The sequence below is a fragment of the Bradyrhizobium erythrophlei genome (genome assembly GCF_042430365.1).
Taxonomy (GTDB): domain Bacteria; phylum Pseudomonadota; class Alphaproteobacteria; order Rhizobiales; family Xanthobacteraceae; genus Bradyrhizobium; species Bradyrhizobium erythrophlei.
Window position 1 is genome coordinate 185,174 of sequence record NZ_JBHMET010000229.1, and the last position, 56,201, is coordinate 241,374.

The following is a 56,201-nucleotide window of genomic DNA, read 5'->3' on the forward strand; positions in this document are numbered from 1 at the left end:
TACTTCAAGGAGGGCGGAACGAGATGCAAGACTCGGGCGCAGCGCGCCGCGAGATCGCGGCCCCGTATCACCGTGGCTGTTTGACATCATGAATCTGAATATCGCAGCACGCGGCTCGCCATCCGCGGCGGGCCGCAGCGCGTCTGCGCCCGCTTCCGGCAGCGCCCCCGCAGAAGACATAGCTGCGCCCTCGGGCGGGCAATCACCGGACTGTCCGGAAAAACGCGCGAATCTCCTCCGCCAGTGCTTCGGGCTGCTCCAGCGCCGGGAAGTGCCCGCCGCGCTCCATCGTCGTCCAGCGCGTGATGTTGCCGTACATGCGTTCCGCCAACGAACGCGGCGGACGCAGGAACTCCTTCGGAAAGTCGGCGTAGCCGCACGGCACCTGGACGCGCTCTCCGGCCGGCACCATCCAGGGACCATGCAGCCTTGCGTAATACGGCCAAAAGCTCGATCCGATCGCCCCCGTCGCCCAGTAGAGCATGATGTTGGTAGCCAGCACGTCGCGGCCGAGCCAGGCGTCGAGATCGCCGTTGCAATCCGTCCAGGACCGCAGCTTCTCCAAAATCCACGCTGCGAGACCGACCGGGGAATCTGAAAGTGCATAAGCCAGGGTCTGCGGCTTGGTGCCCATGATCTGGATATAGCCGGTCTCTTCCTTGAGCCAGTCGGCAAGCTGCGCGAAGAACGCGTCTTCCTCCGCCGTCGGATGGTCGACCGCGGGGCGTTCGCGCGGGATCGTCAGCAACGAAATCTGGATGCCGGCGACGTTCTCGGGATAGGCGTAGCCAAGCCGCGAGCTCACGAAGGCGCCCCAGTCGCCGCCCTGCGAGCCGAACCGCTTATAGCCGAGAACGTCGATCATCAGCTTCGCCAGGGTATCGCTGATCTCGAGAATGCTGAAGCGCCGCTGGTTCGGCCGGAACGAAAAGCCGTGCCCGGGCATCGACGGCGCGACGACCGTAAAGGCATCCCTCACATCGCCACCGAAGCGGGCAGGATCCGTCAGCATCGGGATGATCCGGCGGAAATCCGCAAACGAGCTTGGCCAGCCATGCGTCATCAACAAGGGCATCGGGTTCGGCCCCTTGCCCTCGACATGGATGTAATGGAGGTCGATCGAGTCGAGCGCGACGGTATACTGGCTGAGCTCGTTGAGCTCGGCCTCATGCTTGCGCCAATCATACTGGTCGCGCCAGTAGTCGACGAACGAGCGAAGATAGCGAAGGTCGGTGCCGTAATCCCATCCGGCACTGATCTGGTCCGGCCAACGAACTTGCTGCAGCCGACGTTTCAGGTCGGAGAGCGTCTCATCCGTGATCGCGATCCTGAATGGCTTCGGCCTGTGGCGATGCGTGTCCAACAGCATCTTCGTTTATGTTCCCTGGATCGTGGGCCGCTTGTCCTTGAGCATCGAGATCGTCGATATGATCAGCAAGCACCGTCGGCAATGGCATTGTTGTTAAAGGTCATTCCGACTTCTGATGAGGCATGCCGGGCGCTCCGACGTGCATCGCGCCTGCGGCTGCTCGAAGCGGCCGCAGCAGTATTGGCGGCAAGCATGAGAACGCGGCCTAGCTTGCGACGTTCAGGACCGGCTGCTCCATGCCAAGCACGATATGATCTGCAAGCAGTGAGGCCGGCCTTGAGATGTTCGGCGCGCGATGGAGGCAGATGTCCGCAGCCGGCAGTCGCGGCATGCCGTCGCGCTCGGTCAGCGCGCGCAACTTCTTCGGAAACGTGCTTGCCTTGAAGACGGTCACAGCCAATCCTTGCGCCGCAATGGACTCGACCGCGGCCATGCTGTGGCTGACGAACGCCAGGCGCCAGCGGCGGTGGTTTCTGTCCAGCGCCTCCGTTGCCCACTTCCGGAACAGACAGCCGTGCGGATAGAGTGCGACCGGCAAGGGATCGAGCTGCTCGACGGGCTCGGCCGCGCTGCTGGCCCAGACCGCCTGCTCACGACGCAGGACTTCGCCGCCGCCTTCGCCGACCGGATGCATCGCAATGACCAGATCGAAGGCTTCACCCAGTCGCTGAGGCATGTGCGCGGTCAGTCCGGTTTCCATTTCGACATGGATTCCGGGATAGTTGCTCGCAAAGTTCGACAGCATCGGCGGCAGCACCAGGCTTCCATAATCGTCCATCACGCCAAGCCGCACCAAGCCTTCGACCTTCTGTTCGCGCAGGCGATCAACCGCTTCCTGGTTCAGCAAAAGGATCCGTCGAGCGTAGCCGAGCAAGGCTTCGCCAGATGCGCTGAGATCCACATGCGATTTGGTGCGAACGAACAACGCGACACCCAGCCGCTCCTCGAGCCGCTTGATCTGCATGCTCACCGCCGACTGGGTGCGATGAAGCACCGTCGCTGCGCGGGTGAAAGATCGGTAGTCGGCAACCGCGACGAAAGCTTTCAGCAGATCGGGATCAAGATCGGGAGCGGCCATAACGAAGTTTGATTGAACGATGGTCAGGAATTCCAACCATTGATGCATAAGGGCAGAAACCGCGCAATCGCCGTTTTCGGAATGGCATACGTGATGAATCCGCGACCGAATTCGGTGTTAAATTACCTCAATCTGAAGCCGACCGCGGCGCTGGGCGCTCCTTCGAACAGCTTCACTGGAGCGGAGCGTCACTTGCACGATCTATGATCTTGAGTGAGGCCCGATCAAAATCGAGAATAATTGTGGCAGCTGTCTTGCGCACCGGACGCGGCTGCCCCGCCGTTGGAATCGCGCACACGGCAAATTCACCGCCCACGCGATCGGTCATGGCCGCAAGGATGTCCTCGACCGTCGGTCGCTCCAGCCGCGCAAAGCTTCGCATCAAGATGTCGCGACGCAGCAGCGTATCCGGAAACGTCGTCGGGACCAGATCACCCTTCGCGCCCTCCGTCGAAAGAAAGTGATTGGTGCGAACCAGGAGACCTTTGCCATCCGGAAACACGAATCCAGGCCCACCCGGAAAAAGTTCGACGCTCACGGCGGTTCGTTTTCCCGCTTCGACGCTGACCAGATTAATTGAACTCGACGCGGATACCTTCGCGGCCACCAACAGCCGCATCGCCCGCGCGATATTCGTCGCCTCGTCGAGCACGTGACGCGCCGCGACGTGGACCGGGAAGCCGACGCCCTTGCCGTCATGCGCGTGCCGCAGGATAGTGAAAAGAACACCGATCCCATGATTGTTGATTCCGATCTTGCCCACCATGCCGAATTCGGTGAACGTGGTCGTCAACGACCCGTCCTGGTGGGGGATCTCCCACACCAACCAGTTGTCAGCGGCCGGCTCAAACCAGTCCCAGTTCTGCAACGCGATCGGCGTATCGCCTGACGGCTCAACGTGAACGACGGCCGAGCACTCTCCGGGGTAAGCGGCGCGAAGCTTCGCGAGGATTTCAGTTCTGGCGTTGAGCGCGCCAACAACCGTGGAATCCAGCCCCGCGCCAGCGGCCATGCCTTCTATTTCGTCGCAAAGGCTCGGGGAAACATCCCGGATCGCCTTGAGCGCTTCGAGACCGAACGCCGAGAAATCCCGCTTGAAATCCAGCTTCCGGCCGACCAGCTCGGAGTAGATGTAGGAATAGGCGCGGATGCTCTCGTTGATGCGATCAGCATGCACGGCGCCGAACTCCTCGCCGCGCTTGTGCGGAACAAGCTCCGTCGATCGGAAAACATGAACCATGGTGTCTCCTGTCCCTTTTGCCCTGCGCGACATGTCGCGTTCGATTGGCAGTGTGCCGACCCGGAGCATGCTCCGGACGGCGTGAACCCTCGAGCCCTGATGAATGCTTACCGCCTGCCCGCCTGGAGCCATGCGTAGGTTTCGTCCAGCGCGAGCTTCGCGCGCGCGAACATGTCGGCTATCTCCGCCTTGTTGATGATCAGCGGCGGGCAGAAGTTGACGGTATCGCCGAGTGCGCGGGTGATCAGGCCGTGCTTCAACGCTCGCTTGCCGACCTCCAGCGCGACACCCCAGGCCGGATCGAAAAGCTCCTTCGTTGTCTTGTCCTTCACCAGCTCGAGAGCTCCGATCAGGCCCATGCCGCGGGCGTCGCCCACCAGGGGATGATCGGCGAACGCGCGCAAGCCCGCCTGAAAATCGGCCGTCAAAGACCTGACGTGGCCGAGAATGTCGCGCTCCCGGTAGATGTTCAGCGTCTCAAGTGCGACGGCCGTGGCGACCGGATGCGCACCATAGGTGAACCCATGGCCGAACGTGCCGATCTTCTCGCTCTCGCTGCGAATGGCGCCATAGATCCTCTCATTGATCATCAACGCCGAAATCGGCTGATAGGACGCGGAAAGCTGCTTGGCCATGGAGATCATGTCGGGCTTCATGCCGAAGCTCTCGCAGCCGAACATATTTCCGGTTCGGCCAAAACCGCAGATCACCTCGTCGGCGATCAACAGGATGCCATATCGCCTGAGAACCGCCTGGATCTTCTCGTAATAGGTTGGTGGCGGAACAATGCAGCCCCCCGACGCCATCAACGGCTCGGCAAAGAAAGCGCCAATGGTCTCCGGCCCCTCCTTCTGAATCAACTGCTCCAGCGCCTCCACGCAGCGCGCGACAAACGCGTCCTCGCTTTCGCCTGTCTGGGCATAGCGGTAATACAGCGGGCAGTCGGTGTGCAGGATCCGGCCAATTGGAAGGTCGAAATCCCGATGGTTGACGGGCAGACCGGTCAGGCTCGCCGCCGCCACCGTCACGCCGTGATAAGCCCGCAACCGCGAGATGATCTTCTTCTTCTCAGGCTTGCCGATCGCATTGTGGTAGTACCAGACCAGCTTGACCGCCGTGTCGTTCGCCTCCGAACCGGAATTCGCAAAGAACACCTTGCTCATCGGAACCGGTGCCAGCTCGATGAGCCGCTCGGCGAGTTCAACGGCAGCCTCATGCGATTTGCCGCTGAAACTGTGATAGAATGGCAGCCTGCTCATTTGACGCGTTGCGGCGTCGACCAGACGACGCTCGCTGAAACCGAGCGAGGCGGAGAACAGCCCGGCCAATCCCTCAAGATATCTGTTGCCGTCGCTGTCGACGACGTAGATGCCGTCTCCGCCCTCGATCAAGAGCGGCCCTTCCTTCTCATGAACGACCGCATTCGTGTAAGGGTGCAGCACGTGTGCGACGTCACGGGCCTCAATGGAATTTGGCCGAATGCTCATCGTTTCTTCTCCGGTTGTCTCGTGCGGATGCAGGCGGCATCGCCTGCAACATGCGGTCTGGATTGCTGGGCGGGTGCGTCGGGCTGGTGACGGAAGCGAGAGGAAGCGCTTGCGCCTAGCCGTTGAGGCGGCGCGGGAACGATCGTCACGCCGTAACTCCTTTGGATCTTGCTGTCGCCTGCACGTCGTCAAGCAAGCCCGGAACTGATGCCAGCAATGTTCGCGTGTAGGAATGCTTGGGATCGCGCAGCAGGTCCTGCGCCGCGGCCTCCTCGACGATCGCGCCGTGCTTCATCACCGCGATCCGATCGCATATCTGCGCAGCGACGCGCATGTCGTGGGTGATGAACAGCATGGTCAGGCCGAGTTGATCGCGAAGGCGCTCGAGAAGCGTCAATATCTGGGCCTGAACGGAAACGTCGAGCGCCGAAACCGGCTCATCCGCAATCAGCAGCTCGGCATTCATGGCGAGCGCACGGGCTATGCCAATTCGCTGGCGCTGGCCGCCGCTGAACTCATGCGGCCACCTGTCAATCGCCGACGGTTCCAGGCTGACCAGCTTCAGCTTCTCGCGTGCAATCGCTGTCGCTTCAGCCCGGCTCGCGCCGTGGGCCCTCGGGCCGTCCGAAATGATATCGCCGACGCGCCGGCGTGGATCGAGAGACGCATAGGGATCCTGGAACAGGAACTGGATTCGCCTACGCAGCCGCTTCCAATCGCCTCTCGAGAGATTCCGCAGGCTTTCGCCTTCGAACTTGACGTCGCCTGCACCGGGCGCCACCAGATTGACGATGGACCGCGCAAGGGTGGATTTCCCAGATCCGCTCTCTCCGACCAGCCCCATGGTCTCTCCGCGTCGGACGACGAGATTGACGTCATTGAGGGCCGCGACTTCCACCCGGTCGCGCCAGAACGTCTTCCGCAGACCGGTGATCTCCAGGACGGTACCGGAGGGACGTGGCTGCGCCTTTCCGGCGCGCGGTTTCGGGACCGCCGCCAGCAGCTTCCTTGTATAGTCGTGCGACGGGCGGTTCAGAACGTCTCGGGCATTGCCCTGTTCGACAACCCGCCCGTCTTGCATGACGACCACGCGATCGGCGATTTCGCCGACGACGCCGAAGTCGTGCGTGATGAACAATACGCCGGTGTTCCTGCGACGCTGAATGTCCTGGATGAGTTTTAGGACCTGAGCCTGCGTCGTGACGTCGAGCGCAGTGGTCGGCTCGTCGGCGATCAACAGGGCCGGCTCAAGGGCGACAGCCATCGCGATGACCACGCGTTGTCGCTGCCCGCCCGACAGCATATGCGGATAAACGCGCGCCAGTGAGGCCGGGTCCGGCAGATTCACCGAACCCAACAACTCCTCGATGCGGTCCCGCGTCGCCGCCTGCCCGTGGACCGCGAAAACCTCCGCGATCTGGTCGCCGATCCGCATCAGGGGATTGAGGGCGGCCATCGGCTCCTGGAACACCATACCCGCGCGCGCACCGCGCACCTTGCGCATCGCGTCCCGCGAGAGGTCACGCAGGTTCGTCCCGTTCAAATGAATTTCGCCGCCGAGCACAGTTAGCGCCGTCGGCAATAATCCCATGATCGAATTCGCGATCATTGACTTGCCGGAGCCACTTTCGCCGACGACGCAGACGATTTCGCCGGCGCCGACGCTCAGGGAAACGTCAGACACCGCGAATGGTCGATCGGCCCGAGGCGGGAGCCCGATCGTCAGGTCCTTGATTTGAAGCAGCGGGGCGGTCACGGCCGATCACTCCCCGCCAGGCGCGGATTGAGCACGACCTGCAAACCTTCTCCGATCAGGTTCAAGGCGAGCACCGTGATGAATATTGCAAGTCCCGGCAGCACACTTATCCACCAACCGATACGGATCACACTACGACCGGCCCCGACCATGAACCCCCACGACATCCAGTTGGCATCGCCAAGGCCGAGGAAGGAAAGCGCCGACTCGGCAAGAATCGCGTTTGCCACCATCAGGCTCGCCAGCACGATCACCGGCGGCAGGGCATTCGGCAGCAGGGTCTGGAACATGATCCGGAGGTGAGACACCCCCAACACGTCCGCTGCCTGAACGAACTCGCGCTGCCGCAGCGTCATGAACTCCGCCCTTACGACGCGCGCAATCGGCGGCCACGATACCAATGCGATCGCGACGATGATCGAGATGATGCTCGGACTGAAGATCGCCACCAGGAGAATCGCGAAGAGGAACGTCGGAATGGTCTGAAAGAACTCGGTGAACCTCATGACCGCATCGTCCACGTGTCCGCCGACATAGCCGGCGGTCCCGCCGAAGCCGATTCCGATCCCGAGCGCCACCACGGTCGATACGGCGCCGATCAACAGCGATACGACCGCACCGTGAGCAATCGCAGCCGCGATGTCGCGCCCCAACGCGTCGGTCCCGAGAGGGAATTCAACACTGCCTGGCGGAATGAACGGGGCGCCGCGCATGTCCCACGGCGAGAACGGAAACACGAAAGGGGCGACCATCGCGACCAGCATCACGGCGGCGAGAATGGCTAGCCCGGCGGCCAGACGTGGGTAACGAACAGGGAAACGCATCATCACAAGGCCTGCACGCGCGGATCGACCGCAAGATAGAGAAGATCGGTGAGGAGATTGACCACGAGGACCAGAACCGAAGTGCAGAGGAAGATGCCGAGCAAAAGCTCGTAATCTCGCGACAGCAGGGCGTCGAAGGCCAGGCTTCCGATGCCCGGCCAGGCGAAGACGGTTTCCACCAGCACGGATCCGCCGACGAGATGTCCGACTTGAATTCCGGCAATGGTGATCACCGGCAGCAGCGCATTGCGGAGGACATGAACCCAGGTCACACGCGCATCGCTGGCACCCTTGGCGAGCGCGGTTCGAACGAACGGCTGTGTCGCGACCTCCATCATCGAGGACCGCGTCAGGCGAACGTAGACAGCCGAATAGTACAAGGCGAGCGTAACCACCGGCAGAATGGCATGTCTGATCACGTCGATCGCGAGATCGATGCCTTGCAGCCGGACACCCACCGTCATCAAGCCGAACGTCGGGAGCCATTCGAGCCACATCCCGAACACGATCACGAGGAGAATAGCGACCCAGAACAGAGGCGTTGCGTAGAACACCAGCGAGACCGCAGCGATCAGGCTGTCGACAATGCCGCCCGGACGCCGCGATGCGCAAACGCCGAGGGCTATTCCACCGAGCAGCGCGAACGTGAATGCCGATCCGGTCAGAAGCAGGGTCGCGGGCAGGCGCTCCAGGATCAACGCCAGCACCGGGCGCTGCAGGCGGTGGGAAATGCCCAGATCCAGCGTCAGGACATGCTTGAGGTAGATCCACAACTGCACCGGCAACGGCTTGTCGAGCCCGAACTGGGACCGAAGTTGCTCCATGAACTGCTCGTCGGCCTGTCCGGATTGCCCGGCCAGCGCGCTTGCCGGATCACCGGGGGCTGCATGGATGAGCAGGAAGTTGACCACGACGATCGCAAGGACCATCGCCGCTATCTTGGCGACCCGGCGAGCCAGCACGGGGGCCAGCGAAAGCGTGCCTCTGGGGTTCATGTGAAGAAGACGTCGTCGAAATTGTCCGAGATCCCCATTCCGCTGGCGATCGGATTGCTTAGTTTGCTCGAGTAGTAGGTCGGAAACGACATCTGGGTGAGGAACAGATAGGGCATGTCCTCGATCACGATGCGCTGCAGCTCGGACAGCAGCTTCTGCCGTTCAGCAAGATCGGTCAGCGTGCGGGTCGTCGCCAGGATCTGATCAACCCGGTCGTTGCGATAGCCACCGACATTGTTGAATGGAACGCGCTTGATATTCGCCGACGAAAGATACTGTTCGAGACCGATATTGGCGTCGCCAGCCTGGTAGATGTAGGAGACGCTGGTCTCGAACTCCCAATTTCCCATGCGCGCCGAATGCGTGCCACCATCGACCGAGTCGACAACGACATTGATTCCGACCTTCTGCATGGCCGCGCGGAAATACTCGGACAACCTGGTCCACACCTCCCCATAGGGGAGCGACAGATGCCGGATCGTGAAACGCAGCCCGCGCGAGTCTGCCTTGTAGCCGGCCTCGTCGAGCAGCTTGTTGGCTGCAGCGATGTCGAAGGGTAGCATTTTCACGTCAGGATCATAGTTCCGTGTCGTTGCACAGAACGGACCGGTGGCCGGCTTGCCGATGCCGAACCAGAGCTTCTGAACCACGAAATCGCGATCGATCGCCATGCTCATCGCGCGCCGCACGCGGACATCATCGAGCGGCTTCACCCGCTTGTTCATCTCGATCCAGGACATGGGTCCGTAATATTCCCATCCCTTGGTCGTGACGTTCAGCCCGGGTTGCTGGCGGAAGCGGGGAAGATCGAACGGCTCGATGTCGCTGCCGCCGGCGAGCAGTACCTGTCCGGATTGCAGCGCCAGCGCCCGGCTTTGGCTATCGGGAACGATCCGATAAATGATCTCGTCGAGGTACGGCTGTCCCGGCTTCCAGTATTCATCGTGTCGCGTCAGGCGGATGAAGGAGCCCCGGCTCCACTCCGCGAACTTGAACGGACCCGTGCCGATCGGCTTTGCGTTGTTGGGATTGTTGCGGTAGTCGGCGACGTCGTTGAGGTGCTTCGGGACGATCGGCAATGCGGTGCCGCCGATTCCCATCATGAAGGCCGCGAGCGGCTCCTTGAGCGTGAAGACGGCGGTATGCTCGTCAAGGGTCTCCACCTTCTCGATCGGTTCGAAGACGACCCGCGAGCGCAACGAAAGCGCCCTCATGAACTTCATCGCCGAGAATGCGACGTCCTCCGACGTCATGGGTGTGCCGTCGTGGAATTTCACACCCTTTTGGAGATTGAACTTGTAGACCCGCTTGTCGTCGGAGATCTCCCAGCTCCTCGCAAGGACCGGCTTGAAGTCGAGCGTGTCCGTGTAGGTGAACAACGACTGGAACATCTTGCTCGCCACGACGAGCGTCGGACCGGTCGCGTTGACGCCGATCATCAGGATGACCGGCTCCGGCGTAAGCAGACTTGTCAGCGTGCCGCCGCGCTTGGGCACGATGCTCTGCGCGCGCGCCTCATCGAGTGTCATCAACGCCGGCGCGACCGCCAGCGCAGCTCCCGCCTTCAGGAGGCTGCGACGCGTCGTCCCGCCGACCAGGTGCTTATTGAACTCCATGTCGTCCTCCAGTTTGCTCGCAAGACTTGCCGCGCACCGCACGCCTATGATGTCTGCCGCCCCTCGACCGACGCCGTCCCGGTGGCTATTCATCCGCGATTGCGTCGAGCTGTTGCGCCTGGCCCAGCAGCATGTGAGCGAGAACATTGGCGCCGGCTGTTGCGTGCTCGGGCTCACACCATTCGAGCTCACTGTGCGAAATGCCGCCGCAACATGGAATGAACACGAGCGCCGTCGGACACACCCGATGCATGTTCAGCGCGTCATGCGCGGTCCATGTCGGAAGTCGCATCGACGAGTAACCCAGACGGCCGGCGGCCCGCTCGGTCATTTCGACCAATTCCGGCGCAAACTCGAACCTGTGCCGCTGTGGTGACCGCGAAAACGAGACGCCCAATTTGCACTCCTGCGCAATTGACGCAGAGAGCTGCTCGATCGCATTGAGGATCCGGTCACGCCCGGCAGCATCCGCGTGGACCACCAGAAACCCGACCTGCGCCTTGTGCGGGATGTTGACGCGGTTGTTCGGCCAGACGTCGATCACCGTCGCGCTGACCATGCCATCCGGCTCTTGAGCCATGCCAAGCTCTTCGATCGCGGCTATCACCCGTGCGGCCCCCACCAGGGCGTTCCGGCGTTGCGACATCGCGGTCGTCTGCAAGTGGCCGTTCTCGCCGATGAACTCAATCATGCCTCCTCCCTGATTGGAGGTGTGCGTCACGGCTCCGATCTGGACGCCGGCCGCCTCGAGCACCGGCCCCTGCTCGATGTGCAGTTCGACATAGCTATGCACGGGTCTCCGGCCGACCTCGATTCTCCCCGCATAGCCGATCCGAACCAGCTCATCGCCCATCGGCGTTCCGGATCGATCACGCGTATTGAGCAAGACATCGAGCGTGGTCTGCCCCGCGAACAGATTCGACCCCATCACGCCCGGCGGAAAGCGCGCGCCTTCCTCATTCGTCCAGTTCACGACCTCGATTGCGCGCTTGGTCTGGACACCCGCTCTGTTCAAGGTCCGAACGACTTCAAGCGCGGCGAGAACGCCCAGGACACCGTCGAACTTGCCGCCGGGCGCCTGCGTGTCCAGATGACTGCCGGTCATGACCGGCGGCAGACTGTCGTCGGCTCCGCGGCGGCGAGCGAAGATGTTGCCGATCCTGTCGACGGTGACCGTCAGGCCGGCCTCCTTGGCCCAATGAACGAACAGGTTTCGCGCGTCCCGATCGGCGTCTGACAGTGCCGTACGATAGGAGCCGCCGCGGGAGGTCGCCCCGATCGCTCCCATCGTCATCAGATCAGACCAGAGCCGCTCCCCATCGACTCTCAGCATTTGGCCGACTCCCAGTTGCGCCCGCGCAATGTCGACAGACCGTGCCGTCGCGACCGCGCGTGCGTCCAAGGCGATTGTTCTCGGCAACGATAGTCACAATCCAGAAATTGGTCAATCGACCAAAACAGGTCAATCGACCAAATTTTAAGCCGCGATTTGACAAAGGAACCGCCAGCGGCAAAACAATGCCCCGCATGAACAAGCCGACGACGAAAAGTGACCTTACCCGAGCCCAGATCATCGAGGGCGCCCTGCGGGCCCTGTCTAAGACTGGCGTCATTGGAACAACGACGCGGAAGATCGCCGCCGAGGCCGGGGTTCGGCTCGCAACGCTGCACTATCACTTCGACAGCAAGAGCGCCCTGCTGGTCGCCGTCCTGGAAAAGCTGATCGAGCAGATTGCCGAGAGAATGCACCAGGATCGCGTGGCTGAAGACGCCGACATGGATCAGTGCATCGAACAGTTGCTACGGGGATCCTGGCGCGCCATCGCCCAAACGAAGGCGATTCAGATCGTTCATTATGAGCTGACGCTCTACGCTCTGCGTGAGGGCATTCAGTGGCTGGCCGAACGTCAATATGAAGCTTACCTTCGCCTGTATCGCGATCGCCTGGCGGTCGCCAATCGCGGGTCAAACCAGCTTTCGGCGGCAGCCTGCACCGCGCTCGCGCGCTTCATTCTAGCCGGCATAGACGGCCTCATCCTGCAGGAATTGGCCAAGCCAAGCGCAGAACGCTCCAGGCGCGGCATCGACGCCCTGGTCACGGCGGCGCAAGCCTATGCCCGGCAGCTGGCACAATAGAGGGGACGCCAGCCGCATCGTTCCCGTCCGCTGCGAGCGAGCGAGCGTCGCAGAGGACCGATCTCCGATCCAAGCGGAAGCGATCAAACTCTAGCGCGCCGGCAGCACCCGGCGGATCGCGAAGCTCGAGTGTATCCGCGCGACACCTGGGAGGCGCGACAGAACCTCCTTGTGAAGGGTCTCGTAGGCGCTCGCATTCTCAGCCTCGAGATGGATCAGATAGTCGGCGTCGCCCGTCATCAGGTAACACTCTCGGATCTCGGGATGCTTGCGAACGGCCGCTTCGAAGCGGTGCAGAAACTGTTCGGTCTGCCTCTCCAACGTGATCTGAACGATAATGATGATGCCCGCCCCGGTATCAGGCCCTTCGACAATCGCGGTATAGCCGCGGATCGTGCCCTGCTGCTCCAGGAGCTGCACACGCCGCAGGCACGCCGACGGCGACAGGCCGACTTTGGCTGCAAGCTGAACGTTGCTGATCCGCCCATCCGCTCTCAGGTGTCGTAGAATCTGTCGGTCGATGGAATCCAGCGGATGCATTTTATTGCTCTGTATCGAATGTTATTGCGTCAAGGCCCTATACTAGACACGAAATTTCACTCGAACAATCAACATTCGAACAATACTTCGGTAGCGTCTGGCCGATCCGTTTTTCAGTGCGCACCATGCCCCCTTCTCTCCTCCCTCACGATGTTTCCGCTGGAGCGGTGCTGACCGTCGACCTGGCGGCGCTCCGGTCGAACTATCGGTTGATCCGCGATCGCGTCGGGCCAGCCGATGTAGCCGCGGTCGTCAAGGCCAATGCGTACGGGCTGGGCGCGGTCCATGTTGCGACCGCGTTGCTGAAGGAAGGCTGCCGCGACTTCTTTGTTGCGCACCTGTCCGAAGCTCGCGAACTGCGCAGCCATCTGCCGCCGGCAGCGGCGCTATACGTTCTCAACGGGTTACAGCCGGAAGCCGAGGCCGAAGCCGTTGCGCTGGGCGTAAGGCCGGTCCTCAACTCGCTGGCGCAGCTCGACGCATGGGCGTCCGCCGGAGCCCGGCTCGGGCGCCGCCTTCCGGCAGCGCTCCAGGTGGACACCGGCATGTCGCGGCTCGGACTTTCGGCTGGTGACATTGAAGAACTGCTGCAACGGCAATCAACCCTGGATCAAATCGAACTCGTCCTGTTGATGAGCCACCTGGCCTGCGCCGATGAACCCGATCATCCGGCAAACGCGGATCAGCTCACCACCTTCGACAAGTTCGCCGCGCTGTTTCCGGCAACCCGCCTCTGCTTCGCCAACTCCGGCGGCGCGTTCCTCGGCCACCCGTTCCATGGCGACCTGGTCCGCCCCGGTATCGCGCTTTACGGCGTGAACCCGGTGTCGGGCTCGACACGGCCATTGCGCCCCGTGGTTCGCCTGGATGCACGAGTCATTCAGGTCCGCGAGATCGCCGAGGGCGCCGGTGTCGGTTATGGGCTGACCTTCAGGGCCAGCGCGCGGACGCGCCTTGCGACCATCGGCATCGGTTACGCAGATGGCTGGCCACGCTGCCTCAGCGGGCGCGGCGCCGCCTACGCGCGCGGCATCCGCCTTCCCATCGTTGGACGAATCTCGATGGACAGCACGGTCGTCGACATCAGCGCGCTTCCCCAGGACACGTTGTGCCCGGGCGACCTGATCGAAATGATCGGGCCCACGCAGAGCCTGGGCGACGTCGCGCGCGATGCGGGCACAATCGCCTACGAAATCCTCACATCGATCGGGCAGCGCTACGAGCGCGTCTATCTCGATGACGAGGCCGAACAACCGAGTTGCCTCACGAGGATTGCATGAAGGTCGCTGTACTGGGCGGTGGCGTGATCGGCGTCACCACGGCTTACTATCTGGCGCAAGCTGGCCACAACGTAACGCTCCTGGAGCGGCAGCACGGCGCCGCCCTTGAAACGAGCTTCGCCAATGCGGGGCAGGTGTCACCAGGATACGCCTCGCCGTGGGCGGCTCCGGGAATTCCCGTGAAGGCGATGAAGTGGCTGTTCATGGAACATGCTCCGCTCATTCTGCGGCCACGCCTGGACTTCGCAATGATCAGCTGGCTCGTCGGCATGTTGCGCAATTGTACCGCGACGCGCTATGCCGTGAACAAGAGCCGCATGGTGCGGCTCGCCGAGTACAGCCGCGATTGTCTCATTGCCCTGCGGAAAGAGACCGGGATCCAGTACGACGGACGCACGCGAGGTACGCTCCAGCTCTTTCGCACCCAGGCGCAACTCGACGGGACTGCAAAGGACATCGAAGTGCTGCGGGCGGACGGCGTGCCGTTCGAACTCCTCGATCCGGATGGATGCATTGCCGCCGAACCGGCACTTGCCCATGCACGAAGCAAGATCGTCGGCGGGCTCTGCTTGCCGAATGACGAGACTGGCGACTGTTTCAAGTTCACGGCGGAACTTGCGAAGCTCGCCGCCGCGGCGGGAGTGTCCTTTGAGTACGGACGCACCATCCTCGGCTTCCGGACCGAGCGGGGAAACATCACACAAGTGGAAACCTCGGCAGGTCCGCTGTCTGCGGACGCCTATGTCCTCGCCCTCGGCAGCTTCTCGCCCAGGCTTGCCCGCCAGATCGGGCTGCGCATTCCGGTTTATCCCGTCAAGGGCTACTCCCTGACGATCCCGATCTCGGACCCGACGCGTGCACCGGAATCGACGATCATGGACGAGACGTTCAAGATCGCGATCACTCGGCTCGGCGATCGAATCCGGGTGGGAGGCATGGCGGAGATCTCGGGTTACACCAACGATCTGCCGCAGCGGCGCCGCGCGACCCTGGAGCACTCGGTAACCGATCTTTTCGAGGGCAGCGGTGACGCAAAGGCCGCAAGCTTCTGGTCGGGCTTGCGCCCGATGACGCCGGACGGAACGCCGGTCGTCGGGCGGACCTCCTACGCAAATCTGTTTCTCAACAGCGGCCACGGCACGTTGGGATGGACCATGGCCTGTGGCTCAGCTCGCGTGGTTGCGGACCTGGTCGGAGAGCGTTCGCCCGAGATCGACGCGTCGGATCTCGGGCTCGCGAGATATGGCAACTAGAGCTTGATCTGGGCCGATTGAATCCGAATCGAAGCTCCCGATTCCAGTTTTTTCGTAGCAGAATCCAGGATCCAGTTCGCTCGAATCCGCGATCATGCGCGATCGCGGGATTGCGCGACGGGAGCCGCGCTTTCCGTGACGTCCGGCTAGCCCTCATCCCGCACCATTGCGCGACAAAGAAGGCGATCGCCTTCGTCGTTTCGCGCAGCGACGCGAGGTTCACACGTTCGTTGAAGCCATGGATGCGCTCTCCCACCGGTCCATAGCAGAAGGCAGGAATGCCGAAATAGCGGTCGTAGAACCGTGCATCGTTCAGTGCCGTTGCCAGACGACGCCCGAACGGCTTGTCGGTCGACGCCTTGTGGGCTTCCTCGAGGACGGCACGAATGTCGGGTCGATCCCTCATCACATAGCCGTGGGAGAGATATCCCGACCAAACGATCTCCGGGGGATGATCGGCAAGAAACGGAATCCCCGAAGCGGCCGACCGTATGCAATCCACGATCTCTTGCTGGCATTCCTCGACGCTCCATTCCGGCAGCAGGCCGATCCGACAATCGAGATCGCACCAGGCCGGTACGCTTGAGGCCCAATCCCCGCCGTGAATGATGCCGGGATTGAAATTGAGTGGATGAGCAACCGCACCGTAGATCGGATGGCTTTCGGCACGCCGGTTCCATTCCCGCTCGAGCCCCTCCAGGGCACGGATCATCTCGGCCGCAGCCTTGATGGCGTTGAAGCCCTCGCCCGCATGGGACACGTGGGTGGGCTCGCCGCTGACCTTGAGCCGGAACCAAATGACTCCCAGACACACATCGCTGAGGGTCTGCCCGCTTGGCTCTGGCAACAGCGCGCAGTCGGCGCGATAGCCGCGCTGCAAGGCCGACAAGGCACCGACGCCGGTGCTCTCCTCCTCGATGACGGACTGGAAATGAATACGTCCGCGCGGGGAATATCCCGCGTTGCGGACCGCATCGACTGCGAACAGCGCGCCAATGGTTCCGGCTTTCATATCCGCCGCGCCGCGCCCGTGCAGCCAGCCGTCCTTGAGCTCAGGCTGAAACGGCGGGGTCTTCCACATGCGGTTCGGCCCCGCAGGAACGACGTCGCAATGCCCCTGCAGGATCAATGAGCGGCCCTGTTCGAGCTTTGGTTTCAAGGTACCGACGACGGTTCGGGCACGGGAAAAGTCATGAGTGATGACGCCGACATCGGGAAGTCCCCTGAGATCGTCCAGCGAGATCAGCCAATCGTCCAGGAGGTATCCGCGCGAGCGAAGCTGTTCAGACATGAAATCCTGGGCCGGCCATTCCGCACCCCGTGTGCTGGGAATGGCGACAAGCTGCTTGGTCGCTTCGATCTGCCTATCGAACGACTCGTCAACCGCATCGGCAATCCTGCGGCGTTCGGCCTGGCTAAGCGTCATTTGATCTCTCCCGAATTTCGCGCGCGACCCGTATCAATCCACCTTCCGGAGCCACCGCGCCCGGCACGCGACATGCCTCATTGGTGAGCTTCTTCGTTGCGTCGTCGCGACGTTCGGAAACGCAATCGCCGCCGACATTCAGGATTGCCCCCGGGTCGGCGGACCGACAATAGCCAGGATTTATAGATTTGGTCAAACGACCAATTTCGATGATCAAGAATGCTTTTCAGCGCCCCTGCGCAAGGCCCTCCGCGCGCGGGCCGCATCTGGGTGAATTCGGGACATTCGGTTTGGATCGAACTCCGGAAAGCGTGTTTGATTGTCGTCCGCCAAAGCTCTAGTGAGCCGCAAGGGTGTCATCGAACTGCTCAGAACGCGCATCGGCCGTAAGAGAACGTCTGACGTTAGCACAGAGGAGGTAGGCTCCGGCGCAGTCTCCGGCGAGAGGACTGCCGACATGTGTTAATGCGCCCTTCTAAGCTTGTTGCCACGAAGCGCGGGCCGCATCTCAAAGGCACAAATCAGTTGCCGAAGCTCATCGCAGGTGTCAGATTCAACGGCAGCGTTAACGTCATCCAATTTACCGGAAAACACTCCGTCCGATCATCCCCCCAACGTCCCGCCAACGGATGCGTCGGCATCGATGTTGCCCCGCCGTGAAGGAAGCCAACGCATGAGCACGACACCTCCCACGATCATCTACACGCTGACCGACGAGGCCCCGGCGTTGGCGACCGCAGCGTTCTTGCCCATCGTGCGTGCATTCACGGCTCCGGTCGGCATCAACGTCGTCACCAGCGACATCTCGGTGGCGGCTCGAATCCTCGGCGAATTCCCGGAATTCCTCACCGAAGAGCAGCGCTTACCCGACAATCTGGCCGAGCTTGGCCGGCTGACGCTGCTTCCGGGGACCAATATCATCAAGTTGCCCAACATCAGCGCCTCGGTGGCGCAACTGATGGCCGCGATCAAGGAGCTGCAGGACAAGGGCTACAAGATCCCCGATTATCCCGAGAGCCCAAAGTCGGACGAAGAAAAGGCAATCCGGGCACGCTACGCCAAGTGCATCGGTAGTGCGGTGAATCCGGTGTTGCGCGAGGGGAACTCCGATCGCCGCGCTCCGCTCGCGGTGAAGAACTACGCGCGCAAGAATCCGCACAGCATGAGCGAATGGAGCCAGGCTTCGCGCTCACACGTCTCCCACATGCATCACGGTGACTTTTACCACGGCGAGAAGTCCATGACGCTGGACAGGGCCCGTGACGTCAAGATGGAGTTGATCACCAAGAGCGGCAAGACCATCGTGCTCAAACCCAAGGTGTCGCTTCAGGACCGCGAGGTCATCGACTCGATGTTCATGAGCAAGAAGGCGCTCTTGGAGTTCTACGAGCAGGAAATCGAGGACGCCTACAAGACCGGTGTGATGTTCTCGCTGCACGTGAAGGCCACCATGATGAAGGTCTCACACCCCATCGTGTTCGGCCATTGCGTGAAAATCTTCTATCGCGACGCTTTTGCAAAGCACGGCCAACTGTTTGAAGAACTGGGCGTGAACGTCAACAATGGCATGATCGATTTGTACAACAAGATCGGCAGTCTGCCTCAGAGCAAGCAGGATGAGATAAAACGTGACCTGCACGCCTGCCTCGAGCATCGGCCCGAGCTGGCGATGGTTGACTCGGCTAAAGGCATCACGAACTTCCATTCGCCAAACGACATCATTGTCGACGCATCGATGCCCGCCATGATCCGCAATGGCGGCAAGATGTGGGGTGCCGACGGCCGCCTGAAGGACGTCAAGGCCGTGATGCCGGAGAGCACCTTCGCGCGCATCTATCAGGAGATGATCAACTTCTGTAAGTGGCATGGCGCCTTCGACCCCAAGACCATGGGCACCGTGCCCAATGTGGGCCTGATGGCGCAGCAGGCTGAGGAATATGGCTCGCACGACAAGACCTTCGAGATCCCGGAAGATGGCGTCGCCAACATCACTGATCTCGCCACCGGCGAGGTGCTCCTGAGCCAGGACGTGGAGCAGGGTGACATCTGGCGCATGTGCCAGGTCAAGGATGCGGCCATCCGTGACTGGGTCAAGCTGGCCGTCAATCGGGCTCGTCACTCCGGCATGCCGGTCCTGTTCTGGCTGGACCCGTACCGCCCTCACGAGGCGCAGCTCATCACCAAGGTCAAGATGTACCTGCACGAGCACGACACCACCGGCCTGGACATCCAGATCATGAGCCAGGTGCGCGCCATGCGCTACACGCTGGAGCGCGTGATCCGCGGCCTCGACACGATCAGCGCCACCGGCAACATTCTGCGCGATTATCTGACCGATCTGTTCCCCATTATGGAGCTGGGCACTTCGGCCAAGATGCTCTCGATCGTGCCGCTCATGGCCGGCGGCGGCATGTACGAAACCGGGGCCGGAGGCTCGGCGCCCAAGCACGTGCAGCAGCTGGTGGAAGAGAACCACCTGCGCTGGGATTCGCTGGGCGAATTTCTGGCCCTGGCAGTATCGCTGGAAGACCTCGGCCTGAAGACCGGCAACCAGAAAGCCAAGCTGCTGGCCAAGACACTCGACGCCGCGACCGGCAAGCTGCTCGACAACAGGAAGTCGCCCTCGCCGCGCACCGGCGAACTGGACAACCGGGGCAGCCAGTTCTACCTGGCAATGTATTGGGCGCAGGAACTTGCCGCGCAGACCGAGGATCCAGCGCTGCAGGCGCGCTTCAAAGCGATGGCCGAGACGCTGACCCGAAACGAAGAGAAGATTGTCGCCGAACTCGCAGCCGTGCAAGGCAAGCCCGCGGACATCGGTGGCTACTACCTGCCCGACTCGCAAAAATGCGAAACCGTGATGCGCCCGAGTGCGACGCTCAATGCAGCACTGGCACAGACCGGCAGCTCATAAAGGCCACGGGGTCAGCATGCGGCGCCACGCCTGTAGCGCCGACCGCCGAACGGCCGTTATTGTTGCTCTGCGACTACCAGGCTTCCCCGAAAGGCCGCAGTTCGACGTTGAATGACCACGCGCTGCGATCCTGGTGAACGACATGCCAGATCTCGTCCGCGATCGCTTGCGGCTTGATGAAGAAGTCGTCCGGTCGCTCCGGCCAGCGCTTCCTCGTCCATTCCAGGTCAATCACGGCGTCGACAATGACGTACGCGACGTGCACGCCTTGTGGACCAAGCTCGCGCGCCATCGCCTCGGCAAGGATCCGCTGCGCCGCCTTGGTCGGCGCGAAACCGGCGAAGCCGGGCTTGCCCCGCAGCGCCGACGTGTTGCCGGTGGCAATGATTGCGCCCTTGCCAGCGCTGACCATCGCCTGGGCAAACCGCCTGGCGAGGTACAGCAGGCCCATCGTGTTGACCTGAAAATTGCGGTTCAAGATTGCCGGATCGATCTCACGGAACGTACCGAACACTCCGCCGACGGCATTGTGAATCACGATGTCGGGATTGCCGAGATCGTGCTCCACGGCGGAGGCCACCGCCTCGATCTGCGCGGCATCCGACACATCGCAACGATATCCCCTTGCGCCCGGCAGCTCTTTCTGCAGAGCGGCAAGACGCTCCTCATTCCTGGCGAGAAGGGCGACGCGATAGCCGCCCTCGGCAAATCTCCTCGCGAGCGCCGAACCCGTGCCGGGTCCAACGCCGGTGATCAGGCAAACAGGCGCGGCCATGCGATCAATCCTCCACGTTGAAGCGAGCAGCCGACATGTTCAGGCCGCCGCCTTTGACAACAGCTTTTCGACATAGGACTTGAGGTCCGGCCTGAAGTGCTGGTGCTCGACCAACCGATCAAAGTGGGCGAACATCCGCGGATACTCATTCCGGACGCCGGCGTGCAGGATCTTGTCCAGTCCACGCGCGTTCAACTGTTCGGCCCGTGCGTGCTCATTCATGAACAGCGCGAGCTCCGCAGCGAAGCAGATATCGGCCAGCGTGATGTCGTCTCCCACCAGCGCGTCCCGTCGCGGCGACAGCGCCTGTTCAAGCCCCGAGGCATAGATCGCGAATGCCGCCTTGGCGCGCGCGTGAATGGCCGCATCGACCGTGCCGTCCGACAGTGCAAGCAGATAAATTTGCGAATCCCTGGCGAAGATCAGGCTGACGTCCAGGAAGCTGTCGATCCTGGACGCTTCATAGGCGTCGCGTCCGTAAAGCGGGAATGCCGCCGCGCCCAGCCGAGCCACCGCCCGCATGATGCTGTTCGACTCGAAGATTCCGATCTTTCCCTCCGCGCCGAACGCGGCAGGCACGTTGCCGAACGGCTGGGCCTCGAGGAAGGCCTCGGTCTTGAAGAGTTGCGCGCCGGTCAGTCCGACCCGCCCGGTTCGCGCAAGGGATGAAAGCGACTCGCGTTCGCCCGGAGCAAGGGGACGCGCATCGTAATCCCACAGCCAGTCCCGCAACTCCTTGCCGGACGCGCCCCTGACTTCGACGTCCACGCCGCAGAAGCGGGCCGCGATGGTCGCCTTCCAGACCCGCGGATTCGGCAGGTATGAAAATATGCGCAAATGAGCCGTCATGGATTGCTCCGGATGAATCTTTGTGCGCACAGGACGATGCCCATGCTTGTCATGGGTTCCGCAGGACGCACTACTCCGAGCTCGCATCGAGAACCTCACCGAACTGCTCCCATCGAGTTCCCGTCCATCGCTGAAGCTGCAGTTGCGTCCAGATCATGTTGTTGCTCTCGCTGGTGTTAACCCGGACGCCGGGCAGCGCTGTCGGCAGCACAAGGTTCTTCAGCGACTTCGCCTGCTTGATAACGTTGTCGCGCGAGACGTCGTCGCCACATTGCTTGAGGATCTGCTCCAGCACCATGCCCTGCTGATAGCCAGTGAGGTAGCTCGTATTGCTGATGTCGGAGCCCGCCAAATATCTATCGAAGAAGGCGCGATACGCCTTGATTCCCTCGTCATCCTTCCAGTTTTCGTCGTTCGGATCCTTGTTCGGGGTGCCGACGATCACGCCGGCGGAATTCTCCAAGCCCGCTGGCTTCAGTGTGCCCGCGACCGATGACGAGGGGAAGTTGATGAAGATCGTTGGCTTCCACCCGGTCTCGGCTGCGCGACGGATGGCCTGCGCGGCAAATTTCGGCGTCCCAGCAATGAACAGCGCCTGCGCGCCGGAGCTCTTGAGTGCGACCACCTGCGAGTCAACGGTCGGTTCCGTTACCTCGTAACTGGCGGTGACGACACGCTTGTTAAAGTCGGCGCCCAGGACCGCCTTGAAGGCGTTGACGTAATCACGGCCAAGATCGTCATTCTGGAACAGGATCGCGTATTTCGCCGCAGGCAAGGCACGCGTCAGATATTTTGCGTAGATCTTCCCTTCAGTGTCATAGCTGACGAGCCCGGTCGTGGTGAGCGGGTAATCCTTGACACTGGTAAATTTGCTCGCACCGGTGACGATTGCGATCGTCGGAACCCGTTTCGCGGCAAGATATTTTGCCACGGCCGAGTTGCCCGCCGTGCCGAGTTGGCTGAAAATGAACGCGACTTCGTCGCTCTCCACCAACTTGCGCGCATGCTCAAATGCCTTTGGCGGGCTATACGCATCGTCCAGAACGATATATTCAATCTTGCGTCCGTTGATGCCTCCGCGATCGTTGATCGATTGCACGTAGGCGAGCACGCCGTGCCCGACCTGGCCGATTGAGGAAGCGGGCCCACTGAGCGGAAAGATGCCTCCGATCTTGATCTTTGTCGCCGTGACGCCGGGCGTATCGCCCGCCCAGCAAGGCACGGACATCGCAATCATGAGGGCGCAGGCCAGTCGGATGCCCCAAAACATCGTTCGTTCCTCCACTGTTTGCGTGCCAACCGTGAAAGCTACAGCCTCTTCAGGCGGCCAATTTCAGTATCTTGACAACGTCGGCGGGCTCGCGGATCGGCTGCGGATTGGCGCGGGTGAAGATCGACAGCATCGCGTTCTTGCCGATGAGCTCAAAACGGTCCTCGGCAACGCCGACGTCGGCAAGCCGCCGCGGAAGGCCGAGCTCAGCGATCAACGCCGCGAAGGCCTCGCTGGCGTCCTGTTCCGGCGCGCCGAGCGCCGCGGCAATCGATTTCTGCGCCGCTTCGGTGGCCGGACGGTTATAGCGCAGCACACTCGGCATCATCACCGCCGTGCAGAAATAATGTGGCACGTCGCAGGTGCCGCCCAGCACATGGCCGATGGCGTGGCTCGCGCCCATCGGTACCCGCGCCTGCAGGCCGAACGCCGACAGCCAGGAGCCGAGCTGGCAGCCTAGCCGGGCGTCTGCGTCGCTCGGATCCGCCTTGGTGCGAAGCAGGCCGTCATGCAGGTAGCGCAGGCCCTGCAGGCAGACCGCGTTGACCAGCACGTTGCTGCGGATCGAGCAGATCGCCTCAATGCCGTGATCCATGGCTCGGGTTCCCGACCCGAGCCACAGCTTTTCCGGCGTGTATTTTGTGATCGCGGGGTCGAGGATGATGCTGAGCGGCATCATCATGGGGTGATTGAATATCTGCTTCAGCTTGCGCCTGACGTCGGTGACCAACGCGCCGGAATTGTATTCGCCGCCCGACAGCGTGCTCGGAATCGCGACCATCCTGACCTTCGGCGCGCGAAACGGGCCGAAGCGCCGCTCCGGCGTGGTTTCGAAGCCATCGAGACCGTCCTGCTCGAAGATCTCGTGCTCCATGCACATCAGCACGATCTTCGCGGCGTCGACCACCGAGCCGCCGCCGATCGCAACGACCAGATCAGCTTTGGCGTCCTTGGCCTGCCTCGCGACGTTGACCACCACTTCGCGCGTGGTGTGCTGCGGAATGCCGTCGAAGGTCGCGACGTGACGACTGCCGAGGGCCTTACGGACCTTCTCGATCTCGTCTGTCGTCGTGTTGAGCGTGCGGCTTGCGATCAGATAGACGCGTTTGGCGCCGAGGCGTTCGGCCTCCTCGCGCAGCGCTTCCGCCGCGGGCTTGCCGTAGATCACCGATTCCATCGTCGGATACTGATAGCTGCCCGCGTTGCTCATGTTTGCTCCCTCGGTTTTGTGATCTGTTCGTCCTCGATCAAGCGACTTTCGAGAAGTCGGGCGGCCTGCGTTCGGCGAATGCGGCAAAGGCCTCGCGCGCCTCCGGCGTCTTCAGCCGCTCCTTGAACAATTGCCCTTCCTCGGCGATTTGCGCCGCGATCCGCTGGTGGTCGCGCATCAGCTTCTTGGTCAGGCTCAGCGATCCCGCGGGCCGCTTGGTTAGCGCAAGCGCGGCGTCATGCGCCCGCTTGCGCAGTTCGCCCTGCGGTACCACGGCATTGGCGAGGCCACTGGCCAGCGCGGCCGCGGCATCCATCGGCTCACCCAGCGCAAACATGGCGTAGGCGCGCGCATGCCCGATCCGCAGCGGCAACAGCCAGCTCGACGCCGCTTCCGGAACCAGTGCGAGATTGACGAAGGGCGTGATCAGCTTCGCATTGTCGGCGAGATAGACGAGATCGCAGTGCAGGAGCATGGTCGTACCCACGCCGACGGCATTGCCCTGCACGGCGGCGACCAGCGGCTTGCTCGCCTTGCTGATGGTTTCGATGAAGCGATGGGCGGGGCTGTCGACGGCACTTTCACCGCGAGCCTGGCTTGCGAAATCAGCCAGATCATTGCCCGCGGTAAAGCTGTCACCCTCGCCCTGGAACAGGACCACGCGGACGGACGTCTCCGCCTCCGCCTCCTTCAGCGCGTCAGACAGGGCGTCATACATGGCGCCGGTCAGCGCATTCTTCTTCTCCGGACGCTGTAATGTCAGCGTCATGACACCTTCTGCAATCTCGATCTTGACATGCTCCGTCATGGCAAGCTCCCTTAAGCCACCGCGCGGGCGGGCTTCTGTACCTCGACGCCATCGAGGAAACCGGTCAGGCGCTGCCGGATGATCGCCTCGGCATCCGCCATGATCCGGTCGATCAGCTCCTTGACCGTCGGGACGTCGTTGATCAGGCCAACCACCATGCCGCAGCTCCAAGCGCCGGCGTCCATGTCGCCATCGACCATCACCTTCGGATAGACACCCGCGACCTGCTCGTGGATGTCCTGGATCTTCAGGGTGGCGCCCTTCTCGCGCTCGATCTCGAGCAGATCATCGACGCCCTTGTTCTTCAGCACGCGTTCGGTGTTGCGCAGCGCGCGCATGACCAAGCGGGTGTCGAGCTCGGTCGCCTCGACCAGCGCCTTCTTCACATTGGGATGGACCGGCGCCTCCTTGGTAGCGATGAAGCGCGTGCCCATGTTCATGCCCGCCGCGCCCATGGCGAGTGCGGCGACGAGGCTGCGCGCATCCGCCATGCCACCGGAGGCCACGAACGGAATTGTCAATTCATCCGCCGCGCGCGGCAGCAGGATCATGTTGGGGATGTCGTCCTCGCCGGGATGGCCGCCGCATTCAAAGCCGTCGACGCTGACCGCGTCGCAACCGATCTTCTCGGCCTTGAGCGAATGCCGCACTGAGGTGCATTTGTGGATCACCTTGATCCCTGCGGCCTTCAGCGCCGGCATGTACTGCTCCGGGCTGCGGCCCGCGGTCTCCACGATCCTGACGCCGCCTTCCCTGATGGCGGCGATGTATTCGGGATAGGGCGGCGCGGTGAAGCTCGGCAGGAAGGTCAGGTTCACGCCGAACGGCTTGTCGGTCATGTCGCGGCAGCGCGCGATTTCCTTTGCCAGCAGCTCCGGCGTCTTCTGCGTCAAGCCTGTGATGACACCGAGCCCGCCGGCGTTCGATACCGCGGCCGCCATCTCGGCAAAGCCGACATAGTGCATGCCGCCCTGGATGATCGGGTGCTGGATGCCGAACAATTCGGTGATTGCTGTCTTCACGAGTTTCTCCTGCGTTTCCGATCAGTGGATGATTTCAAACAGGCCGGCCGCGCCCATGCCGCCGCCGATGCACATGGTCACTACGCCGTATTTCGCCTTGCGCCGCCGGCCTTCGATCAGGATGTGGCCGGTGAGCCGCGCGCCGGTCATGCCGTAAGGGTGGCCAATCGCGATCGAACCGCCGTTGACGTTGAGCTTGTTCGGGTCGATGCCGAGCTTGTCGCGGCAATAGATCACCTGGACAGCATAGGCCTCGTTGAGCTCCCACAGGTCGATGTCGTCGATCTTCAGATTGTGGCGCTTCAAGAGCCGCGGAATCGCCGCGACCGGGCCGACGCCCATCTCGTCCGGTTCGACGCCCGCGGCGACGAAGCCGCGGAAGATGCCGAGCGGCTTCAGGCCCTTCTTGGCCGCGATCTTGTCGCTCATGATCACGCAGGCCGAGGCGCCGTCGGAAAGCTGGCTGGCGTTGCCGGCGCTGATGGTCTTGCCCTCGAACACCGGCTTGATCTTGGCGAGCCCCTCCGCGGTGGTGTCCGGACGCGGACCCTCGTCTTTCGACAGCGTCACCTGCTGATAGCTGACTTCCTTGGTATCCTTGTCGACCACGACCATCTTGGTCGTGATCGGTACGATCTCGTCGTTGAAGCGGCCACCCTGCAGCGCGGCGCCGACACGGCGCTGGCATTCGAGGCTGTACTCGTCCTGCCGGTCTCGCCCGATTCCGTAGCGTTCGGCGACGACCTCGGCGGTCTCCAGCATCGACATGTACATGTCCGGTTTCATCGCCATCAGCTCGTCGTCGACGGCGTGAAACCGGTTCATGTGCTCGTTCTGCACCAGGCTTATCGATTCGATGCCGCCGCCGATCGCGATCTCGACGCCGTCAAGCATCACCGACCGCGCGGCGACCGCGATCGCCTGCAAGCCGGAGGCGCATTGCCGATCGATGGTACTGCCGGCAACCGTCACCGGCAGGCCGGCGCGGATCGCGCCCTTGCGCGCAACGTTCATCACCATGGTGCCCTGCTGCATGGCGCAGCCCATCACCACGTCCTCGACCTCGCCGGGCGTGATGCCCGCGCGCTTCACGGCTTCGGCCATCACATGGCCCGCCAGGGTCGGCCCCTCGGTGTTGTTGAGCGCGCCGCGATAGGCCTTGCCGACGCCGGTGCGGGCCGTGGAAACGATGACTGCCTCAGTTGTCATGCTTGCCTCTCTGTCTTAGGCGGCCGCGTCGAGCTGCGCGTAACGCAGCACGTGGTAGGCGGGATCGCCGAACTGGATGTTGATGGAGGAAATCCGCTTGAAGTAATGGCCGACATTGAGCTCGTCGGTCATGCCCATGCCGCCATGCAGCTGCACCGCCTGGTCGGCGACGAACTTGCCGGCATAGCCGATCTTCGATTTCGCCCCCGACGCCAGCCGCGAAATGCCGGCCTCGCCCGCACCGAGGGTGAGATTGAGCTGCTGCATCAGCGACAGCGCCTCCTGATGGGCGATGAACATGTCGACCATCCGGTGCTGCAGCACCTGGAAGCTGCCGATCGTGGTTCCGAACTGCTTTCGGGTCTTGGAATATTCCAGCGTCGCCGAGTTCAGCTCGCCGATCGCGCCGACCAGTTCGGCGCAGAGCGCGCCGATGGCGCGGTCGCGGCAGGCTTCCAGCGCGGCCACACCCTCACCCTCCTTGCCGAGCAGTTGGCCGCGGACCTCGCGCAGGCTGACCTCGGCCGCGCGGCGGCCGTCGATGGTCTTGAAGCTCTGAAGATGCAAGTTGGCGGCGCGGCGATCGACCACGAACAGGCTGACGCCGCCGCGATCGTGCCGATGACCAGAGGTCCGGGCGGAGACGATGAGATAGTCCGCCCAGGGCGCGGCAATCACAGCCGTCTTTTCACCGGTCAGGACGTAGTCCTTGCCTTCGCGGCGAGCGGTGGTCGTCACGGTCGCCAGGTTGAAGCGCGAGGCCTTCTCGGTCCAGGCCAAGGCCCAGATCTTTGTTCCCGCGATGATGTCCGGGATAAAGGCCTGCTTCTGCTCGTCGGTTCCGACGTGCACGATCAGGCCACCGGCGAGCACGACGGTCTCGATAAACGGCTCGACCACGAGGTGGCGGCCGAACTCCTGCGCGATGATCATGGTCGACAGCGTTCCGCCGCCGAGCCCGCCGACATCCTCGGCGAACGGCGCGGCTAACAGGCCGAGCTCGGCGAAGGCAGCCCATTTCTTGCGGCTGAAACCCTCCTCGCTCGCGACGATCTTGCGGCGCGCGTCGAAATCGTACTGCTCCCGCAGCAGACGCTGGACACTGGATCGCAACAATTCCTGCTCTTCCGTGAACTGGATATCCATCCGATCCTCTCGTTGCGCTGTTGCTAGAGACCGAGCACCGCTTTGGCGATGATGTTGCGCTGGATCTCGTTCGATCCGCCGTAGATAGAGAGCTTACGCGAATTGAGATATTTTTCCGATGCGGTGTGGCCGTAGTCCGGCCCCGGCATGAAGCGGTTGGCGCTGACCGGATGCTCGCGGATCGCCAGGCCGTAATTGCCGATCGCGCGATGGGTCAGCTCGGTAATGTTCTGGAAGATCTCGGTGCCGCGGATCTTGAACAGCGATGCCGCCGGCCCCGGATCAATGCCGCGCGCCATCTGCGCCACCACGCGCAATTCGGTCGCCTCCAGCGCGAGCACGTCGAGCTCGACGCGGGCGATGTCCCTGATGAATTCGAGATAGGCCGGATCGTCCTCCGGAATCTCGGCCTTCACGATCTTCTTCAAGCGCTCGATGTAGCGCGTCGAGCGGCCGATCCCGGCCATGCTGGTACGCTCGTTGCCGAGCAGGAATTTTGCATAGGTCCAGCCCTTGTTCTCCTCGCCGATCAGGTTCTCGACGGGCACGCGGACATCTTCGAGGAAGACGTCATTGACCTCGTGCGAGCCGTCGATCGTGATGATCGGCCGAACGGTAACGCCCGGCGTCTTCATGTTGATCAAGAGGAACGAGATGCCCGACTGCGGTTTTGCGCCCGGATCGGTCCGCACCAGGCAGAAAATCCAGTCGGCGTGCTGGGCCAGCGTGGTCCAGGTCTTGTGGCCGTTGACGATATAGTGGTCGCCGTCACGCACCGCCTTGGTGCGCACGGTGGCGAGGTCGGAACCGGAGCCCGGCTCGGAATAGCCCTGACACCACCAGTCCTCGCCGGAGAGAATGCGCGGCAGATATTTCTTCTTCTGCGCCTCATTGCCGAACGTATAGATGACCGGGCCGACCATGGTGACGCTGAACGCCAGTGGCGGCAGAGTTCCGGCGCGGGTGGTTTCCTGCTCGAAGATGAAGCGGCGGGTGATCGACCAGCCGGGCCCGCCATAGTCCTTCGGCCAGAGCGGTGCGATCCAGCCCTTTTTGTACAGGATCCGGTGCCAAAGCAGCATCTGATCCTTGGAGAGGTCGGTCTCCGGATTGGGAACACGCATCTCGGCCGGATAGTTTTCGGCGATGAAGGCACGCACCTCGTCGCGAAAGGCCGCATCCTCCGGGGACAGCGCGAGCTCCATCGGACGTGCTCCCTACCACTTCTCGCCGAAGGGACGGATCTCCAGCTCGAACGTCCAGGCGCTCTTCGGCTGCTGGTAAAGCTGCCAGTAGGACGCCGCGACCGACGACGGCGGCATCAGGAGGTCCGGATTGTCGAGCGCGTCGGGGCCAAACGCCTCGATGCGGCGCTGCCGCACCCATTCGGTGTCGACGCCGGAGTCGATGATGAGGTGGGCGACGTGGATGTTCTTCGGACCGAGCTCGCGCGCCATCGCTTGCGCCACCGCGCGCAGGCCGAACTTGGCGCTGGCGAATGCCGCATAGCCGCTGCCACCGCGCAGGGATGCGGTGGCCCCGGTGAAGAAGATGTTGCCGCCTCCGCGCGCCAGCATCAGCCGCGCCGCCTCGCGTCCGGCCAGGAAGCCGGAATAGCAGGCCATCTCCCAGACCTTGCGAAACACGCGCTCGGTGGTCTCGAGAATCGGGAAGTTGACGTTGGCGCCGATGTTGAAGACGCAGACGTCGAGCGGGGCATGCTTGTCGGCGTCGTTGAGGAAGGAGATGATCTCCTCCTCCTTGCGCGCATCGAGCGAGCGGGCGTGGATCTCGCCGCCTGCCGCCTCGATCTCCTTGACCAGCGGCGCGAGTTTGTCGCCGTTACGGCGGCCGGCGAAGACCGTAAAGCCCTCGGCGGCGAATTTCTTGGCGATCTCGCCGCCGATATAATCGCCGGCACCGATGACAGCTACGGTCGCATTTCTCTTCTGCATGGTCTTCTCCGGCCTCTGGCTAATGTGGACTCTCGAACGCGACGTCGGCTACGTCGCTCAGCTCTAGCTGCGCAGCGACTCCGCCAGCTTGTGCTTCAGGATCTTGCCGGTTGACGTTGCCGGCAGCGCGTCCAGCAAGATTATTTCCGACGGACGCTTGTAGGAGGTGAGCTGCGGGGCGACATGGGCGAGCAGATCCTGCGCAGTGGCCTTCGAGCCCTTGATGAGCTGCACGAAGGCCACGACCTCTTCATTGCCTTCAACCTGCCGCCCGACCACGGCGCATTGCACCACCGCGTCGTGGGTGCTTAACACCGCCTCGATCTCGGCCGGATAGACGTTGAATCCGGAGCGAATGATCATCTCCTTGGTGCGCCCGACGATGTAGAGGTAGTCGCCCTCAAAGCGAGCGAGGTCACCGGTGTTGAACCACCCCTCGGGATCAATCGCCTTGGCGGTCAGGTCGGGGGCGCGGTAGTAGCCGCGCATCACGTTCGGGCCGCGGACATGGAGCTCGCCGACCTCGCCGTTGGGGACAGCCTTGCCGTCGCGACCGACGAGCTTGGCTTCAAGGCCCGGCAATATGGTGCCGACCGCATGGTCGGCCCGTGGAGTATCGGGCCGGACACCGGAAATTCCGGGCGAGCATTCGGTGATGCCGTAGCCGTTGAGGAGCGGCAGGCCGAGCTCCTGCTCGACCCGCGATTTGAGCTCGATGTCGAGCGGCGCGCCGGCCACCGCGATCACGCGAAGCCTGCCGCGATCGAGCTTGGGCAGGCCTGCGTTGCGCCGATATTCGAGCAGACGCTGATAGGTCGCGGGCACACCGTTGAGAATGGTGATGCCCTCCTCCGCCACCGCCTTCACCAAGGCCGCAGGATCGTATTTTGCGACCAGGCGAACGGTGGCCCCAACCATCAGCGTCATGGTGAGCAGCGAAATGCCGACAATGTGGGAGATCGGCAGCACGCAATACTGCACGTCGTCCGCCGTCATCTTGCGCCAGGCAGCGGTGCCCCTGGCGCTGAACAGGAGATTGCGGTGGGTCAGCATCACTCCCTTCGGCGTGCCCGTCGTCCCCGACGTATAGATGAGAACAGCAACCTGTTTCGTACCGTCGGCCTCGACCCGCTCGGGCGAGGTGCCGAGGTTCAGTGCGGTGACGCCAATGCCGCGAAGCGGGCCGGCGGCCTGCACCGGCGCCTCGTAACGCGCGGCATGGGCGGCGGCCTCCTGCGAGACGTCGGCGGTGAAGAAGGCGCGGCGGGCGCCGCTATGGTCCCTGATCTGATCGACTTCGCGCGGCGACAGCCGCGGATTGACCACGATCGCCCAGACATTGAGCCGGCTCGCGGCCAATAGCAGGCAGGCGAGCGGAATGGAGTTCTCGCTGACGATCATCATGCGATCGCCGGCCCGGATGCCGAGCGCCCGCAACACTTCCGCGACGCCGCTCACCGCCTGGTCAAGCTCGCTGTAGGTCAGCCTCGCCTTGTCGTCGATCAGCGCCAGCCGATCCGGCGTCGCCGCAACGTGCCGGTCCATCACCTCATGGATGCGGTTCGGCAAGCCTTCCAGACTTCCCACTGCACTTTCCGTCGACGCCACCACTGAAACCTCCCTGCAACGGCCCCTTGGACCTGGTTGTTGTCTCGGGCGCGGCCCGGATCAGGCGGTCTTGCGTTGCTCTGCGCCGAGTTGCGCGACGATCTCTTCCTCGACCTCGCGCAGGCGATCCTTGCCGAAGAAGATCTCGTCACCGACATAGAAGGTCGGCGAGCCGAATGAGCCGCGGGCGACGGCGTTGCTGGTGTTCTCGATCAGCTTCTTCTTGACGTCGTCCTGCTGCGCGCGGGCGATGATGCGGTCGATATCGAGGCCGGAGGACAGGAACGCCTCGCGGAACACCTGCGGGTCGTCCATCTTCTTGGGTTCTTCCCACATGTGGTGATAGGCGGCGCGGAAATAGGGCTCGAACATCCCTTCAAGTCCGGCAGCGACGGCGCCGCGCATCAGCATCAGCGTGTTCACCGGGAAGAACGGGTTTGACTTGAACGTCGTGATGCTGTGGCGCCGCAGGAAGCGCTCGGTTTCGAGCGCGTTGTATTCGGGCTTGTTCTTGATCCCGTGCAGCGACTCCGCGGGCGACATGTTGCCGGTCTCCTTGTAGATGCCGCCGAGCAGCACAGGGACATAGTCGAATTTCACGCCGGTGCGCCGCTCGATCTCCGGCAGCACAAGCTCGGCGAGATAGGCGTTGGGACTGCCGAAATCGAAGTGGAACTCAACCCTGAGCGGAGCAGCCATGGAACGCGCTTCCCTTCGATGGTCGGCGGCCACTTGCCGCCGCGTTGATCTTGGCCGAGACCATAAGTTCTATTTTAGAACTGTCAATATGATATTTGTCATCCAATGGCCATTCTGCCGCTGAAATAATGGTATCCTATTGAAACGACATAAGTTCTGTTTTAGAATTTGTTGGCGCAATCGTCGCAGGACGCTGGAGACGTTGATGAAATGGGATGCACTCGAAGAGGAACCGTGCTCGCTGGCCCGCACCGTCGCGGTCATCGGTGATCGCTGGAGCCTGCTCATCCTGCGCGAATGCTTTCTTCGCATCCGCAGGTTCGATGACTTCCAGGCGTCGCTCGGGATCACCCGGCATTTGCTTGCCGACCGGCTAAAGAAGCTGGTGCGGTTCGGCGTGTTGCGTCGGGTTCCCTATCAGGAATCGCCGAAGCGCTACGAATACATCCTGACTCAGAAGGGCCTCGACCTTTATCCGATCATCATGTCGATTGTGCATTGGGGCAACATCCACATGGTCGACTCGCGCGGCCGGCCGATGCTGCATGAGCATAAGAACTGCAAGAAGATGTTCGACCCCGTCATGGTCTGCTCTGAATGCGGTGAGCCACTGACGGCCAAGGCGGTCCATGTCCATCCCGGCCCCGGCGCACGACAATCCTCGCCGTTGCATGCGAAGGCGCAAGCGAGAGCCAAGAGAGGAATTGAGCCGGGTTAGGCCGGAGGCTTCCGCGCCATTGCAGCGAATCATGGTCGCGCGACCCGTACGGCTACACGCACAATTCAGGAGTATTGATCGATTCTCGCGTGAGCCGCATTGAGGCCGTTGGATACGGCGGCGCTCCAAGCCAACCAAGTCCCCGCGGGAACGGCGTCGTGCCGTCGATCAATCAACGCGTTGGTTGAACCGCTGTCAGCCCGCGGGGCGATCCGGCACATTGGCCTGCGCAAAAGTCGCCATGCCGTTGTGCAGGGCGCATGCGAGCCGCACCAGCGGCAATGCGATCGCGGCTCCCGATCCCTCGCCGAGCCTCAGATCCAGGCTGACCAGCGGGTGCACGTTCAAGGCCCGAAGCACGAGGCGGTGCCCCTGCTCGGCGGATTGATGCGAGGGTAGTAGAAACGGCTGACAGGACGGATTGACTCGTACTGACGCCAATGCAGCCACCGACACGATCAAGCCGTCGATCAGGACTGGAATGCGACGCTGCGTGGCCGCAATGATCGCACCGCAAATGGCCGCGATTTCGAGACCTCCGACCGCGCACAGGATTCTTTCGGCAGAGGCACCCGTGAGACCGTGGCGCGCCAGCGCGGCATCGATCAAATGCGCCTTGCGGGCTCGGCCGGCGGCATCGACACCGGTCCCACTGCCGGTAACCTCCTCCGCGTTCGCGCCGAGCAAGGCCGAGGCGATCGCCGCCGACGTCGTGGTGTTGCCGATGCCCATCTCGCCGAGAATGAGAAGATCAGGCCGACCGGCCTCCGCGCGCAACACCGCCCGCCTCCCGCATTCGAACGCAAAGGCCAACTCCGCCGGCTCGAGCGCCGCCTCCACGCTGAAATCACGGCTGCCGCAGCGCGGTTTGTCGGTGACAACACCCGGTAGCTCCGACTGCGCCAGCGTCCCGGCATCGACCACCTCCAGAGTTGATCCCAACTCGCGCGCCAGAACCGAGATCGCGGCACGGCCCGCGGCGAAGTTCGTCATCATCGCGATGGTCACCTCCTGCGGATAGGCCGATACGCCCTGCGCCACAATGCCGTGATCACCGGCAAAGATGATGATCGGCGCGCGCGCCGCGCGCGGCCGCTCCGTCTGCTGCAAGCCGGCGAGTTCGATCGCAATGTGCTCGAGCCTGCCGAGCGCGCCGGTTGGTTTTGTGAGCTGCGCCTGGCGGGCAAGCGCCGCCTCACGATGAACAGCCGAGATGCCCGGGCATTCCTGGTAAACCCACTCGGGTAGCATGCTATGTCGCCTTGGAATAATGTCGTGGCCGCGGCTTCAGCCGTGTCGCGATCTGCGTTTGAGAATGTAGCTATCCATGATCCAGCCATGCCGTTCGCGCGCCTCTTGCCGCGCAGCGACGATGCGAGGACCTGCTTCGGCAAGTTCACCGGACATGATGATTTGATCGGGCATGCCAAGATAAGCACCCCACCAGATGTGCAGTCCCTTGGGCTCTAGCGACTGAAAGGCCGCGCCGCCGTCGAGCATCACGACCACGGTGTCGGTGCCACCGGGCCAGCCGCGTTCGCGCAGCCGCCGCCCTGTCGTGACCAGGAAGGGCTCGCCGATGTCGTTGAGCGGCAGCGCATGCGCGGCGCAGAGGGCCTGAATCGATGTGATGCCCGGAACGACCTCGATCGTCGGCAACGGATCAAGCCGTCGTGCGATCCGCAGGCTCGAATCGTAGAGCGACGGGTCGCCCCAGATCAGCAGCGCGACGCGCCCCGAGCATCCGAGATAGCCTGCGATCGCTTGCGACCAGGTCGCGGCGACGGCGTCGTGCCAGTCGTCAACGCCCTTGCGGTAATCCGCCTCGCCGGCGTCGCGCACGGGCAGGTCGCACTCCGCGATGCGCGTCCCGTGGTTGGTGAGCACGTCGGCGCAGATCGTCCGCCGCAATTCCGCGAGATCGGACTTCGCGGTCCCCTTGCGCGGGATGAGGACCAGATCGGCGGCGTTGATCGCGCGAATCGCGGCGAGCGTGAGCTGCGCGGGATCGCCGCAGCCGATGCCTATAAGGGAGAGCGTCAGCATGCCTTCAGCGAAGGGCGGCCGCAAAACGACCGCCCCTCACGTCGTCTCTATGCTGCGTTGTGCAGGCGCGGCGTAACAAAGCCGTCGGCCGTAACGCCGCGCAGCGACTTTGCCAGCGCGAGCACGGCGAGATCCGCCAGCGGCTCGATCACGATGACCAGCGCGTAGGATCCCGCGAAGGTCGCAATGTTGGCGAGGTTGGCGGCGCCAAAACCCGCGCCATAGAGCGCCCAGAACGCGACCCATGCCACGATGCCGGACTGATAGGCGGTGGAAAGCGCCAGAGCTTGGCGATACTGGAGATCAACATAGGCGGTGTTGCGGGGGATGACACGCTGGGCCAGCGCCTGGATCGCAAACAGCGGCACCAGCAGCGTCGTCACGTTCATGCCGTATTGCGGCAGATCAGTCGGCACGAAGAACAGGCCTTGCAACAGAAGGCCAAGCGCCAGTCCGAACGCGGCGGGTGCGGCACCGAACAGCAGGAACAGTGTCGATCCGAGGATGAAGTGTACCTCGGAGACCCCGACCCGGAAGTGCGGCAGGATCTCGAAGAACGAGAACACCAGCGCGGTCGTCGCAACCGCACGCACAACGAACGAGGCGACGCCCTGCTCGCGCATGGTGTCGACCGCGAGCTTGAGCGCAACGCCGCCCGCGGCAATTCCCGTCGCATAGCCCAGCACGAGTTTTGCGCCTGTCACGATTTCCGGTTCGATATGCATGGCCTTACGTCCTTCCTGCCGTCACGTCCGACGGCGTTGGTGTCAGAAATTTCCACTTCCGCGGAGTACGCGTCAAGGGGCGAGCGAGGCCCAGCGGCGACCTCATGACGGAGAATCTCCCGCGAGCGCGCCGAACAGGATGACGGCGGCCGTCGTCGCGGTGCCCTCTCGCACAAGCTGCTCCGCAAGCTCTGCGATCGTCGTGCGGACGATCCGCTCATCGGTGCGGCCCAGGGATTCGGCAAGGAGCGCCGGCGTGTTCGGCGCAAGACCATGCTCGATCAGCTTGGCGACTAAAGCCGGAAATGTGCGCCGGCCCATGTAGACCACCGTCGTCGCGTCCGGATCGGCGAGCGCCGCCCAGTTCAGATTCGCAGGCAACTCGCCGGTGACATCGGCGCCGGTCACGAACTGCACCCGGCGCGACGTGTGACGCCGGGTCAGCGGAATTCCCGCCTGTGCCGCGGCAACGCAGGCCGAGGTGACGCCGGGAATGATCTCGTAGCCGATGCCTGCGGCGCGGAGCGCGTCGATCTCCTCTTCCAGGCGGCCGAAGATGCCTGCGTCGCCCGATTTCAGCCGCACCACGCGTGCGCCGGTTCCCGCATAATCGATGAGCAGCCGATTGACGTGCTGCTGCTTGGTCGAGGGGCGACCGGCGCGCTTGCCGACCGCGACCAAATTGGCGCCGGGAGGAGCAAGATCGAGGATCGCGCCGGACGCCAGATCGTCATAGAGCACGACGTCGGCCTCGCGCAGTCGAGCTGCCCCTCTCACCGTCAGGAGCTCGGGATCGCCGGGACCGGCGGAAATAAAGGACACAAACCCGCTCACCGGTGCTCCCCCGCGATCAGATGGAAGAACGTACCGGAGGCGTTATCGCGCCGCGAGCCCGTCTCCGCAACCACCGCGCCCGTCGCGTCGCGCACGACCGCGAGCGGCGCGTCGGGCTGCGCGATGATCGTCGAATAGTGAAACTCATGGCCACGCAGGCGAGCGCCGGCCTTGTGCCCGGGTATCGGCGCAGCGAGCTCCGCAAGCCGGTAGCCAAGATGCATGCGGCGCTTGGCAAAGCTCGTCTCCAGGCCAAGCAAGCCGACCATCTCATGGCGTGCGCCGTCTGCATCGGTCAGAACGGTGCCTAGCGCCATATAGCCCCCGCACTCGCCATGCACGGGACGCGTCTTAGCGAAGGCGCGCAACGCGCCACGAAACCTTGCGTTGGCCGCAAGCCGGCCGGCGTGCAGTTCGGGATAGCCGCCGGGCAACCAGCACACATCGGCACGCGCATCGGGCGCTTCATCGGCCAGCGGCGAGAAGGGCAATATCTCAGCACCCGCGGCGCGCCAGGCTTCCAGCATGTGCGGATAAACGAAGGAGAACGCCGCATCGCGCGCTAGCGCAATGCGCTGCCCCGGCGGAGAGACTTGCAACTCGCGTGCCCGCGTCGACGGCGACCAGGCAACAGCCGATCGCAGCACGGCATCGAGATCGACATGCTCGCTGACGAAGCGCGCGGCCTCGGCGATCAAGCCACTCACCTCCGCCTGCTCTTCTGCCTGCACCAGGCCAAGGTGCCGCTTCGGCAAGGCAATCTCGGCGTGCCGCGGCAGCGCACCGAACACCGCAATGCCGGCATCCATCATCGCATTCCGCACGAGGTTCTCATGCCGCGGGCTCGCGACGCGATTGAGGACCACGCCCGCAAGCCGCACGCCTGCACGGAAATCGCGCAGTCCGGCGGCGATTGCCGCGGCCGTCTGCGCCTGGCCGGACGGATCGATCACGAGCAGCACAGGCCAACCCATCATCTCCGCAATATCGGCCGTCGCGCCCGTGCCTGCCACTCCGCGCGCGGCAACGCCATCGAACAGGCCCATCGAGCCCTCGGCGAGCACGATATCCGCATGCGCTCCGCGGCCGACCAGGCGCGCGATCGTCTCGCGATCCATGGCCCAGCTATCGATGTTGACAGAGGCGCGGTCAGTTGCAGCCGCGTGAAAAGCTGGATCGATATAGTCGGGGCCGCTCTTGAAGCATTGCACGGTCAGCCCGCGATCGCGCCAGGCGCGCGCGAGCGCCAGCGTCAGCGTCGTCTTGCCGACGCCGGACGCGGGCGCCGAGATGACGAGGCCTGCGGCCATCACGACGCCTCCGGAAAGCGCGGTGTCGCCCCGACCGGTCGGTAGCGGCGGTCATAGTCGACAGCATAAAGGCGACTCTCGGCAAACTGCTCTGCGCCCAGCGTCTTGCCGACCAAAATGAGTGCTGTCCGCTCGAGCTCGGTGCCGACAGCGGCATCGAGCGTGGCAAGCGTGGCGCGTACGATGCGCTGATCCGGCCAGCTCGCGCGCCAGATGATCGCGACCGGGCAGTCCGCACCATAATACGGCGTCAGCTCGGCGATGACCTTGTCGAGCAGATGGATCGACAGATGGATGGCCAGCACTGCACCGGTCGCGGCAAAGGCAGCAAGGTTTTCGCCTTCCGGCATCGCGCTGGCCCGGCCCGGTGTGCGCGTCAGCACGACGGACTGGGCAAGGCCCGGCAACGTCAGCTCGGCCTCGAGTGCTGCGGCTGCGGCTGAGAAAGCTGGCACGCCTGGCGTGACCGTGTAGGGAATGCCAAGCGCGCGCAGCCGCCGCAACTGCTCGGCCATCGCCGACCAGATCGAGAGATCGCCGGAGTGCAGCCGCGCGACGTCCTTGCCTTCCGCATGCGCGGCACCGATCTCGGCGACGATCTCGTCGAGTGACAGCGGCGCGGTGTTGACGATCCGCGCGCCGGGCGGGCAATGCGCAAGCACGCCTTCCGGCACGAGCGACCCGGCATAGAGACACACCGGAGACGCGGCGATCAGGTCACGTCCGCGCAAGGTGAGCAGATCGGCGGCACCGGGGCCGGCGCCAATGAAGTGCACCGTCATTCGCCGTCTCCTTCGGCAATCGCTGCCGTCGCCGTTCGATCCTGCGAGACCGTCCGCGTCGAGATCAGGCGTGCGCGACGGCCGGCCGCTGCGAGCGCGGCGGCTTCGGCGACCGAACCCGTGCCAAACTTCTCCTTGATGAGCTCCGACTGAGTCAGTACCGCGATACCGGCCAGCACATGAGCCGGAACGGGCTTGATCGGCACGCCGAGTTCACGCGCCAAAAGTCTCAGCGCATCCGCTTCCGCCTTGTCGCTCACCGTCGCGATCGCGGCGATGCCCTCGCAACCGCCGGCGGCGGCGAGCGCGTCGCGCAACGAGGCGAGCGTCACCTCGCGTCTGAATCCCAGACCTGCGACCTTCATCTGACCGCACTCCATTGCACGACCGGCCGCGCCGCCTCCCAGGAACGGTACCGACCCAGTGGAACGGCCTGCGCGATCTCGACGCGCATCAGCTCGCCACCGTGGCGTTGATGAAGGTCCGCGAGAAGGGCCCCGGTCTCCAGCGTCACGGCATGCGCCACCAATCGCGTGCCGGTCTCTAGCCGCGACCAGACGGCATCGAACATCGCCATGTCGAGGCCGCCACCGATAAACACTGCGTCCGGCGCATCAAGGCGCGAAAGGATGTCAGGCACAATTCCCTGGATGACGGTGATCCGGTGCCTCAGGCCAAAGACCTCGGCGTTGCTCCGGATGTTCGCAACACGGTCTTCGCGCGTCTCGATCGCAATCGCCGTTCCCCCGCATAAGGTCCATTCGACCGAGATCGAGCCGGAGCCTGCGCCGATGTCCCACAATCGTTCGCCTGGCCGTGGCGCGAGCGCCGAAAGCGCAAGCGCGCGCATTGGCCGTTTGGTAACCTGGCCGTCGTGGACAAAGAGATCATCCGACAGACCCGTGCTGCGCGCGATGCCTTGCGATCCCCTCGCCTCAAGCGCAACCGCGACGAGGCTGTCATTGAGCCCGGTCGCGTAACTATCCGCGCGATGCTGACTGATGGATTCTCGCGGGCCGCCAAGCGCCGAGAGACTCCAGATCGTCGACTGGCCCCAGCCGTGGTCCGTCAACCATGTCGCGAGATCGCCGCTCGCCTTGCCGTCGCGCACAAGACAAATAATCCGCGCGCCGCGCGTCAGATGCGGCACCAGCCGTTCCCAAGGCGCTGCATGAAGCCCGAGACAGACGACGGATTCGAGGCGCCAACCCAGTCGCGCCGCAACGAGCGAGAATGTCGAAGGTGCGGAATGGACGATCCACTCGCCTACCTCCAGCTTTTCAGCAAGGGTTCCGCCGACGCCGTGCCAGAACGGATCGCCCGACGCGAGCACCGCCGTCGGACGACCGCGACAGCTCAGCACGCTGTCCGCATCGAATGGCACGGGCCACGGACGGCCTCGATCGGTAACGCCTGCGAGCGCGAGATGCCGTTCGCCACCGAAGACGGTTTCCGCTTCGGCAAGCGCCTTCCGGCTTGCCTCGGATAGCCCGGCAAGGCCATCTTCGCCGATGCCGATGATGGTCAACCAGGGATTAGCCATGATGCGCGCCCTCATTCTGGGCGGAACCGCCGACGCCAATCTGCTTGCGGACAAGGTGTCTCGCGCGGGACTCGACGCGATCTACTCGTATGGCGGCCGCACCCGTGCGCCGGCTGATCAACTGCTGCCGACCCGCATCGGTGGCTTCGGTGGACCGAGCGGGCTTGCCGACTACATTCGGCGGGAAGGCATCACGCATGTGGTCGACGCGACGCATCCATTCGCGGCCGAGATGAGTCGCAACGCGGTGGCGGCGTGCGCAGAAACCGGAACGCCGCTGATTGCGCTCGAACGTGCACCTTGGACCAGGACGTCCGGCGACAACTGGATTGAAGTTGCCGACATCGCCTCTGCCGTCGCGGTTTTGCCAGAACACCGCGCCCGGGTGTTTCTCGCCATCGGGCGGCAGCATATCGCGCCCTTCGCTGCGAGGCCGCAGCACGCCTACACGTTGCGGTTCGTCGATCCGCCCGAGGACGCGCTTCCGTTCGATGCGGACATGATTGTCTCGCGCGGGCCGTTCACGCTCGAGGGGGAGCTGGAGATGATGCAAGCGCGCGGCATCGAATGGATCGTCGCCCGCAACTCCGGGGGAGACGGCGCGCGCGCCAAGATCGATGCCGCACGTGCGCTCCGACTTCCCGTCATCATGCTCGCGCGCCCGCAATTGCCCGACCGGTTGCGGGTAGAAAGCGTCGCCGAGGTCTTGCAATGGCTCGGTCATCGTGCCTGCCTCGGTGCATAGACCCAGCGACCGACGCGGCGTGTCGCCGAGTTGCCGACGATCACGAGCGTCCGCATGTCAGCCATCTCGGGCCTCGCCTCGCACAGCCTGATAGTCTCGATCCGCTCGTCGGGCGCGCTGACCGCCCGCGCGAAGACGACGATACGCTCGCCGCAGCCTGCGTCATTCAGGATGTTCAGCGCGCGCCCAAAACCCTCAGGACGGCTGGCCGAGCGCGGATTGTACATCGCGATCGCAAAGTCAGCCTCGGCGGCCAGCCGCAGACGCTTCTCGATCGTCGCCCATGGCTTGAGGTTGTCGGAGAGATTGATCGCGCAAAAATCATGGCCGAGCGGGGCACCGACACGGGCTGCCGCCGCTAGCATCGCGGTCACGCCGGGCAGTACGCGGATGGAAAGCCCCTGCCATTGCGCCTTCTCTTCGAGCGCCTCGAACACGGCGGAGGCCATGGCAAAGACGCCGGGATCGCCGGACGATACCACGACGACGCGACGGCCTTCGGATGCGAGCCGCAAGGCTTCGCTCGCGCGCTGCAACTCCACACGGTTATCGGACGAGTGCAGCGTCAGTCCGTCGCGCGGAGCCACGCGCGCGACATAGGGCGCATAGCCCACGATATCGGTCGCGGACGCGAGCGCAGCAGTGACTTCCGGCGTGACTAGGGCGTCGTCGCCCGGCCCAAGTCCCGCAATGGTCAGCGTGCCGGTCATTCGGCGGCCTCGATACGCCGCCCCTGCCCGTGCACCAGCACGATCGCGAAATAGGGACAGTCGGCTTCGTCGATATCGATCAGTCGCGCGACGCGCTCGCCCGGCATCGTGCCGCGCTCGACCAGCCACGCGTCCGCGAGACGGCCGGCGGAGGCAAGCGCGCGGCGCACCTTTTTCAAGTTGCGTCCGGTCTTCATGATCACGAGCGCGTCGGAACTCCGCATCCGCCGTTCCAGTTCATCCTCGGCCAGCGTGCCCATCAAGACCGTGGTCACGTCGTCACCAAGCGCGATCGGCTGGCCGACCGAATTCCAGCAGCCCGCCATGCCGGGAATGCCTGCGATCACCTCGATCTCGACCCGCCCCTGCAAGCGCGCGTGCAGATGCATGAAAGAGCCGTAAAAATAGGGATCGCCCTCGCAGAGCACGACGACATCGACGGCGCGCGCAAGCCGCGCCAGACGTTCCGCCCATTCGTCGTAGAAGCCGGTAAGCAGACGGATATAGTCCGGACTGTCGAACGCGATCTCCGTCGTGACCGGATACTCCATCGGATATTCCGCGACATCCGCCGCCAGCATCCCTTCGACGATGCGGCGCGCCTGGCCGGGCCGTCCCTTCTTGCGGAAATAGGCGATATGCTTCGCCGCGCGTACCTCGCGATCGGCACGCACGCTCATCAAGTCCGGATCGCCTGGCCCGAGGCCGCAACAGATGATACGCCCCATCTCTATTCGCTCCGGCTCGCCAGCGCATTCACGGCGGCGACAGTGATCGCCGAGCCGCCGAGGCGACCCTCGACCGTCAGTGCCGGCACGGGTGGATCGGCCATCAACGCGACCTTGGATTCGGCCGCCCCCACGAAACCGACGGGGCAACCAATGATCGCGGCCGGCCTCGGGCAATCCTGGTCCTCCAGCATGTTGAGGAGATGGAACAGCGCAGTCGGCGCATTGCCGATCGCGACGATTGCGCCCTCAAGATGCGGCCGCCAGAGCTCGAGCGCCGCAGCCGAGCGGGTGTTGCGCATGGACTGCGCGAGCACCGGAACGGCGGGGTCGCCGAGCGTGCAGATGACCGCGTTGCCGGCTGGCAGTCGCGCACGCGTAATTCCCTCCGACACCATCCGCGCATCGCACAGAATTGGTGCGCCTTTCTGCAAGGCGGCGCGCGCGATCGTCGCCATGCCGGGCGTGAAACGGATATGCGCCTCAAGACCCACCATGCCGGCAGCATGGATCATGCGCACCGCCACCGGCTCCTCGTCGGGCGCGAACCGGCCGAGGTCCGCCTCCGCCCGGATGGTGGCAAAGGACTGCCGATAGATCGCCGCGCCGTCGGTCTCGTAGACATGCGGCATCAGCGTGCTCCCGCCAGGAGGCAGGGATTTTCGACGATGTCTGCGCCACTCAGGCCAGACCTGACGGGCAAGTCCCGCGTCGAGCCGTCACGGACAAGATCAAATCCTTCGCTGGTCGCAACCAGCGTGATCGACGCTGAGCCGGAATGGGCGCAGCCTTTTGCGCAACCGGAGACGTGAAGGAGCGCGCTCGCGGCGATGTGCGGCGCGAGTGTAACCGCAAGCTCGCGCGTATCAGCATGCGCCTCCCGACAGCGCGGAGCACCGCTACAGGCGACCACACGAAGCGCCGGGTCATCGGCTTGTGTGATGATGTCCTCGCAACGAGGCATTTCACGCAAACCCTCCACCAGCATCATCCGCCACGGCGTCATGCGAAGCGCCTGCCCGTAACCGGCGAGATGGCGAAGCGCCGAATGAGTCAGTTGCCCGAACGTCGCGCCGACTAGCGCACCCTGCGGATAAAGGCCGGGCAGCGGCGCAGCCATCACGGATGTGAGCTCGGCATCGCCGCGCAACGCTTCGGGCGGCTGCGTGCCAGCGCGGATGTGGGCCGGCATCCGCCCTCGCCCGCGCGATGTCACGAACCATTCGGCCAGCGCAAGCGCGAGATCGACCACTTCCGTCCGTGTGACGGAGCGACCGAGTTCCGCCCCATCGGCGCGCACGATGAGTCCGCCGGCGGAATCGCGCTCGATGCGCACATCAGCCGACGCGGTAGCGAGCGCGCGCTCCTTTCCGTCATCGACCGTAAAGCCGAACTTGGTCGGAAGATGGAGTGCGCTGTTGGCAAGAGCTCGCTCGAGCTCGACGGCAAGCGAACATGTATCATCGCCGCGAAGCCAGAACGGCGTCACCAGAATATTGCGCCGCGATTCAGTCGCCGTATCTGGATCGAGCAATCCCACGCGCGCAAGGCCGTCAAGCAACGGCGGGTGCGCGTCGCTCCTCACACCGCGGATCTGGAGGTTGGCGCGGCTGGTCAGGTCGATCAGGCCGTTGCCGTAGCGTTCGGCCAAATCAGCAACGCCTGCCGCCTGCCCTGCGTCGAGCCGCCCGCCAAAGGGCCGCACGCGAACCACCAGCCCGTCGCCTGATAGCATCGGCCGCAAGGCGCCAGGGCACCAGCCCTTGATGGCAACCGCGCTCATGACGCCTCCCGCAGCGCGGCCGCAATCGAATTGCGACGCGTCTTCCAGAGCGACGCGTCATGCAGTCGGGTGAAGCAGGTCTCCATCGCGGCGAGCGCGGCCGGATTCTCGCACGCCATGAAGGCGCGGACATCGTCGTTGCCAAGCGTCGCATCGTAGTAGAGATCTAACAAATGCGGCTGCACGGCGTCAGCAAGATGCGCAAAGGCTGCCATGTGCTCGAGCGTCGCGGTGATTTCGGCTGCACCACGAAAGCCGTGGCGCATCATGCCCGCGATCCAGGCCGGATTGGCAGCGCGCGCACGCACCACGCGCGATATCTCCTCGGTCAATCTGCGCGCACGCGGCTGATCGGGACGCGTGGCATCGAGATGATAGAGCTCCACCGCGTTGCCGAGCTGCGCCGCGGCCGCCGCGATGCCCGCCTCATGCGCCGCGTAGTCAGCGGCGAGCAGCAGATCCGTCTCCGGCAGATCCTGGGTATGGACAAAGGCATCCGCGGCAGAGAGCCGTGCCTCGATGCCCGCGCGGTCGGCCTGTATCGCACCATCGGACGAGAAGGCCCACGATGACGACGACAGCCAGGCCTCACCGACCGCGTCGCGCGATTCCTGCGTGAAGACGTCAGGCATCAACGACAAGCCGACGCCATACTGCCCGGGGCGCGGCGCAAAAACACGTGACGCACGATGGCGATAGGGATTTTCGTTGCCCTCCTCCTCGCGCTCGGAGAGCGCCTCGCTCGCCGCCTCAAACAATTGCGCAAGACCAGAAAAGACGTCGCGGAACAGGCCGGACACGCGCAGCGTGACGTCGATGCGGGGACGGCCGAGTTCCGCGGGCGCGATGATGTCGTAACCCGTCACCCGGCCCGATCCGTGATCCCAGCGCGGCGCGATGCCGGCCAGATGCAGGGCCATCGCAAAATCCTCGCCAGCAGTGCGCATGGTCGAGGAGCCCCAGAGATCGACGACGAGGCCCCTCGGCCAGTCGCCGTGATCCTGCAAATGACGGCGCAGCAATTCCTCGGCAAGCTTGATGCCTTGCGCATGCGCCGACGGCGTGGGTACGGCGCGGGGGTCAACGGCGAACAGGTTGCGCCCTGTGGGCAGCACGTCCTGGCGCCCGCGATATGGCGAGCCGGCCGGCCCCGACGCAACGCGCCGGCCGGCAAGTGCCCCGAGCAGCGCGCTCTTCTCCGCCTCGCCGCAGGCGCCGTGGCCGAACACATGCAGGCCGTCGCCGAACTGGCTTTCCTTGAGATCGCAGACGAAGCGATCAATCAACGGGATCGCTTCGGCTGGTGCAGCCGAAGCAGCAAGGCCCAGGTCATCTTCCAGTCCCGCCGTACGCGCTTCATCACGGATCGCCGCAATCAGGCGCTGGCGCCGCGCGGGATCAAGGCCGTCGGCCGTCGAGTATTCATCAAGAAGCCGCTCCAGCCGGCGCAGGCCGTCCGGCACTTCGGCTTTCGCCAAAGGCGGCGGCAGATGTCCGATCGTGACCGCGCCGATTCGCCGCTTGGCCTGTGCTGCCTCGCCGGGATCGTTGACGATGAAGGGATAAATCACCGGCACGTCGCCGATCAGCGCATCCGGCCAGCACGCGGACGACAGAGCAACGGACTTGCCGGGCAGCCACTCGACCGTGCCATGCGCGCCCGTGTGGATGACGGCGTCGACGCTTTGCTGCCTGAGCCACAGATAGAAGGCGACATAGGCGTGGCGTGGCGTGCGCGACAGATCATGATAGTCGGCATCGCGCTGACCGACCTCGCCGCGCTCCGGCTGGACCGCGACGATGGCGTTGCCGCAGCGGATCGCGGCGAAGCGAAACGCACCGCCATGACAGCTCGGATCATCCTCCGGTGCGCCCCAGGCGCGCGCGAGGTCATCCTGCAACTGGCGCGACAGGGCTGACAGCGCCGCACGGTACTCGGCCACGCTCCAGGTCAATTGCTCCCGCAGCAGAACCTCGCCGCGCACCTCTGTCGCCTCGACATCGAAGCCGGCTTCGCCGAGATCGGAGAGCAGCGCCTCGACGGAGGCGAGCGCGTCGAGCCCGACGGCATGCGCGATCTGATGCGAACGGCCCGGATAGTTCGAGAGCACGATCGCCAGCCGTTTCTTGTTGGCCGGCTTGCTCGCGAGCCGATGCCAGGCAGCGACCCTCGCAGCAACAGCATTCACGCGTTCGTCGTCGACCCTGTGCGCGAGATGGGCGAATTGCAGATCGGGATCGCGCTCGCCCGCCGACTTGAAGCTCACGACGCCGGCGAACAGCCGGCCATCGACCTCCGGCAAGACCACATGCATTGCGAGGTCGCCTGGCGCGAGGCCGCGAAGCGACTCCGCCCAATCCTCGCGCCGGGCCGTGGACAAGGCGACCTGGAACACCGGACAGGCAGTGGAATCGAAGGGTGTCGTGCCGTCGTCACCGACCGCCGAGAATGCGGTCGCGTTGACGATGGCAGCCGGAGGATGCTGCACGAAATGCGCGCGCAACCAACCCGCGACGCCCACCGCTTTCAGCGAGGTGACGAATACGCCGTACGCGTCAAAGCCCTTTTGCCGCAGCGCTGCGATCAGCGCGTCGACCGGACCTGTGTCGGCGGCCGTGAGATAGGAGCGATAGAATGTGACCAGCGCACGCGGCCGTCCATCGCCTGCCGGTTCTGCTACAACACCGCGAGCGGGATCATAGAAACCGATCTCGGGAATATCGATCTCCCCGACAACTGGTCCCGCGTAAAGGCCCGACGCCAGGGCAAGCTGCGCAATCGCAGCCTGTGCCGCGACCGGGCCGCCCTTGTCACAGAGAACCTTCAGCCGCCTCAGCGTTGAGACCGGCAAGGTGGAGAAGGCATCCAGCCGCTCATCATCGCGACCGTCCGCCGGCAGCACCGCTAGCGCGATGTTGTGGTCCTTTGACAACTGGTGCAGGGCAGCCAGCCCATACGACCAGTAAGACTCTCCACCGATCAGGCGGACCAGAATGCCCCGCGCCCGCGACAGCGTTTTCTCGACATAGGTGTCCACCGACAGCGGGTGACGCAGCTCGGCAAGATTTGCGAGCCTCAGCGACGGCAGGCTGGCGCGCCCGCGCCGCCAGCCTGATGCGAAGGTGGCAAGATCGCTGTCCGAGAACGAGAGCACCACGAGATCGGCCGGATCCTGGCCGATATCCCTGGGCGTCACGGTCTCCTCAAGACCGCGGCTCTCGCGAAAGACGACGTGCATCAGATGCCAAACCCCGGGATACCAAGTCCCGCCTTAATCGCGGCTTCGTCGATATCGCCATGCTCACCGATCACAACCAGTTTCGATTGCCGCGGCCGCATGCCCCAGGGCTGATCGAACTGATGCCGCACGCGCTCGCCGACCGATTGCAGCAGCAGCCGCATCGGCTTGCCCTCGATCGCGATGTAGCCCTTGGCGCGCAGCACATTCTGTTCGCGCGCCAACTGCTGGATCGAAGCAACCAGCGCATCAATATCCGTCACTTCCGGAAGATCGACGACGACAGAGGCAAAGTCATTGTGCTCATGTTCATCCTCGCCGTCGTGATGCGAGGGCCGCGCGGCAAGATCATCCTCGGCAGCGGCTTCGAGACCAAGGATCACGCGCGCATCAACGGCGCCATCGACGACCGGCAGCATCGGTACCCGGCGTGGCATCTCGGCTTCGATCGCAGCCCTCGCCGCTTCGAGCCCAGCCGAGCCGGCAAGGTCCGCCTTGGTGAGCAGCACGATGTCGGCGCAGGCGATCTGGTCCTCAAACACCTCCGACAGCGGCGTCTCGTGATCGAGATTGTCATCGCCCGCGCGCTGCGCTTCCACAGCGTCCGGATCCGGCGCGAAACGGCCGGCAGCGACGGCCTCTGCGTCGGCGAGCGCGATCACGCCATCGACCGTGATCCGCGAGCGGATCTCCGGCCAGTCGAACGCCTTCAGGAGCGGTTTTGGCAAGGCCAGCCCCGATGTCTCGATCAAAATATGATCCGGCTTCACCTTGCGCGCGAGCAATTGCTCCATGGCCGGAATAAAATCGTCGGCCACGGTGCAGCAGATGCAGCCATTGGCGAGCTCGACGATGTTTTCCGCGGGACAATTGGCATCCACGCATGATTTCAGGATCTCACCATCGACGCCTTCGCTGCCGAACTCGTTGACGAGCACCGCGAGCTTCTTCCCGTTGGCGTTGGTGATCAAGTGCTGGATCAGCGTCGTCTTGCCCGATCCGAGAAAGCCGGTGACGACCGTGACGGGGACCTTGGTGAGCGAGTTCATTCGGCGGCCTCCGGCACGACGGCGATGGGTGGAATGCGCGCAAGCGATTGCTTGCGAAAGATTTCCGGCCGGCTGCGCCACGGGACGATGCCGTCGGGCGCGGCCGCATAGGCAGATGCGCCGGCAATCACATCGCTTGCATTGGCATCCGACAGGCGGCCGTAGACATAGGACCACCGCCCCGGCGCGCTGAGCGCGACCGAGCAGCCCTGGCTGCACGCGGACAGACATTCGACCGGAACCACGCTGACGGTTTCCGGCACGCCGGCGTCGAGAATGGCGGCATGCAGGCGCTTGCCGGGCGTGGTCTCGCCCTCGCTGAGCGTCTGGCCGGCACGGCAGGTAATGCAGACGTGAAGTGTGACGGTCATCGCCCCTTCCAGGATAATCAGCGGGAGGCGATGAGGTGCGCGAACCATTTTGCCAAAGGTTCGCTTCCCCGTCGCGGAACACCCCGTCCGCCGGTCTCTAACGGTGCGTTGGCAGGTCTCCCGGCTTGCGGAGCAGGATTTTGTCCTTCGATGCCCGCCTTCCCGACCCCTTGGGGCAGTGGCTTCGGGCATCTCTCCGGTCACGGTCGCGGGGGCGGCTGCTTTTCGAACCCAAACCTCTCGATTTGAGCCCTATCGCATTCCCTCTTCGCCTGTCGTAGGACAGGAACCAACGCAGGCCCACCATTTGCTTTAGGCCGCGACTTGTCAAGCCGAAGGACCAGGTCAGATGATGTCTGAGCAAGATGCCGCCGAGGACGAGCAAATTGTCGCCTCCGAGACCTCGGCCGACGCCCGCCACGCAACGAAAATGGCTAAGAAAAAGGTCGCCCGCGACAAGATCATGGCGACCAAGAGCGGCGAAAAGGGACTGATCATCGTTCACACCGGCGCGGGAAAGGGAAAATCATCCTCGGCCTTCGGCATGATCGTGCGCTGTGTCGCGCACGGTTTTCCCTGCGCAGTCGTGCAGTTCATCAAGGGCGCCTGGGATACCGGCGAACGCCGCCTGCTCACTGGGCATTTCGGCGAACTCTGCCAGTTCCATGCGATGGGCGAAGGCTTTACCTGGGAAACCCAGGACCGCGCCCGCGACATCGCCGCCGCAAGAGCGGGCTGGAACAAGGCGAAACAACTGATTCTGGATCCGAGTTTGCGCATGGTCGTGCTCGACGAGATCAACATCGCGCTCAGGTATGACTATCTGGAGATCGCTGAAGTCGTCGACTTCCTGAAAACGTCGAAGCCGCCGATGACGCATGTCGTTCTCACCGGCCGTAACGCCAAGGACGAGTTGATCGAGATCGCCGACCTCGTCACCGAGATGACGTTGGTGAAACATCCCTTCCGCTCCGGCATCAAGGCGCAGCCGGGCGTCGAGTTCTGAAGAGAGTTCGATGACGCGCGCGCTGATGATCCAGGGAGCGGGCTCGGATGTGGGCAAATCGCTTATCGTCGCAGGGCTCGCGCGCGCCGCGAGGCGCCGTGGCTTGCGTGTGCTTCCCTTCAAACCACAGAACATGTCGAACAATGCGGCCGTGACGGTCGACGGCGGCGAGATCGGTCGCGCGCAGGCCTTGCAGGCCCTGGCGGCTGGCGTCGAGCCGCACACCGACATGAATCCTGTCTTGCTGAAGCCGGAGACCGATGTCGGCGCGCAGGTCATCGTCCATGGCAAGCGCATCGCGACCGCCCGCGCGCGCGAATATGCTTCTCTGAAGCCTTCGCTGACGGGCGCGGTGATCGAGAGCTTTGCGCGCCTGATGGATCGCGCGGATCTCGTTCTGGTCGAGGGCGCGGGCAGCCCAGCCGAGATCAATCTGCGCAAATCCGATATCGCCAATATGGGCTTTGCGCGAAGGGCCAACGTGCCAGTGGTGCTGGTCGGCGACATCGATCGCGGCGGCGTCATCGCGCAGCTCGTCGGCATCAAGACCGTGATCGACCCGGAAGATGCCGCGATGATCAAGGGGTTCGTCATCAACAAGTTCCGCGGCGATCCCACGCTGTTTGACGACGGTTACCGCTTGATCGAAGCCAGGACATCCTGGCGCGGCTTCGGGGTGCTGCCCTACTTCACCCGCGCGAGCGAGTTTCCGGCCGAGGATGCGCTGGGGCTCGGCGAAGCGCGCAAGCCCGGCCAATGCAAGATCGCGTTTCTTGCACTGTCGCGCATTGCCAATTTCGATGACCTTGATCCGCTCAAGCTCGAGCCCGGTGTTGACCTCGTGATGGTCCGCCCCGGAGAGGCGATTCCCGGCGATGCCAAGCTCGTGGTCATTCCCGGTTCGAAGTCGACGCGCGGCGATCTCGTCTTCCTGCGCGCGCAGGGCTGGGACATTGATCTGCTCGCACATCACCGCCGTGGCGGTCACGTGCTTGGCGTCTGCGGCGGCTATCAGATGCTCGGGCGCAGCGTCGCTGATCCCGAGGGGATCGAAGGACCAGCGGGCGAAACCCAAGGCCTCGGGCTTCTGGATGTGGCAACGGTGATGACTGGGGAAAAAACGCTCACTCGCGTCACCGCGCAGCATGCGGCGACGAGGCAGACGATTGACGCCTATGAAATCCATATCGGGCAGACCGATGGGCCTGATCGCGCGCGTCCGTTCGCTCTGCTCGATGGCGTGCCGGAAGGCGCGGTCTCACGCGATGGACGCGTGTATGGCAGCTATCTGCACGGACTGTTTGCGTCCGACGATTTCCGCAGCTCGTTTCTCAGACAATTGGACATTCCGGTCGCGGACCAGCAGTATCGCGGAAGAGTAGAGAGTGCGCTCGATGCGCTCGCCGATCACATCGAGGCTCATCTCGACGTCGAAGGGCTGCTTGCACTCGCGCGTTGAGGAATCAGCGCGATAGAGCGACGGTAAGGCGCGCCCATTCGGCTTCGTCGCCTGGTAAACCCAGCCGCAACCAACGCTGTTGTCGCTCGAAGACACGTGACCAGATGCGCGCTCCGGCGAGCCGCTCCTGCGCGGCGCGCGCGTCCTCCGTCTCATAGAGACGGAACAGCGGCGTGCCGCCGACGAGACGCCACCCCTGTGATTTCGCTTCGGCATCGAGCCGCGGGCAATCGCGCTCGAGACGGGTCGCAGTCGCCTTGGCCCAATCGCGATCGAGCAAGGCGCGCCGTCCGACCGCGATCGCTGCGCCGGAGACCGGCCACGGGCCCGCCATCGCAGAAAGCGCGGCGATGTCCGCTTCCCCGCCGAGCGCGAAGCCAAGACGCAAGCCCGCGAGACCGTAAAATTTTCCGAACGAGCGCAGGATCAGGAGACCGGGTCGTCCCGCCTCCGTCGCCAGCGACAGTCCGGGCGTGGCGTCGACAAAACTTTCGTCAATGACGAGACGGCCCACGCGTGTCAGCAACGCGAGCAGCTCAGCCTTGTTATGGCGTCGACCGTCGGGGTTGTTGGGATTGACGACCACAGCGAGGTCGGCTCCGGCCAACGCATCGAACGTGGGGACATCGGCCACGTCCCAACCGGCGACCGAGAGAGCCGCAACGTATTCATTGTAAGTCGGCGCGAGAACGCGGGCTCGGCCACGTGGCGCAAGCCGCGGCAAGAGCTGGATGGCCGCTTGCGCGCCGGCCATAGCCAGAATTGATGCACTGGTCCCATAGGCCTGCCGCGCGGCTTCGTGCAGGGATTCGATATCGGAATGCGACGGAAGCGCGCTCCAGTACTGCTGTCCTATCTCGCCGACCGGATAGGGCTGACGGTTGATGCCGGTCGACAGATCGATCCAGTCCTGCGCGCGCCCGCCGAAACGCTGCACCGCCTGATCGAGATTGCCACCATGCTCGCGCATCGCCTGCCCCGTCATGCCAAAGCCAGCGCAACCAGCGAACCGCCGAGCAACGCCATCGCGCGGATATAGAGCCTGAGGCCCTGCCGGAGATCGGCCGCAAGCGGATCGCGTGCGCCCTCGTTCAACCAGGGTTCGTCGGTTATGCTGCCATGATAGCTGCGCGGCCCGCTCAGTCGCACACCGAGCGCACCCGCCATGGCGGCTTCCGGCCAACCGGCGTTGACCGAGCGATGGCGGTTCGCATCTCGTATCATGCAGGACAGCGCCTCCGAGAGGCGCACGGAGACCAGCGCGAAGAGAAAGCCTGTCAAACGCGCGGGGACGAAGTTGGCGACATCATCGATGCGCGCGGCCGCCCAGCCGAAATGCAGATGACGTTCGGACCGATGGCCGATCATGGAATCCAGCGTATTGATGGCCTTGTAGCCGACAATTCCGGGCAGGCCGAACAGCGCGCCCCAGAGCACCGGCGCGACGATGCCATCGGACGCGTTCTCGGCGAGACTTTCGACGGCTGCTCGCGCGATTCCTGCTTCATCAAGCGTCGCAGGATCGCGACCCACGATCTGCGCAACCGCGAGACGCGCGACATCGATGTCACCGGATTGCAGCGGTTGCGCCACTGCAGCGACATGATCATAAAGCGAGCGCAACGCTACCATGGGCCACGCGAGAATCCCGAGGACCATGACCCTGGTCCATCCTGGAGGCAGCACGGCTTGCACCATCCAGCCTAGTGCAACGCAAAGCCCGATCACCAGCAGCGCGGCGGCGAGGCCTGCGATACGGCGAATCGACGGCGTGTCGGCAGCTCGGTTCCAACTGCGATCAAACAAACTGATCAGCCGGCCAAGCCAGGTCACGGGATGGCCGATCCGCGCGAACAGCGCGCCGGGCCACCCCAACAGGGCGTCCACCGTCATCGCCACAACCATTGCTCCGGCAAAACCCACACCGCGTCTCCTGTTACGCCCGCCCTGATGCGCAAGAATTGCAACGGAGCGCAAGCCCCTCAGAGCAGAAATCGGCTTTGTCTTTGCCGTCGATTGATGGTTAGTGCGGGGGCGAAACGGAGAATTCGATGGCGATCGTGTTGATCACGGGAGGCGCCCGGTCGGGGAAGAGCCGGCGCGCCGAGGCGCGCGCGCAGGCTTATCCCGGCCGGCCCGTCTACATCGCAACCGCCGAAGCGCTCGATGCGGAGATGGAGGAGCGGATCGCCCGTCACCGCGCGCGCCGCGGCAACGACTGGGTCGAGCGCGAGGCACCGCTCGATCTGGTGCAGGCCCTGACCGACACGGACGGCGGCGGCGCCCGGCTCGTCGATTGCCTGACGCTGTGGCTGTCAAACCTCCTTCACGCCGGACGCAATTGGCCGGACGAAGCCGCCATGCTCACGGCTGTACTCGGCCAGCAACGGAGTCCGGTGATCCTTGTAACCAACGAAGTTGGCCTCGGGATCGTGCCAGACAATGCGCTGGCGCGCAGCTTTCGCGATGCGGCCGGTCTGTTGAACCAGAACGTTGCCGCGGTGGCCGATGAGGTCGAATTCGTGGTCGCGGGATTGCCGATGAAGGTCAAGTGATGTTTCAGGTCGCGCAACTCCGCAACACACTCGCCGATTTGCGGATCGGCATTTCCTTCGCCACGATTCGTCCCTCGGTCCGACCAACGCTTTGGACGATGGCGATGGCCCGGCTCGCGATCAAACAGATCGGTGAGCAGACCGCGGATATGTTGGGCGCATTTGAACAGCTTGCCGAGACCGCCATCCTGTTAATGGCAGCCTCGATCCTTCACTCCAACCTGCAACTCTGATGGTCGCCTTCGACGATCAATTTCGCGATCAGTTGCGCGAGCTCTTCATCTGGCGGCGCGATGTGCGGCGCTTCCGGACCGATCCGCTTCCCGATGGCACGCTGGAGCGGCTCATCGACATTGCCTGCCTGTCACCGTCGGTCGGCTTGAGCCAGCCGTGGCGGTTCGTCATCGTCGAGGACGCATCGAGACGCCGCGCCATAATTGATGACTTCAAGGCGTGCAATGCGGATGCCCTGGCGTGCTATTCGAGCGAACGCGCGGCGCAATATGCCGCGCTAAAACTCTCGGGCCTTGAGGAGGCACCGGGTCATCTGGCCGTCTTCGCGGACAAGGCCAGCGATATCGGTCATGGCCTCGGACGCGCAACAATGCCGGATACGATCGAATATTCGGTCGTCGCCGCCATCTGCTCGATGTGGCTCGCTGCACGGGCGGAAGGCGTTGGGCTCGGCTGGGTGTCGATTTTAAGTCCCGCCCGCATCCACGAGATTCTTGAAGTACCGGCCCCCTGGAAGCTCATCGGCTATCTCTGCGTCGGCTATCCCCTCGCAGAGTTCGATCGCCCCGAACTTGAGCGTGCCAATTGGGAACATCGGCGATCGTCCAAGGAACTTACACATCGACGCTAGCATTAGGGGTGACGATTTCATGTTCGGACCAAAACTGTCCGGGTCGCGCTCCCGACATCCGATGACAATGCGGACCGCAGAGGGATTGATCAGCGCTCCGGCTGAACCAACACGGGATCGACCGTTTGCGAATGCATTGACCCTGCTTGGACAAGCGGATCTTTGGGCGCTCCATCCAGCGAACGCAACCGCAGAAAATCGTAGGTTGGCGTGCAAAATCGCAAATTTGGTAGCGGGGGAGGGACTCGAACCCCCGACCCCAGGATTATGATTACTGTGCTCTGACGGTTTGAGTCCTTGCGGCGGGCATTTGGCGCCGATCCGGCCCGAACCCCACGGAAAAACCCTCCCTATCAGGGACTTGCAAGGCCAATTTTCGGCCCCTCCCCGCTACTCTGTGGTATCGTTTGGCTATCGGCAGGGTCACGGAGGTGGCCATGTCACGTTCACGCAGGCACGACGACACCAAGTCGACGCGGGTTGAGATCACCGACGGGATCGTGGCCCAGGCGCTGGCACGCGCAGCGTGCGCCAAGGATTCAAAAGCACTCTACGATTACTACGACACGTCGCAGCGATACCTGATCCTGCGCCAATGCGGGCGGCGCGTCGGCTGGTTCGTCCGAGCCCAAGGACAGATGAAGCGGATCGGCAATGCCAAGCGCGAGCCCGGCGACGAGCAGTTTCTAACTGTGAAGCAGGCGCGGGACAAGGGCGGGGAGCGCTTCTATGCGATGCGGTCGCGCCGACGCCCCAGTGCGAGGGGATGGACCTGGGCCGACCTCGATCACGAATTTCAGGCCTCGCGGCAAGTCAAGCGCAAGAAAGGCAAGCGCGTCAAACTATCGGCGCCGAGCACCCGAAAGGACATCATGGGTTGCTTCAACAAACCTCAGCTCGCCGCTTGGAAGAGCAAAAAACTGTTCGATCTGACCGACGTGGACCTGATCGAACTGCTCGACCTCATCCACGTCGAGAGGGGGCACGGTGCCTGCTGCAAGGCGCTCGCCTGGGTCCGGGCCGCGTTGACATGGGCCCGCTCCGAGCGAACGATCGAAAGCGGGCTCGTCGGCGTCGTGCCCTGGTGGAAAGAGATCAAGCCTCCGCAGCCGACGGCTGATGAAATCGATGAGATGGAGAAGCGCGACCGCGAGTTCAACGCGGCAAGGGAGGCGTTCACGGTCGACGCGCTGGGCAAGCTGCTGGTGGTCCACGAACAATACTGCGCCAGCCGCACCGGAAACCAAAAAGTCTCGCCCGCGGTGCGG

At 63.7% G+C, this 56,201-nt stretch carries 52 protein-coding genes, 1 pseudogene and 1 riboswitch (1 of these 54 cut by a window edge); of the genes and pseudogenes, 12 read left to right on the forward strand and 41 right to left on the reverse strand.

Features of this window, described 5'->3' with window-relative positions; all coding sequences use genetic code 11:
* Nucleotides 1-202: 202 nt before the first annotated feature.
* The 9 genes from ACFFWD_RS33330 to ACFFWD_RS33370 all read right to left on the reverse strand — a co-directional run bounded on the left by ACFFWD_RS33330 (nt 203) and on the right by ACFFWD_RS33370 (nt 11,698).
* Nucleotides 203-1,369 (reverse strand): epoxide hydrolase family protein, encoded by a 1,167-nt coding sequence (locus ACFFWD_RS33330; RefSeq protein WP_376972732.1) that lies wholly within the window; start codon nt 1,367-1,369, stop codon nt 203-205.
* A gap of 205 nt (nt 1,370-1,574) precedes the next feature.
* Complete coding sequence (locus ACFFWD_RS33335) at nt 1,575-2,447, reverse strand: LysR family transcriptional regulator (RefSeq protein ID WP_376972734.1); 873 nt, start codon at nt 2,445-2,447, stop codon at nt 1,575-1,577.
* A gap of 172 nt (nt 2,448-2,619) precedes the next feature.
* Nucleotides 2,620-3,687 (reverse strand): C45 family autoproteolytic acyltransferase/hydrolase, encoded by a 1,068-nt coding sequence (locus ACFFWD_RS33340; RefSeq protein WP_376972736.1) that lies wholly within the window; start codon nt 3,685-3,687, stop codon nt 2,620-2,622.
* A 107-nt stretch (nt 3,688-3,794) separates the two neighbouring features.
* A complete protein-coding gene (locus ACFFWD_RS33345; protein WP_376972738.1) occupies nt 3,795-5,174 on the reverse strand; it encodes an aspartate aminotransferase family protein in 1,380 nt (459 codons plus the stop codon).
* Nucleotides 5,175-5,319: 145 nt separating this feature from the next.
* Nucleotides 5,320-6,930: a dipeptide ABC transporter ATP-binding protein gene (locus ACFFWD_RS33350; protein ID WP_376972740.1), complete on the reverse strand. Its 1,611-nt coding sequence runs from the start codon at nt 6,928-6,930 to the stop codon at nt 5,320-5,322.
* Entirely contained in the window at nt 6,927-7,757 is an 831-nt protein-coding gene (locus tag ACFFWD_RS33355; protein WP_376973064.1) for an ABC transporter permease, read from the reverse strand. Before ACFFWD_RS33355 ends, ACFFWD_RS33350 begins: the two co-directional genes overlap by 4 nt.
* Nucleotides 7,757-8,725: an ABC transporter permease gene (locus tag ACFFWD_RS33360; RefSeq protein WP_376973066.1), complete on the reverse strand. Its 969-nt coding sequence runs from the start codon at nt 8,723-8,725 to the stop codon at nt 7,757-7,759. The genes ACFFWD_RS33355 and ACFFWD_RS33360 overlap by 1 nt, the downstream gene beginning before the upstream one ends.
* 20 nt (nt 8,726-8,745) lie before the next feature.
* Complete coding sequence (locus ACFFWD_RS33365; RefSeq protein ID WP_376972742.1) at nt 8,746-10,365, reverse strand: ABC transporter substrate-binding protein; 1,620 nt, start codon at nt 10,363-10,365, stop codon at nt 8,746-8,748.
* A gap of 85 nt (nt 10,366-10,450) precedes the next feature.
* A complete protein-coding gene (locus ACFFWD_RS33370; RefSeq protein WP_376972744.1) occupies nt 10,451-11,698 on the reverse strand; it encodes an allantoate amidohydrolase in 1,248 nt (415 codons plus the stop codon).
* Nucleotides 11,699-11,892: 194 nt separating this feature from the next.
* On the opposite strand from ACFFWD_RS33370, the gene ACFFWD_RS33375 reads away from it, so the two are divergent.
* On the forward strand, nt 11,893-12,501 hold the full coding sequence (locus ACFFWD_RS33375) for a TetR/AcrR family transcriptional regulator (protein ID WP_376972746.1): 609 nt from the start codon (nt 11,893-11,895) through the stop codon (nt 12,499-12,501).
* Nucleotides 12,502-12,591: 90 nt separating this feature from the next.
* Here the strand turns inward: ACFFWD_RS33375 and ACFFWD_RS33380 are convergent, their stop codons facing one another.
* A complete protein-coding gene (locus tag ACFFWD_RS33380; RefSeq protein WP_376972748.1) occupies nt 12,592-13,041 on the reverse strand; it encodes an Lrp/AsnC family transcriptional regulator in 450 nt (149 codons plus the stop codon).
* Between the two features lie 125 nt (nt 13,042-13,166).
* Between ACFFWD_RS33380 and alr the strand changes: the two genes are divergently transcribed.
* Nucleotides 13,167-14,321, forward strand: coding sequence for an alanine racemase (gene alr / locus ACFFWD_RS33385; protein ID WP_376973068.1), 1,155 nt, complete (start codon nt 13,167-13,169; stop codon nt 14,319-14,321).
* Complete coding sequence (locus ACFFWD_RS33390; protein ID WP_376972750.1) at nt 14,318-15,574, forward strand: D-amino acid dehydrogenase; 1,257 nt, start codon at nt 14,318-14,320, stop codon at nt 15,572-15,574. The genes alr and ACFFWD_RS33390 overlap by 4 nt, the downstream gene beginning before the upstream one ends.
* A 154-nt stretch (nt 15,575-15,728) precedes the next feature.
* Here the strand turns inward: ACFFWD_RS33390 and ACFFWD_RS33395 are convergent.
* A pseudogene (locus ACFFWD_RS33395) lies at nt 15,729-17,000 on the reverse strand (ArgE/DapE family deacylase); the annotation flags it as partial.
* Nucleotides 16,990-17,217 (reverse strand): hypothetical protein, encoded by a 228-nt coding sequence (locus ACFFWD_RS33400; protein ID WP_376972752.1) that lies wholly within the window; start codon nt 17,215-17,217, stop codon nt 16,990-16,992. The pseudogene ACFFWD_RS33395 and the gene ACFFWD_RS33400, both read right to left, overlap by 11 nt.
* Before the next feature lie 456 nt (nt 17,218-17,673).
* Between ACFFWD_RS33400 and ACFFWD_RS33405 the strand changes: the two genes are divergently transcribed.
* Complete coding sequence (locus ACFFWD_RS33405) at nt 17,674-19,914, forward strand: NADP-dependent isocitrate dehydrogenase (protein ID WP_376972754.1); 2,241 nt, start codon at nt 17,674-17,676, stop codon at nt 19,912-19,914.
* A 73-nt stretch (nt 19,915-19,987) separates the two neighbouring features.
* Here the strand turns inward: ACFFWD_RS33405 and ACFFWD_RS33410 are convergent, their stop codons facing one another.
* The 12 genes from ACFFWD_RS33410 to ACFFWD_RS33465 form a co-directional block, all read right to left on the reverse strand.
* Nucleotides 19,988-20,689 (reverse strand): SDR family NAD(P)-dependent oxidoreductase, encoded by a 702-nt coding sequence (locus ACFFWD_RS33410; RefSeq protein ID WP_376972756.1) that lies wholly within the window; start codon nt 20,687-20,689, stop codon nt 19,988-19,990.
* A gap of 39 nt (nt 20,690-20,728) precedes the next feature.
* The gene (locus ACFFWD_RS33415; protein ID WP_376972758.1) at nt 20,729-21,538 is read right to left on the reverse strand and encodes a glutathione S-transferase family protein; all 810 of its coding nucleotides are present in this window, start codon (nt 21,536-21,538) and stop codon (nt 20,729-20,731) included.
* A gap of 70 nt (nt 21,539-21,608) precedes the next feature.
* Complete coding sequence (locus tag ACFFWD_RS33420) at nt 21,609-22,808, reverse strand: ABC transporter substrate-binding protein (protein ID WP_376972760.1); 1,200 nt, start codon at nt 22,806-22,808, stop codon at nt 21,609-21,611.
* Between the two features lie 49 nt (nt 22,809-22,857).
* A complete protein-coding gene (locus tag ACFFWD_RS33425) occupies nt 22,858-24,018 on the reverse strand; it encodes an iron-containing alcohol dehydrogenase (protein WP_376972762.1) in 1,161 nt (386 codons plus the stop codon).
* Between the two features lie 37 nt (nt 24,019-24,055).
* Complete coding sequence (locus ACFFWD_RS33430) at nt 24,056-24,826, reverse strand: enoyl-CoA hydratase-related protein (RefSeq protein WP_376972764.1); 771 nt, start codon at nt 24,824-24,826, stop codon at nt 24,056-24,058.
* 11 nt (nt 24,827-24,837) lie between these two features.
* On the reverse strand, nt 24,838-25,848 hold the full coding sequence (locus tag ACFFWD_RS33435; protein ID WP_376972766.1) for an NAD(P)H-dependent flavin oxidoreductase: 1,011 nt from the start codon (nt 25,846-25,848) through the stop codon (nt 24,838-24,840).
* A gap of 21 nt (nt 25,849-25,869) precedes the next feature.
* Complete coding sequence (locus ACFFWD_RS33440; protein ID WP_376972768.1) at nt 25,870-27,057, reverse strand: acetyl-CoA C-acyltransferase; 1,188 nt, start codon at nt 27,055-27,057, stop codon at nt 25,870-25,872.
* A 15-nt stretch (nt 27,058-27,072) separates the two neighbouring features.
* Nucleotides 27,073-28,203, reverse strand: coding sequence for an acyl-CoA dehydrogenase family protein (locus tag ACFFWD_RS33445; protein ID WP_376972770.1), 1,131 nt, complete (start codon nt 28,201-28,203; stop codon nt 27,073-27,075).
* A gap of 23 nt (nt 28,204-28,226) precedes the next feature.
* A complete protein-coding gene (locus ACFFWD_RS33450) occupies nt 28,227-29,408 on the reverse strand; it encodes an acyl-CoA dehydrogenase family protein (RefSeq protein WP_376972772.1) in 1,182 nt (393 codons plus the stop codon).
* A gap of 12 nt (nt 29,409-29,420) precedes the next feature.
* Complete coding sequence (locus ACFFWD_RS33455) at nt 29,421-30,158, reverse strand: SDR family oxidoreductase (protein ID WP_376972774.1); 738 nt, start codon at nt 30,156-30,158, stop codon at nt 29,421-29,423.
* Between the two features lie 63 nt (nt 30,159-30,221).
* Nucleotides 30,222-31,745, reverse strand: coding sequence for a class I adenylate-forming enzyme family protein (locus tag ACFFWD_RS33460; RefSeq protein WP_376972776.1), 1,524 nt, complete (start codon nt 31,743-31,745; stop codon nt 30,222-30,224).
* A gap of 81 nt (nt 31,746-31,826) precedes the next feature.
* The gene (locus ACFFWD_RS33465) at nt 31,827-32,465 is read right to left on the reverse strand and encodes a 2-hydroxychromene-2-carboxylate isomerase (RefSeq protein WP_376972778.1); all 639 of its coding nucleotides are present in this window, start codon (nt 32,463-32,465) and stop codon (nt 31,827-31,829) included.
* A gap of 205 nt (nt 32,466-32,670) precedes the next feature.
* On the opposite strand from ACFFWD_RS33465, the gene ACFFWD_RS33470 reads away from it, so the two are divergent.
* Nucleotides 32,671-33,183, forward strand: a complete 513-nt coding sequence (locus ACFFWD_RS33470) for a winged helix-turn-helix transcriptional regulator (protein ID WP_376972780.1) — start codon at nt 32,671-32,673, stop codon at nt 33,181-33,183.
* A gap of 195 nt (nt 33,184-33,378) precedes the next feature.
* Here ACFFWD_RS33470 and cobT read toward each other — a convergent pair whose 3' ends face one another.
* The 8 genes from cobT to cbiE form a co-directional block, all read right to left on the reverse strand.
* On the reverse strand, nt 33,379-34,434 hold the full coding sequence (cobT, locus tag ACFFWD_RS33475) for a nicotinate-nucleotide--dimethylbenzimidazole phosphoribosyltransferase (RefSeq protein ID WP_376972782.1): 1,056 nt from the start codon (nt 34,432-34,434) through the stop codon (nt 33,379-33,381).
* A gap of 36 nt (nt 34,435-34,470) precedes the next feature.
* Entirely contained in the window at nt 34,471-35,229 is a 759-nt protein-coding gene (gene cobF / locus ACFFWD_RS33480; RefSeq protein ID WP_376972784.1) for a precorrin-6A synthase (deacetylating), read from the reverse strand.
* Nucleotides 35,230-35,276: 47 nt separating this feature from the next.
* Nucleotides 35,277-35,954, reverse strand: a complete 678-nt coding sequence (locus tag ACFFWD_RS33485; protein ID WP_376972786.1) for an energy-coupling factor ABC transporter permease — start codon at nt 35,952-35,954, stop codon at nt 35,277-35,279.
* A 102-nt stretch (nt 35,955-36,056) separates the two neighbouring features.
* Entirely contained in the window at nt 36,057-36,788 is a 732-nt protein-coding gene (gene cobA / locus ACFFWD_RS33490; RefSeq protein ID WP_376972788.1) for a uroporphyrinogen-III C-methyltransferase, read from the reverse strand.
* Complete coding sequence (locus ACFFWD_RS33495; RefSeq protein ID WP_376972790.1) at nt 36,785-38,098, reverse strand: cobyrinic acid a,c-diamide synthase CobB; 1,314 nt, start codon at nt 38,096-38,098, stop codon at nt 36,785-36,787. The genes cobA and ACFFWD_RS33495 overlap by 4 nt, the downstream gene beginning before the upstream one ends.
* The gene (gene cobM, locus ACFFWD_RS33500) at nt 38,098-38,880 is read right to left on the reverse strand and encodes a precorrin-4 C(11)-methyltransferase (RefSeq protein WP_376972792.1); all 783 of its coding nucleotides are present in this window, start codon (nt 38,878-38,880) and stop codon (nt 38,098-38,100) included. Before cobM ends, ACFFWD_RS33495 begins: the two co-directional genes overlap by 1 nt.
* Nucleotides 38,877-39,245 (reverse strand): cobalamin biosynthesis protein, encoded by a 369-nt coding sequence (locus ACFFWD_RS33505; RefSeq protein ID WP_376972794.1) that lies wholly within the window; start codon nt 39,243-39,245, stop codon nt 38,877-38,879. Before ACFFWD_RS33505 ends, cobM begins: the two co-directional genes overlap by 4 nt.
* Entirely contained in the window at nt 39,242-40,423 is a 1,182-nt protein-coding gene (cbiE, locus tag ACFFWD_RS33510) for a precorrin-6y C5,15-methyltransferase (decarboxylating) subunit CbiE (RefSeq protein ID WP_376972796.1), read from the reverse strand. The genes ACFFWD_RS33505 and cbiE overlap by 4 nt, the downstream gene beginning before the upstream one ends.
* On the opposite strand from cbiE, the gene ACFFWD_RS33515 reads away from it, so the two are divergent.
* Nucleotides 40,422-41,168, forward strand: coding sequence for a cobalt-precorrin-6A reductase (locus tag ACFFWD_RS33515; RefSeq protein WP_376972798.1), 747 nt, complete (start codon nt 40,422-40,424; stop codon nt 41,166-41,168). The genes cbiE and ACFFWD_RS33515 overlap by 2 nt on opposite strands.
* On the opposite strand, the gene cobJ is transcribed toward ACFFWD_RS33515, so the two are convergent.
* Genes cobJ through ACFFWD_RS33550 form a run of 7 tightly spaced genes read right to left on the reverse strand, consistent with a single transcriptional unit; the run spans nt 41,144 to nt 49,048 of the window.
* The gene (cobJ, locus tag ACFFWD_RS33520) at nt 41,144-41,878 is read right to left on the reverse strand and encodes a precorrin-3B C(17)-methyltransferase (protein ID WP_376972800.1); all 735 of its coding nucleotides are present in this window, start codon (nt 41,876-41,878) and stop codon (nt 41,144-41,146) included. The two genes, ACFFWD_RS33515 and cobJ, sit on opposite strands and share 25 nt — an antisense overlap.
* Nucleotides 41,875-42,606, reverse strand: a complete 732-nt coding sequence (locus ACFFWD_RS33525; RefSeq protein ID WP_376972802.1) for a precorrin-2 C(20)-methyltransferase — start codon at nt 42,604-42,606, stop codon at nt 41,875-41,877. The genes cobJ and ACFFWD_RS33525 overlap by 4 nt, the downstream gene beginning before the upstream one ends.
* A 2-nt stretch (nt 42,607-42,608) precedes the next feature.
* Nucleotides 42,609-43,238: a precorrin-8X methylmutase gene (locus tag ACFFWD_RS33530; protein ID WP_376972804.1), complete on the reverse strand. Its 630-nt coding sequence runs from the start codon at nt 43,236-43,238 to the stop codon at nt 42,609-42,611.
* The gene (gene cobG, locus ACFFWD_RS33535; protein WP_376972806.1) at nt 43,238-44,389 is read right to left on the reverse strand and encodes a precorrin-3B synthase; all 1,152 of its coding nucleotides are present in this window, start codon (nt 44,387-44,389) and stop codon (nt 43,238-43,240) included. Before cobG ends, ACFFWD_RS33530 begins: the two co-directional genes overlap by 1 nt.
* On the reverse strand, nt 44,386-47,628 hold the full coding sequence (gene cobN / locus ACFFWD_RS33540; RefSeq protein ID WP_376972808.1) for a cobaltochelatase subunit CobN: 3,243 nt from the start codon (nt 47,626-47,628) through the stop codon (nt 44,386-44,388). Before cobN ends, cobG begins: the two co-directional genes overlap by 4 nt.
* The gene (gene cobW, locus ACFFWD_RS33545) at nt 47,628-48,677 is read right to left on the reverse strand and encodes a cobalamin biosynthesis protein CobW (protein WP_376972810.1); all 1,050 of its coding nucleotides are present in this window, start codon (nt 48,675-48,677) and stop codon (nt 47,628-47,630) included. Before cobW ends, cobN begins: the two co-directional genes overlap by 1 nt.
* Nucleotides 48,674-49,048: a DUF1636 family protein gene (locus ACFFWD_RS33550; protein ID WP_376972812.1), complete on the reverse strand. Its 375-nt coding sequence runs from the start codon at nt 49,046-49,048 to the stop codon at nt 48,674-48,676. Before ACFFWD_RS33550 ends, cobW begins: the two co-directional genes overlap by 4 nt.
* A gap of 93 nt (nt 49,049-49,141) precedes the next feature.
* Nucleotides 49,142-49,357: riboswitch (cobalamin riboswitch) on the reverse strand.
* A gap of 43 nt (nt 49,358-49,400) precedes the next feature.
* Here ACFFWD_RS33550 and cobO point away from each other — a divergent pair.
* Together cobO and ACFFWD_RS33560 are read left to right on the forward strand one after the other, a co-directional pair.
* Nucleotides 49,401-50,054 (forward strand): cob(I)yrinic acid a,c-diamide adenosyltransferase, encoded by a 654-nt coding sequence (cobO, locus tag ACFFWD_RS33555; protein ID WP_376973070.1) that lies wholly within the window; start codon nt 49,401-49,403, stop codon nt 50,052-50,054.
* A 10-nt stretch (nt 50,055-50,064) separates the two neighbouring features.
* On the forward strand, nt 50,065-51,513 hold the full coding sequence (locus ACFFWD_RS33560) for a cobyric acid synthase (RefSeq protein WP_376972814.1): 1,449 nt from the start codon (nt 50,065-50,067) through the stop codon (nt 51,511-51,513).
* A gap of 4 nt (nt 51,514-51,517) precedes the next feature.
* Here ACFFWD_RS33560 and cobD read toward each other — a convergent pair whose 3' ends face one another.
* Nucleotides 51,518-52,483, reverse strand: a complete 966-nt coding sequence (gene cobD, locus ACFFWD_RS33565) for a threonine-phosphate decarboxylase CobD (protein ID WP_376972816.1) — start codon at nt 52,481-52,483, stop codon at nt 51,518-51,520.
* An 11-nt stretch (nt 52,484-52,494) separates the two neighbouring features.
* The gene (gene cbiB, locus ACFFWD_RS33570) at nt 52,495-53,418 is read right to left on the reverse strand and encodes an adenosylcobinamide-phosphate synthase CbiB (RefSeq protein ID WP_376973072.1); all 924 of its coding nucleotides are present in this window, start codon (nt 53,416-53,418) and stop codon (nt 52,495-52,497) included.
* A gap of 146 nt (nt 53,419-53,564) precedes the next feature.
* Here cbiB and cobU point away from each other — a divergent pair, with 146 nt between their 5' ends.
* The 4 genes from cobU to ACFFWD_RS33590 all read left to right on the forward strand — a co-directional run.
* Entirely contained in the window at nt 53,565-54,068 is a 504-nt protein-coding gene (gene cobU / locus ACFFWD_RS33575; protein WP_376972818.1) for a bifunctional adenosylcobinamide kinase/adenosylcobinamide-phosphate guanylyltransferase, read from the forward strand.
* Nucleotides 54,068-54,301 (forward strand): hypothetical protein, encoded by a 234-nt coding sequence (locus ACFFWD_RS33580; protein ID WP_376972820.1) that lies wholly within the window; start codon nt 54,068-54,070, stop codon nt 54,299-54,301. The genes cobU and ACFFWD_RS33580 overlap by 1 nt, the downstream gene beginning before the upstream one ends.
* Complete coding sequence (gene bluB / locus ACFFWD_RS33585) at nt 54,301-54,933, forward strand: 5,6-dimethylbenzimidazole synthase (RefSeq protein ID WP_376972822.1); 633 nt, start codon at nt 54,301-54,303, stop codon at nt 54,931-54,933. Before ACFFWD_RS33580 ends, bluB begins: the two co-directional genes overlap by 1 nt.
* Nucleotides 54,934-55,370: 437 nt before the next feature.
* On the forward strand, nt 55,371-56,201 hold the beginning of the coding sequence (locus ACFFWD_RS33590; RefSeq protein WP_376972824.1) for a site-specific integrase. Its footprint extends 873 nt past the window's final position; 831 of the gene's 1,704 nt are visible here — the first part of the coding sequence; its start codon is at nt 55,371-55,373; its stop codon lies beyond the right edge, outside the window.

Excerpts from the sequence above, each read along its gene's own strand:
- ACFFWD_RS33330 (WP_376972732.1), bottom strand. The coding sequence starts at position 1,369 with ATGCTGTTGGACACGCATCGCCACAGGCCGAAGCCATTCAGGATCGCG.
- ACFFWD_RS33335 (WP_376972734.1), bottom strand. The coding sequence starts at position 2,447 with ATGGCCGCTCCCGATCTTGATCCCGATCTGCTGAAAGCTTTCGTCGCG.
- ACFFWD_RS33340 (WP_376972736.1), bottom strand. The coding sequence starts at position 3,687 with ATGGTTCATGTTTTCCGATCGACGGAGCTTGTTCCGCACAAGCGCGGC.
- ACFFWD_RS33345 (WP_376972738.1), bottom strand. The coding sequence starts at position 5,174 with ATGAGCATTCGGCCAAATTCCATTGAGGCCCGTGACGTCGCACACGTG.
- ACFFWD_RS33355 (WP_376973064.1), bottom strand. The coding sequence starts at position 7,757 with ATGATGCGTTTCCCTGTTCGTTACCCACGTCTGGCCGCCGGGCTAGCC.
- ACFFWD_RS33365 (WP_376972742.1), bottom strand. The coding sequence starts at position 10,365 with ATGGAGTTCAATAAGCACCTGGTCGGCGGGACGACGCGTCGCAGCCTC.
- ACFFWD_RS33370 (WP_376972744.1), bottom strand. The coding sequence starts at position 11,698 with ATGCTGAGAGTCGATGGGGAGCGGCTCTGGTCTGATCTGATGACGATG.
- ACFFWD_RS33375 (WP_376972746.1), top strand. The coding sequence starts at position 11,893 with ATGAACAAGCCGACGACGAAAAGTGACCTTACCCGAGCCCAGATCATC.
- ACFFWD_RS33380 (WP_376972748.1), bottom strand. The coding sequence starts at position 13,041 with ATGCATCCGCTGGATTCCATCGACCGACAGATTCTACGACACCTGAGA.
- alr (WP_376973068.1), top strand. The coding sequence starts at position 13,167 with ATGCCCCCTTCTCTCCTCCCTCACGATGTTTCCGCTGGAGCGGTGCTG.
- ACFFWD_RS33390 (WP_376972750.1), top strand. The coding sequence starts at position 14,318 with ATGAAGGTCGCTGTACTGGGCGGTGGCGTGATCGGCGTCACCACGGCT.
- ACFFWD_RS33405 (WP_376972754.1), top strand. The coding sequence starts at position 17,674 with ATGAGCACGACACCTCCCACGATCATCTACACGCTGACCGACGAGGCC.
- ACFFWD_RS33410 (WP_376972756.1), bottom strand. The coding sequence starts at position 20,689 with ATGGCCGCGCCTGTTTGCCTGATCACCGGCGTTGGACCCGGCACGGGT.
- ACFFWD_RS33415 (WP_376972758.1), bottom strand. The coding sequence starts at position 21,538 with ATGACGGCTCATTTGCGCATATTTTCATACCTGCCGAATCCGCGGGTC.
- ACFFWD_RS33420 (WP_376972760.1), bottom strand. The coding sequence starts at position 22,808 with ATGTTTTGGGGCATCCGACTGGCCTGCGCCCTCATGATTGCGATGTCC.
- ACFFWD_RS33425 (WP_376972762.1), bottom strand. The coding sequence starts at position 24,018 with ATGAGCAACGCGGGCAGCTATCAGTATCCGACGATGGAATCGGTGATC.
- ACFFWD_RS33430 (WP_376972764.1), bottom strand. The coding sequence starts at position 24,826 with ATGACGGAGCATGTCAAGATCGAGATTGCAGAAGGTGTCATGACGCTG.
- ACFFWD_RS33440 (WP_376972768.1), bottom strand. The coding sequence starts at position 27,057 with ATGACAACTGAGGCAGTCATCGTTTCCACGGCCCGCACCGGCGTCGGC.
- ACFFWD_RS33445 (WP_376972770.1), bottom strand. The coding sequence starts at position 28,203 with ATGGATATCCAGTTCACGGAAGAGCAGGAATTGTTGCGATCCAGTGTC.
- ACFFWD_RS33450 (WP_376972772.1), bottom strand. The coding sequence starts at position 29,408 with ATGGAGCTCGCGCTGTCCCCGGAGGATGCGGCCTTTCGCGACGAGGTG.
- ACFFWD_RS33455 (WP_376972774.1), bottom strand. The coding sequence starts at position 30,158 with ATGCAGAAGAGAAATGCGACCGTAGCTGTCATCGGTGCCGGCGATTAT.
- ACFFWD_RS33465 (WP_376972778.1), bottom strand. The coding sequence starts at position 32,465 with ATGGCTGCTCCGCTCAGGGTTGAGTTCCACTTCGATTTCGGCAGTCCC.
- ACFFWD_RS33470 (WP_376972780.1), top strand. The coding sequence starts at position 32,671 with ATGAAATGGGATGCACTCGAAGAGGAACCGTGCTCGCTGGCCCGCACC.
- cobT (WP_376972782.1), bottom strand. The coding sequence starts at position 34,434 with ATGCTACCCGAGTGGGTTTACCAGGAATGCCCGGGCATCTCGGCTGTT.
- cobF (WP_376972784.1), bottom strand. The coding sequence starts at position 35,229 with ATGCTGACGCTCTCCCTTATAGGCATCGGCTGCGGCGATCCCGCGCAG.
- ACFFWD_RS33485 (WP_376972786.1), bottom strand. The coding sequence starts at position 35,954 with ATGCATATCGAACCGGAAATCGTGACAGGCGCAAAACTCGTGCTGGGC.
- ACFFWD_RS33495 (WP_376972790.1), bottom strand. The coding sequence starts at position 38,098 with ATGGCCGCAGGCCTCGTCATCTCGGCGCCCGCGTCCGGCGTCGGCAAG.
- cobM (WP_376972792.1), bottom strand. The coding sequence starts at position 38,880 with ATGACGGTGCACTTCATTGGCGCCGGCCCCGGTGCCGCCGATCTGCTC.
- ACFFWD_RS33505 (WP_376972794.1), bottom strand. The coding sequence starts at position 39,245 with ATGAAGGTCGCAGGTCTGGGATTCAGACGCGAGGTGACGCTCGCCTCG.
- ACFFWD_RS33515 (WP_376972798.1), top strand. The coding sequence starts at position 40,422 with ATGATGCGCGCCCTCATTCTGGGCGGAACCGCCGACGCCAATCTGCTT.
- cbiE (WP_376972796.1), bottom strand. The coding sequence starts at position 40,423 with ATGGCTAATCCCTGGTTGACCATCATCGGCATCGGCGAAGATGGCCTT.
- cobJ (WP_376972800.1), bottom strand. The coding sequence starts at position 41,878 with ATGACCGGCACGCTGACCATTGCGGGACTTGGGCCGGGCGACGACGCC.
- ACFFWD_RS33525 (WP_376972802.1), bottom strand. The coding sequence starts at position 42,606 with ATGGGGCGTATCATCTGTTGCGGCCTCGGGCCAGGCGATCCGGACTTG.
- ACFFWD_RS33530 (WP_376972804.1), bottom strand. The coding sequence starts at position 43,238 with ATGCCGCATGTCTACGAGACCGACGGCGCGGCGATCTATCGGCAGTCC.
- cobG (WP_376972806.1), bottom strand. The coding sequence starts at position 44,389 with ATGAGCGCGGTTGCCATCAAGGGCTGGTGCCCTGGCGCCTTGCGGCCG.
- cobN (WP_376972808.1), bottom strand. The coding sequence starts at position 47,628 with ATGCACGTCGTCTTTCGCGAGAGCCGCGGTCTTGAGGAGACCGTGACG.
- cobW (WP_376972810.1), bottom strand. The coding sequence starts at position 48,677 with ATGAACTCGCTCACCAAGGTCCCCGTCACGGTCGTCACCGGCTTTCTC.
- ACFFWD_RS33550 (WP_376972812.1), bottom strand. The coding sequence starts at position 49,048 with ATGACCGTCACACTTCACGTCTGCATTACCTGCCGTGCCGGCCAGACG.
- cobO (WP_376973070.1), top strand. The coding sequence starts at position 49,401 with ATGTCTGAGCAAGATGCCGCCGAGGACGAGCAAATTGTCGCCTCCGAG.
- ACFFWD_RS33560 (WP_376972814.1), top strand. The coding sequence starts at position 50,065 with ATGACGCGCGCGCTGATGATCCAGGGAGCGGGCTCGGATGTGGGCAAA.
- cobD (WP_376972816.1), bottom strand. The coding sequence starts at position 52,483 with ATGCGCGAGCATGGTGGCAATCTCGATCAGGCGGTGCAGCGTTTCGGC.
- cbiB (WP_376973072.1), bottom strand. The coding sequence starts at position 53,418 with ATGGTTGTGGCGATGACGGTGGACGCCCTGTTGGGGTGGCCCGGCGCG.
- cobU (WP_376972818.1), top strand. The coding sequence starts at position 53,565 with ATGGCGATCGTGTTGATCACGGGAGGCGCCCGGTCGGGGAAGAGCCGG.
- ACFFWD_RS33580 (WP_376972820.1), top strand. The coding sequence starts at position 54,068 with ATGTTTCAGGTCGCGCAACTCCGCAACACACTCGCCGATTTGCGGATC.
- bluB (WP_376972822.1), top strand. The coding sequence starts at position 54,301 with ATGGTCGCCTTCGACGATCAATTTCGCGATCAGTTGCGCGAGCTCTTC.